Origin of the sequence: Halorussus halophilus, assembly GCF_008831545.1 — an archaeon.
GTDB lineage: Archaea > Halobacteriota > Halobacteria > Halobacteriales > Haladaptataceae > Halorussus > Halorussus halophilus.
The window spans coordinates 2,016,490-2,070,961 of sequence record NZ_CP044523.1 but is presented as its reverse complement, the minus strand read 5'-3'; the positions used below and the strand labels follow the sequence as shown (position 1 = coordinate 2,070,961).

General features: G+C 62.0%; 62 protein-coding genes and 2 tRNA genes (2 of these 64 running past the window's edge). 39 read left to right on the top strand and 25 right to left on the bottom strand.

Annotated elements, in window-relative coordinates:
• The 3 genes from F7R90_RS10220 to F7R90_RS10215 form a co-directional block, all read left to right on the top strand.
• Nucleotides 1–1,185, top strand: the 3' portion of a protein-coding gene (locus F7R90_RS10220; RefSeq protein WP_158057348.1) for a geranylgeranylglyceryl/heptaprenylglyceryl phosphate synthase. 135 nt of this gene lie to the left of the window's left edge; 1,185 of the gene's 1,320 nt are visible here — the last part of the coding sequence; its start codon lies off the left edge, out of view; its stop codon occupies nucleotides 1,183–1,185.
• A 165-nt stretch (nucleotides 1,186–1,350) separates the two neighbouring features.
• Nucleotides 1,351–1,518, top strand: a complete 168-nt coding sequence (locus F7R90_RS22170; protein ID WP_192498277.1) for a hypothetical protein — start codon at nucleotides 1,351–1,353, stop codon at nucleotides 1,516–1,518.
• Between the two features lie 73 nt (nucleotides 1,519–1,591).
• Nucleotides 1,592–1,666 (top strand) — tRNA-Arg (locus F7R90_RS10215).
• Nucleotides 1,667–1,760: 94 nt separating this feature from the next.
• On the opposite strand, the gene F7R90_RS10210 is transcribed toward F7R90_RS10215, so the two are convergent.
• On the bottom strand, nucleotides 1,761–2,039 hold the full coding sequence (locus tag F7R90_RS10210; RefSeq protein ID WP_158057347.1) for a ribonuclease P protein component 4: 279 nt from the start codon (nucleotides 2,037–2,039) through the stop codon (nucleotides 1,761–1,763).
• A 217-nt stretch (nucleotides 2,040–2,256) separates the two neighbouring features.
• On the opposite strand from F7R90_RS10210, the gene F7R90_RS10205 reads away from it, so the two are divergent.
• Entirely contained in the window at nucleotides 2,257–3,282 is a 1,026-nt protein-coding gene (locus tag F7R90_RS10205; RefSeq protein ID WP_158057346.1) for a glycosyltransferase family 4 protein, read from the top strand.
• 35 nt (nucleotides 3,283–3,317) lie between these two features.
• On the opposite strand, the gene F7R90_RS10200 is transcribed toward F7R90_RS10205, so the two are convergent.
• Nucleotides 3,318–5,153, bottom strand: a complete 1,836-nt coding sequence (locus F7R90_RS10200; protein WP_158057345.1) for a hypothetical protein — start codon at nucleotides 5,151–5,153, stop codon at nucleotides 3,318–3,320.
• 136 nt (nucleotides 5,154–5,289) lie between these two features.
• Between F7R90_RS10200 and F7R90_RS10195 the strand changes: the two genes are divergently transcribed.
• Complete coding sequence (locus F7R90_RS10195) at nucleotides 5,290–6,408, top strand: glycosyltransferase (protein ID WP_158057344.1); 1,119 nt, start codon at nucleotides 5,290–5,292, stop codon at nucleotides 6,406–6,408.
• 67 nt (nucleotides 6,409–6,475) lie between these two features.
• Complete coding sequence (locus F7R90_RS10190; RefSeq protein WP_192498276.1) at nucleotides 6,476–7,462, top strand: PAS domain-containing sensor histidine kinase; 987 nt, start codon at nucleotides 6,476–6,478, stop codon at nucleotides 7,460–7,462.
• Here the strand turns inward: F7R90_RS10190 and F7R90_RS10185 are convergent.
• Nucleotides 7,459–8,274, bottom strand: coding sequence for an HD domain-containing protein (locus F7R90_RS10185; RefSeq protein ID WP_158057342.1), 816 nt, complete (start codon nucleotides 8,272–8,274; stop codon nucleotides 7,459–7,461). The genes F7R90_RS10190 and F7R90_RS10185 overlap by 4 nt on opposite strands.
• A 107-nt stretch (nucleotides 8,275–8,381) precedes the next feature.
• Complete coding sequence (locus F7R90_RS10180) at nucleotides 8,382–8,861, bottom strand: redoxin domain-containing protein (RefSeq protein ID WP_158057341.1); 480 nt, start codon at nucleotides 8,859–8,861, stop codon at nucleotides 8,382–8,384.
• Nucleotides 8,862–8,960: 99 nt separating this feature from the next.
• Between F7R90_RS10180 and F7R90_RS10175 the strand changes: the two genes are divergently transcribed.
• Together F7R90_RS10175 and F7R90_RS10170 are read left to right on the top strand one after the other, a co-directional pair.
• The gene (locus F7R90_RS10175) at nucleotides 8,961–9,260 is read left to right on the top strand and encodes a Sec-independent protein translocase subunit TatA/TatB (RefSeq protein ID WP_158057340.1); all 300 of its coding nucleotides are present in this window, start codon (nucleotides 8,961–8,963) and stop codon (nucleotides 9,258–9,260) included.
• A 17-nt stretch (nucleotides 9,261–9,277) separates the two neighbouring features.
• Nucleotides 9,278–9,350: transfer RNA gene (locus F7R90_RS10170), tRNA-Arg, on the top strand.
• 355 nt (nucleotides 9,351–9,705) lie between these two features.
• Here F7R90_RS10170 and hpt read toward each other — a convergent pair.
• Complete coding sequence (hpt, locus tag F7R90_RS10165; RefSeq protein ID WP_158057339.1) at nucleotides 9,706–10,272, bottom strand: hypoxanthine/guanine phosphoribosyltransferase; 567 nt, start codon at nucleotides 10,270–10,272, stop codon at nucleotides 9,706–9,708.
• 158 nt (nucleotides 10,273–10,430) lie between these two features.
• On the opposite strand from hpt, the gene F7R90_RS10160 reads away from it, so the two are divergent.
• A complete protein-coding gene (locus F7R90_RS10160; RefSeq protein ID WP_158057338.1) occupies nucleotides 10,431–10,982 on the top strand; it encodes a homing endonuclease associated repeat-containing protein in 552 nt (183 codons plus the stop codon).
• Between the two features lie 113 nt (nucleotides 10,983–11,095).
• Here the strand turns inward: F7R90_RS10160 and F7R90_RS10155 are convergent, their stop codons facing one another.
• The gene (locus F7R90_RS10155) at nucleotides 11,096–11,485 is read right to left on the bottom strand and encodes a type IV pilin (RefSeq protein WP_158057337.1); all 390 of its coding nucleotides are present in this window, start codon (nucleotides 11,483–11,485) and stop codon (nucleotides 11,096–11,098) included.
• Nucleotides 11,486–11,798: 313 nt separating this feature from the next.
• Here F7R90_RS10155 and F7R90_RS10150 point away from each other — a divergent pair, with 313 nt between their 5' ends.
• From F7R90_RS10150 to F7R90_RS10110, 9 genes are all read left to right on the top strand, one after another.
• Nucleotides 11,799–12,554, top strand: a complete 756-nt coding sequence (locus F7R90_RS10150) for a homing endonuclease associated repeat-containing protein (RefSeq protein WP_158057336.1) — start codon at nucleotides 11,799–11,801, stop codon at nucleotides 12,552–12,554.
• 134 nt (nucleotides 12,555–12,688) lie between these two features.
• Complete coding sequence (gene mbhE / locus F7R90_RS10145) at nucleotides 12,689–15,109, top strand: hydrogen gas-evolving membrane-bound hydrogenase subunit E (RefSeq protein ID WP_158057335.1); 2,421 nt, start codon at nucleotides 12,689–12,691, stop codon at nucleotides 15,107–15,109.
• Entirely contained in the window at nucleotides 15,106–15,570 is a 465-nt protein-coding gene (locus F7R90_RS10140) for an MnhB domain-containing protein (RefSeq protein WP_158057334.1), read from the top strand. The genes mbhE and F7R90_RS10140 overlap by 4 nt, the downstream gene beginning before the upstream one ends.
• Nucleotides 15,567–15,926: a sodium:proton antiporter gene (locus F7R90_RS10135; RefSeq protein WP_158057333.1), complete on the top strand. Its 360-nt coding sequence runs from the start codon at nucleotides 15,567–15,569 to the stop codon at nucleotides 15,924–15,926. Before F7R90_RS10140 ends, F7R90_RS10135 begins: the two co-directional genes overlap by 4 nt.
• Nucleotides 15,923–17,494 (top strand): complex I subunit 5 family protein, encoded by a 1,572-nt coding sequence (locus tag F7R90_RS10130; protein ID WP_158057332.1) that lies wholly within the window; start codon nucleotides 15,923–15,925, stop codon nucleotides 17,492–17,494. Before F7R90_RS10135 ends, F7R90_RS10130 begins: the two co-directional genes overlap by 4 nt.
• Nucleotides 17,491–18,132 (top strand): Na+/H+ antiporter subunit E, encoded by a 642-nt coding sequence (locus F7R90_RS10125; protein WP_158057331.1) that lies wholly within the window; start codon nucleotides 17,491–17,493, stop codon nucleotides 18,130–18,132. The genes F7R90_RS10130 and F7R90_RS10125 overlap by 4 nt, the downstream gene beginning before the upstream one ends.
• The gene (locus F7R90_RS10120) at nucleotides 18,122–18,412 is read left to right on the top strand and encodes a monovalent cation/H+ antiporter complex subunit F (protein ID WP_158057330.1); all 291 of its coding nucleotides are present in this window, start codon (nucleotides 18,122–18,124) and stop codon (nucleotides 18,410–18,412) included. The genes F7R90_RS10125 and F7R90_RS10120 overlap by 11 nt, the downstream gene beginning before the upstream one ends.
• Nucleotides 18,409–18,753: a monovalent cation/H(+) antiporter subunit G gene (gene mnhG, locus F7R90_RS10115; protein ID WP_158057329.1), complete on the top strand. Its 345-nt coding sequence runs from the start codon at nucleotides 18,409–18,411 to the stop codon at nucleotides 18,751–18,753. Before F7R90_RS10120 ends, mnhG begins: the two co-directional genes overlap by 4 nt.
• Before the next feature lie 69 nt (nucleotides 18,754–18,822).
• On the top strand, nucleotides 18,823–19,284 hold the full coding sequence (locus tag F7R90_RS10110; protein WP_158057328.1) for a cupin domain-containing protein: 462 nt from the start codon (nucleotides 18,823–18,825) through the stop codon (nucleotides 19,282–19,284).
• 28 nt (nucleotides 19,285–19,312) lie between these two features.
• Here the strand turns inward: F7R90_RS10110 and coaBC are convergent, their stop codons facing one another.
• Nucleotides 19,313–20,470 (bottom strand): bifunctional phosphopantothenoylcysteine decarboxylase/phosphopantothenate--cysteine ligase CoaBC, encoded by a 1,158-nt coding sequence (coaBC, locus tag F7R90_RS10105; RefSeq protein ID WP_158057327.1) that lies wholly within the window; start codon nucleotides 20,468–20,470, stop codon nucleotides 19,313–19,315.
• Nucleotides 20,471–20,854: 384 nt separating this feature from the next.
• On the opposite strand from coaBC, the gene F7R90_RS10100 reads away from it, so the two are divergent.
• On the top strand, nucleotides 20,855–21,373 hold the full coding sequence (locus F7R90_RS10100; protein WP_158057326.1) for a ubiquinol-cytochrome c reductase iron-sulfur subunit N-terminal domain-containing protein: 519 nt from the start codon (nucleotides 20,855–20,857) through the stop codon (nucleotides 21,371–21,373).
• Nucleotides 21,374–21,398: 25 nt separating this feature from the next.
• Here F7R90_RS10100 and F7R90_RS10095 read toward each other — a convergent pair whose 3' ends face one another.
• Together F7R90_RS10095 and F7R90_RS10090 are read right to left on the bottom strand one after the other, a co-directional pair.
• Nucleotides 21,399–23,327 carry an ABC transporter ATP-binding protein gene (locus tag F7R90_RS10095; RefSeq protein WP_158057325.1) on the bottom strand — a complete coding sequence of 643 codons (1,929 nt, stop codon included), beginning with the start codon at nucleotides 23,325–23,327 and terminating at the stop codon, nucleotides 21,399–21,401.
• 75 nt (nucleotides 23,328–23,402) lie between these two features.
• Nucleotides 23,403–24,164, bottom strand: a complete 762-nt coding sequence (locus F7R90_RS10090; protein WP_158057324.1) for an FAD-binding protein — start codon at nucleotides 24,162–24,164, stop codon at nucleotides 23,403–23,405.
• A gap of 128 nt (nucleotides 24,165–24,292) precedes the next feature.
• Between F7R90_RS10090 and F7R90_RS10085 the strand changes: the two genes are divergently transcribed.
• A complete protein-coding gene (locus tag F7R90_RS10085) occupies nucleotides 24,293–24,823 on the top strand; it encodes a type II toxin-antitoxin system RatA family toxin (protein WP_158057323.1) in 531 nt (176 codons plus the stop codon).
• A gap of 1 nt (nucleotide 24,824) precedes the next feature.
• On the opposite strand, the gene F7R90_RS10080 is transcribed toward F7R90_RS10085, so the two are convergent.
• From F7R90_RS10080 to F7R90_RS10070, 3 genes are all read right to left on the bottom strand, one after another.
• Entirely contained in the window at nucleotides 24,825–25,274 is a 450-nt protein-coding gene (locus F7R90_RS10080) for a hypothetical protein (RefSeq protein WP_158057322.1), read from the bottom strand.
• A gap of 137 nt (nucleotides 25,275–25,411) precedes the next feature.
• Nucleotides 25,412–25,993: a plastocyanin/azurin family copper-binding protein gene (locus F7R90_RS10075; protein WP_158057321.1), complete on the bottom strand. Its 582-nt coding sequence runs from the start codon at nucleotides 25,991–25,993 to the stop codon at nucleotides 25,412–25,414.
• Between the two features lie 365 nt (nucleotides 25,994–26,358).
• Nucleotides 26,359–27,402, bottom strand: a complete 1,044-nt coding sequence (locus F7R90_RS10070; RefSeq protein ID WP_158057320.1) for a M42 family metallopeptidase — start codon at nucleotides 27,400–27,402, stop codon at nucleotides 26,359–26,361.
• A gap of 186 nt (nucleotides 27,403–27,588) precedes the next feature.
• On the opposite strand from F7R90_RS10070, the gene F7R90_RS10065 reads away from it, so the two are divergent.
• Nucleotides 27,589–27,852, top strand: coding sequence for an MTH865 family protein (locus F7R90_RS10065; protein WP_158057319.1), 264 nt, complete (start codon nucleotides 27,589–27,591; stop codon nucleotides 27,850–27,852).
• On the opposite strand, the gene F7R90_RS10060 is transcribed toward F7R90_RS10065, so the two are convergent.
• Nucleotides 27,853–28,071, bottom strand: a complete 219-nt coding sequence (locus tag F7R90_RS10060; protein ID WP_158057318.1) for a hypothetical protein — start codon at nucleotides 28,069–28,071, stop codon at nucleotides 27,853–27,855.
• Nucleotides 28,072–28,440: 369 nt separating this feature from the next.
• Here F7R90_RS10060 and F7R90_RS10055 point away from each other — a divergent pair, with 369 nt between their 5' ends.
• The 6 genes from F7R90_RS10055 (at nucleotide 28,441) to acs (ending at nucleotide 35,070) form a co-directional block, all read left to right on the top strand.
• Nucleotides 28,441–28,881, top strand: a complete 441-nt coding sequence (locus F7R90_RS10055; protein WP_158057317.1) for an ester cyclase — start codon at nucleotides 28,441–28,443, stop codon at nucleotides 28,879–28,881.
• Nucleotides 28,882–29,309: 428 nt separating this feature from the next.
• Entirely contained in the window at nucleotides 29,310–31,010 is a 1,701-nt protein-coding gene (locus F7R90_RS10050; RefSeq protein WP_158057316.1) for an acyl-CoA mutase large subunit family protein, read from the top strand.
• Between the two features lie 165 nt (nucleotides 31,011–31,175).
• On the top strand, nucleotides 31,176–31,889 hold the full coding sequence (locus tag F7R90_RS10045; protein WP_158057315.1) for a methyltransferase domain-containing protein: 714 nt from the start codon (nucleotides 31,176–31,178) through the stop codon (nucleotides 31,887–31,889).
• Between the two features lie 130 nt (nucleotides 31,890–32,019).
• Nucleotides 32,020–32,622: an N-acetylmuramoyl-L-alanine amidase gene (locus tag F7R90_RS10040; RefSeq protein ID WP_158057314.1), complete on the top strand. Its 603-nt coding sequence runs from the start codon at nucleotides 32,020–32,022 to the stop codon at nucleotides 32,620–32,622.
• A 92-nt stretch (nucleotides 32,623–32,714) separates the two neighbouring features.
• Complete coding sequence (locus F7R90_RS10035) at nucleotides 32,715–32,933, top strand: hypothetical protein (protein ID WP_158057313.1); 219 nt, start codon at nucleotides 32,715–32,717, stop codon at nucleotides 32,931–32,933.
• A gap of 136 nt (nucleotides 32,934–33,069) precedes the next feature.
• Nucleotides 33,070–35,070, top strand: a complete 2,001-nt coding sequence (gene acs / locus F7R90_RS10030) for an acetate--CoA ligase (protein WP_158057312.1) — start codon at nucleotides 33,070–33,072, stop codon at nucleotides 35,068–35,070.
• Nucleotides 35,071–35,115: 45 nt separating this feature from the next.
• Here acs and F7R90_RS10025 read toward each other — a convergent pair whose 3' ends face one another.
• The gene (locus F7R90_RS10025) at nucleotides 35,116–35,664 is read right to left on the bottom strand and encodes a hypothetical protein (RefSeq protein WP_158057311.1); all 549 of its coding nucleotides are present in this window, start codon (nucleotides 35,662–35,664) and stop codon (nucleotides 35,116–35,118) included.
• A gap of 93 nt (nucleotides 35,665–35,757) precedes the next feature.
• The gene (locus tag F7R90_RS10020) at nucleotides 35,758–36,057 is read right to left on the bottom strand and encodes a hypothetical protein (protein ID WP_158057310.1); all 300 of its coding nucleotides are present in this window, start codon (nucleotides 36,055–36,057) and stop codon (nucleotides 35,758–35,760) included.
• A gap of 104 nt (nucleotides 36,058–36,161) precedes the next feature.
• Here F7R90_RS10020 and F7R90_RS10015 point away from each other — a divergent pair, with 104 nt between their 5' ends.
• From F7R90_RS10015 to F7R90_RS09970, 10 genes are all read left to right on the top strand, one after another.
• Nucleotides 36,162–37,775, top strand: a complete 1,614-nt coding sequence (locus tag F7R90_RS10015) for a long-chain-fatty-acid--CoA ligase (RefSeq protein WP_158057309.1) — start codon at nucleotides 36,162–36,164, stop codon at nucleotides 37,773–37,775.
• 320 nt (nucleotides 37,776–38,095) lie between these two features.
• A complete protein-coding gene (locus F7R90_RS10010) occupies nucleotides 38,096–38,773 on the top strand; it encodes a haloacid dehalogenase type II (protein ID WP_158057308.1) in 678 nt (225 codons plus the stop codon).
• A gap of 205 nt (nucleotides 38,774–38,978) precedes the next feature.
• Nucleotides 38,979–40,307: a substrate-binding protein gene (locus F7R90_RS10005; protein ID WP_158057307.1), complete on the top strand. Its 1,329-nt coding sequence runs from the start codon at nucleotides 38,979–38,981 to the stop codon at nucleotides 40,305–40,307.
• A gap of 173 nt (nucleotides 40,308–40,480) precedes the next feature.
• Nucleotides 40,481–41,881, top strand: a complete 1,401-nt coding sequence (locus tag F7R90_RS10000) for a substrate-binding protein (protein WP_158057306.1) — start codon at nucleotides 40,481–40,483, stop codon at nucleotides 41,879–41,881.
• Between the two features lie 150 nt (nucleotides 41,882–42,031).
• Entirely contained in the window at nucleotides 42,032–42,967 is a 936-nt protein-coding gene (locus tag F7R90_RS09995; protein WP_158057305.1) for a branched-chain amino acid ABC transporter permease, read from the top strand.
• Nucleotides 42,967–44,139, top strand: a complete 1,173-nt coding sequence (locus F7R90_RS09990; RefSeq protein ID WP_158057304.1) for a branched-chain amino acid ABC transporter permease — start codon at nucleotides 42,967–42,969, stop codon at nucleotides 44,137–44,139. Before F7R90_RS09995 ends, F7R90_RS09990 begins: the two co-directional genes overlap by 1 nt.
• Nucleotides 44,139–44,897: an ABC transporter ATP-binding protein gene (locus tag F7R90_RS09985; RefSeq protein ID WP_158057303.1), complete on the top strand. Its 759-nt coding sequence runs from the start codon at nucleotides 44,139–44,141 to the stop codon at nucleotides 44,895–44,897. The genes F7R90_RS09990 and F7R90_RS09985 overlap by 1 nt, the downstream gene beginning before the upstream one ends.
• Entirely contained in the window at nucleotides 44,894–45,649 is a 756-nt protein-coding gene (locus F7R90_RS09980) for an ABC transporter ATP-binding protein (RefSeq protein ID WP_158057302.1), read from the top strand. The genes F7R90_RS09985 and F7R90_RS09980 overlap by 4 nt, the downstream gene beginning before the upstream one ends.
• Nucleotides 45,615–46,337, top strand: coding sequence for a thioredoxin domain-containing protein (locus F7R90_RS09975; RefSeq protein ID WP_158057301.1), 723 nt, complete (start codon nucleotides 45,615–45,617; stop codon nucleotides 46,335–46,337). The genes F7R90_RS09980 and F7R90_RS09975 overlap by 35 nt, the downstream gene beginning before the upstream one ends.
• 86 nt (nucleotides 46,338–46,423) lie before the next feature.
• The gene (locus F7R90_RS09970) at nucleotides 46,424–47,404 is read left to right on the top strand and encodes a phosphotransferase family protein (protein ID WP_158057300.1); all 981 of its coding nucleotides are present in this window, start codon (nucleotides 46,424–46,426) and stop codon (nucleotides 47,402–47,404) included.
• Nucleotides 47,405–47,411: 7 nt separating this feature from the next.
• Here F7R90_RS09970 and F7R90_RS09965 read toward each other — a convergent pair whose 3' ends face one another.
• Nucleotides 47,412–47,819, bottom strand: a complete 408-nt coding sequence (locus tag F7R90_RS09965) for a universal stress protein (protein WP_158057299.1) — start codon at nucleotides 47,817–47,819, stop codon at nucleotides 47,412–47,414.
• Between the two features lie 25 nt (nucleotides 47,820–47,844).
• Complete coding sequence (locus tag F7R90_RS09960) at nucleotides 47,845–48,162, bottom strand: DUF7520 family protein (RefSeq protein WP_192498275.1); 318 nt, start codon at nucleotides 48,160–48,162, stop codon at nucleotides 47,845–47,847.
• Between the two features lie 510 nt (nucleotides 48,163–48,672).
• Here F7R90_RS09960 and F7R90_RS09955 point away from each other — a divergent pair.
• Both F7R90_RS09955 and meaB read left to right on the top strand, forming a co-directional pair.
• A complete protein-coding gene (locus F7R90_RS09955) occupies nucleotides 48,673–49,089 on the top strand; it encodes a cobalamin B12-binding domain-containing protein (protein ID WP_158058887.1) in 417 nt (138 codons plus the stop codon).
• On the top strand, nucleotides 49,086–50,165 hold the full coding sequence (gene meaB / locus F7R90_RS09950) for a methylmalonyl Co-A mutase-associated GTPase MeaB (RefSeq protein WP_158057298.1): 1,080 nt from the start codon (nucleotides 49,086–49,088) through the stop codon (nucleotides 50,163–50,165). The genes F7R90_RS09955 and meaB overlap by 4 nt, the downstream gene beginning before the upstream one ends.
• Nucleotides 50,166–50,172: 7 nt before the next feature.
• Here the strand turns inward: meaB and F7R90_RS09945 are convergent, their stop codons facing one another.
• The 8 genes from F7R90_RS09945 to F7R90_RS09910 form a co-directional block, all read right to left on the bottom strand.
• Nucleotides 50,173–50,901 (bottom strand): bacterio-opsin activator domain-containing protein, encoded by a 729-nt coding sequence (locus F7R90_RS09945; RefSeq protein ID WP_158057297.1) that lies wholly within the window; start codon nucleotides 50,899–50,901, stop codon nucleotides 50,173–50,175.
• A gap of 185 nt (nucleotides 50,902–51,086) precedes the next feature.
• Nucleotides 51,087–51,869, bottom strand: a complete 783-nt coding sequence (gene rpsB / locus F7R90_RS09940) for a 30S ribosomal protein S2 (protein ID WP_158057296.1) — start codon at nucleotides 51,867–51,869, stop codon at nucleotides 51,087–51,089.
• The gene (gene eno / locus F7R90_RS09935; RefSeq protein ID WP_158057295.1) at nucleotides 51,866–53,071 is read right to left on the bottom strand and encodes a phosphopyruvate hydratase; all 1,206 of its coding nucleotides are present in this window, start codon (nucleotides 53,069–53,071) and stop codon (nucleotides 51,866–51,868) included. Before eno ends, rpsB begins: the two co-directional genes overlap by 4 nt.
• On the bottom strand, nucleotides 53,068–53,247 hold the full coding sequence (locus tag F7R90_RS09930) for a DNA-directed RNA polymerase subunit K (protein ID WP_158057294.1): 180 nt from the start codon (nucleotides 53,245–53,247) through the stop codon (nucleotides 53,068–53,070). Before F7R90_RS09930 ends, eno begins: the two co-directional genes overlap by 4 nt.
• Complete coding sequence (locus F7R90_RS09925; protein ID WP_158057293.1) at nucleotides 53,247–53,447, bottom strand: DNA-directed RNA polymerase subunit N; 201 nt, start codon at nucleotides 53,445–53,447, stop codon at nucleotides 53,247–53,249. Before F7R90_RS09925 ends, F7R90_RS09930 begins: the two co-directional genes overlap by 1 nt.
• Nucleotides 53,448–53,488: 41 nt before the next feature.
• Nucleotides 53,489–53,887, bottom strand: coding sequence for a 30S ribosomal protein S9 (locus F7R90_RS09920; protein ID WP_158057292.1), 399 nt, complete (start codon nucleotides 53,885–53,887; stop codon nucleotides 53,489–53,491).
• The gene (locus F7R90_RS09915) at nucleotides 53,881–54,318 is read right to left on the bottom strand and encodes a 50S ribosomal protein L13 (protein WP_158057291.1); all 438 of its coding nucleotides are present in this window, start codon (nucleotides 54,316–54,318) and stop codon (nucleotides 53,881–53,883) included. The genes F7R90_RS09920 and F7R90_RS09915 overlap by 7 nt, the downstream gene beginning before the upstream one ends.
• On the bottom strand, nucleotides 54,315–54,472 hold the final stretch of the coding sequence (locus F7R90_RS09910) for a 50S ribosomal protein L18e (protein WP_158057290.1). Its footprint extends 196 nt past the window's final position; 158 of the gene's 354 nt are visible here — the last part of the coding sequence; its start codon lies beyond the right edge, outside the window; its stop codon occupies nucleotides 54,315–54,317. Before F7R90_RS09910 ends, F7R90_RS09915 begins: the two co-directional genes overlap by 4 nt.

Genomic DNA, 54,472 nt, shown 5'->3' with positions numbered 1-54,472 from the left:
GACACGAATCCGGTTCCGGCCGACTGGACCCACGTCACGAAGGTGGACCCGGAAGACGCGAAGAAACTGCCACTACTCTATCCGCTCTACCTTCGCCACTCCAGTGCCGTCTCTGTTGGCGGTTCTGCGGACGTGACTGTCAAGAACACTAAACAGACGTTCTCGCTCCTCGAACCGGCGTCGGTACCGGTGTTTCACGAACCGAGCGGGCCGAGACACGTCACGCGCGCCTCGCGCGAGCAGGCGGAGTTCCTCGCTATCCCCGAGGTGCTGAACGGCGACTCAGAGTCGCTCGTCGGGCAACTCGGCGCGGGCGTCGAACACATCCGCGAGGAGCTAGCCCCCGAACTGCTCCGCGAGAAGGTGCCGATACTCCCCGAGAGCGTCGAAGACAAACTCGCCGAGTTCCTGACCTCGTGGCTCCTCTCGGAAGCCATCTTCGAGGCGTACATCATCCAGAACCCGGACAGCGCGGCCGCCAGAGAGGCGAACGTCGAGGAGTCGGACCTGCTGTCGCCCGCCGAAGCGAAGCGTCACGCGATGGCCGCGGAGTGTCACCTCGGAAGCGAACTCGTCTACCTCGAATACTCCGGCACCTACGGCGGCGAGGAAGCCACCGAAATCCTCGACGCCATCTCCGCGGGCACCTCGTGGTCGCGGCTCTGGTACGGCGGCGGCATCGACTCACGAGAGTCGGCAACGGCGATGCTGGACGCGGGCGCGGACGCCGTCGTCGTGGGCGACGTGTTCCACCGCGTCGCCGACGAAGAGGTAGAACTCTGTTCACGGGCGTTGGACGACTTGGGGAACAACACCGACGGCGAATCCGTCCGCGAGTGGGTCGCCGAAACGGTCGAAATCGGCGACTCGGCCGCGGCCTCGTACCTTTCGACGATTCCCTCCGTTACCGACCCCGAATCCGTCGCCCAGCAGTATCTCGTGGCGACAGTGCAGACGTGGCTCGACTTGCACGCCGTAGCCGACGAGAACGAAGCGACGAGCGAAACTGAGCTTCGACGGACACTTCGAGCAGGCGAAACGTCGGTGCTCCCAGACGCCACGAGTGACCTCGACGCTGGCGACACCGAACTGGTCCGGCGTGGCCTGCTCGCCCTACTCGCAGAACACACCGACGTGGCGGGATTCGAGGCCACCAGAACCCACCTCGGGTTGTCGCTGTCGTAGCGTCGTTATTCTCACCGTAATTACTGTTTTAGCGGGTGTGAAACAGTGGGGCAGCGAGCGTCTGCGATAGGACAGTGAAGTGGCTCTCGGTGAAACGAATCAAAACGATGTTTAGCCGAGCTATAGTAAACTGGATAGGTCACGTTGGAACGAATAGTGATTCAGGTGAGTCTCGCAGACAAACTTTCGAGCGTGGTCCGTGACACCCAATCGGAGGAGACGTACGAGTGCGTAAACTGTGAGTCGCGGTTCGTCCTCGACCGCCAGACCTGTCCCGACTGCGGCGGTTGTACCATCGACCGCATCGAGTGGGACTCTGTTCTCGCCGAGTGAGTTTTGTCACGACGGGGCACGCCCGGAGTGAAACCACTGTGTTTAAATTGCGCGCCGGATTACGCAAGAGTGCGGGCGCTTAGCTCAGTCTGGACAGAGTACTTGGCTTCGGACCAAGCTGTCACGGGTTCAAATCCTGTAGCGCCCACTCGTTCTTCGAACAGTACGATTCCAATGGACGTGAGTACGTCTCGAATGCCGAATCACGGCGACGAACAGTAACTGTCGCTCACTGTCCAAAGCTACGACTCGTATGGATACCGCGCCTGCGAGCCACAGTCACACGTAATCACGACGTGTCCGTCTTGTAGCCGAACACGCGCATTCTTGCCGGGGCGCAGATACCGGTCACAGCTATCACACGTAAATCGTTTGAACTCTCGCGGGAGGGAGACGCGATTGCGCTCGGCGAGTCGGCGTGCGAGGCGGACGTACTCTCGGGCGCGGTCGTCGTTACAATCAGCGGCGGCGTCACGCGCGAGCGATGCGAGGCGCTCGATGCGTTCTTCGGCTATCGTCATGTGGGAATGGGGGGTGGGGGTTTCCGGGGCGAGACAGGATAAGGATAGAAGGAATCCTGTGTAGCCCCATTGGGGGCAATACCACGAATAGGTAAAATAACTTTTGGTTTCGGTCATCTACGGGGGTGAGTAGTGGTGAACGCGTCGGAAACGACGCTCTCGGAACAGTTCCCGCGTTTCGGTACAGTTTTCCTCCGCGCGCGTCTCCGAGCGAACAGTGCGCGCGCTCAACTATCTCGAACTGGAGTCGCAACTCGACCGGAGCGGCATCGGCACCGCCGCCGACCACCAGCGGAAGGCACTCGAATCGACCGACGTGGAAGTCGTCACGACGCCGTGGACGAGCGCCGCCACCGCGCTCTCTGGGTCACCGTTCCGAGAGTACGACGTGGCCCACTGCAACCTCATCGGTCCCGGTTCGATCGCCGTCGCGCGCCACGCCAAGCGCAACGACATTCCGCTCGTCCTCCACTCGCACGTAACCCGCGAGGACTTCGCCGAGAGCTTTCGGGGGTCGAACCTGCTCGCGAAACCGCTCGGTCGCTATCTGAAGTGGTTCTACTCGCAGGCGGACCTCGTGCTCTGTCCGAGCGAGTACACGAAGTCGATTCTCCAGTCGTATCCCGTAGACGCGCCGATTCGGCCGATGACGAACGGCGTAGACGCCGACTCCTTGTCGGGGTTCGAAACGCTCCGCGAAGAGTACCGCGAGAAGTACGACTTGGAAGGGATGGTCGTCTTCGCCATGGGTAACGTCTTCGAGCGCAAGGGACTGACGACGTTCTGTGAGTTGGCGAAGGCAACGAGCTACGACTTCGCGTGGTTCGGTCCCTACGACGAGGGACCGCAGGCGAGTTCGACCGTGCGCAAGTGGACCCAGAACCCACCCGAGAACGTCACGTTCACGGGGTGGATAGACGACAAGCGCGGCGCGTTCGCGGCGGGCGACGTGTTCTGCTTCCCGACGAAGAACGAGAATCAGGGCATCGCGGTGCTGGAAGCGATGGCCACCGGAAAGGCTGTCGTCCTGCGCGACATCCCTGTCTTCGAGGAGTTCTTCACGCACGGCGAGGACTGTCTCAAGTGCGATAGTTTCGCGGAGTTCGGGCGGGCGCTGGAGTTGCTCGAACGCGACCCCGGGTTGCGGGAGCGATTGGGGAAAAACGCCGAGGAGACCGCCGCCGAACACAGTCTGGACGCGGTCGGCGAACGACTCGCGGCGACGTATCGGGAACTCGTCTGAATCTACTGTCTGAACTCCTCCTGCGAGCATCTCCCTCAGACGCCGAAGTTCCCGCTGGTCGTGATGTCCGAGTTACTAAGTCCCCACAGTTCCGCGTTGACGAACCGACAGCCAGTCATGTACAGGCCGTTCTCCGCGCTGTCGTAGTTGTTCGTGCTGAACCGTGCAGTCTTGTCAGACGTGCCTTCGAAGCGCGTGTTGACGAACGTGTTGTCCGACTGTCGGAGTTCGACGATGTGGGTGCCACACGAGACGCGGATTCGACTGCTCTCCATCGTCACGTGCGAGGCGTCGATGGCGACGCCTTCGCGGTAGCCAGAGCCGTCGTACGAGCAAATGAGGTCCAAGTCTCGAATCGTCGTCTCGTCGCGGTTGATTTCGACGGAGAATCGGGGTGCTTCATCGCCAGCGTCGTCACGAATCGTGACGTCTTCGAGGACCACCGGTCTGTCTGGCGTACTCGACCCCTCGGTCACCTCGATGGCGTGGCCGTCCTCCGTGAAGGAGTTCGGTCCGACGTAGATGTCGATGCTCTTCGCGGCGGCACCGTTGGCGTCGGAGTTAATTCGTAGCAGGTCGTTTTGGGCTTCCTGTCCGTCGATGCGGACGTTCTCCGCGAACGGCTGGAACCCCTCGTAGTCGTCGGACGACCCGGCAAGCCAGAGCCCGGTACTGCCGTAGCCGACGGAGTTGGCGTTGTCGATGACGATTTCGGAATCGTGACAGACGTCGTTGACGCCCAATCTGACGTTCGCGCCGCCGTTGTTCTTCGCGGTGCAACCGTGCAGGACGTTGCGACCCGGCGAGTTCATCACGTAGAAGCCGTTGTCGATGAAGCCCTCCACGTAACACTGGTCGTAGATTTTCGTGCCGTGGTGTTTCGGGTCGGAACTGAAGGGAATCGCGTGGCCGACTTCGTCTTTCGAACTCCATTTGGTGCCGCCATCCGGCTGTTTGACGTTCCGCATGAAACAGACGCCCGTCTCGTTGGCCATCTGGACCTTGAACGAGAACCGCTGGTTCGTGTCGTGGTCCACGCTCCCGTCGCCGTTCCGGTCTTGGTACTTCGAACGCGACCCCGAGACAGTGACGTTCTCGACGAGTGTGTACTCGCCGATGACCGACTCGATGGTCCCGGCGTCGATGGTGGTGTCGCCGTCGTCAGTGATGTCCACGGTGAAGTTCTTGACGACCAACCGTTCGGGCGGCGTGTACTCGCCGCCGAGTTGGAAGAGCAGATTCATGTCGGGGTCGGTCACGTTCAGCGTGGCGTGCGGTTTCCCGACGAATCCGAGCGCTTCGAAGTCGGTCTTGTTCAGCGTCGTATTCCACGTGTAGGTGCCGTTCGGGAACGTGAACAGGTAGTTCGCCGAGGAGTCGTTGCCGACGAACGAGTCGATTTCGGCGGCCACGTCGGTGCCGGAACCGGGCGAAACTCCGAGGTCCGCGCTCACGTCCACGACGTTCCACCCGTCCACGGAAAGACCACCTTCGATGGAGGTGTCCGTGCCAACTTGGACGGGACCACCCTCGTGGCCGCGAACGAGGTAGTCTTGGTTCTTCTCGTCCCAGAACTGGACCTTGCCGTCGCCACTTCCGTTGGTGATGAACGAGGCGTACTTGTTCTCGGCGTGGATGTCGTCGCCGAGGTAGATGTCGTCGGTATTGACGATGTCGTAGCCGCCCGCGTCGAGACTCGCGGCCATCGCGTTCGAGCCGTCGATGTGGAGTGATCCGTCAGACGCACTCGCGGTTCCAGTACTCGGTCCTGCCAACCCGAAACCGAGTCCAGCCAGACCCGTCAGTGCCATCACGTCTCGGCGAGAGACCGTTTCGTCCGTGTCTCCTGAATTGTCCTCTTCTTTCGTCATCTCAACTAATATATTTAATTATGGATAAAAATTACTTTTGGCTGTAATACTATAGAATTATTCTTTGGTCGCCCGTTCTACTGGCGACAAGACGAAGACACAAACCCTTAACATCCACTGTGCAAAGGTCGGGACGATGAGTTATCGGGTCGCCGCGTTCACGGACACCTACCTGCCGACGGTCAACGGTGTCACCTACACCATCAAATCGTGGCGAGAGTGGTGGGAGCGGTCGGGGAGTAAGATGGACGTCGTCTACCCGAGTTCCGACGGCCACCGCCCAGAGTCGGGCGAACACCCCATCCGAAGTCTTCCGTTTCCGTTCTACGACGGCTACCGCCTCGGAACGCCCCGAATCCCAAAGGCGGTCCGAAACGCGGAACTCGTCCACGCACACACCCCGTTCTCCATCGGTCTCGGTGGCCTTCGACTCGCGCGCGACCGCGACATCCCGTTCGTGGCCTCCTACCACACGCCGACCAGCGAGTACGCCGACTACGTGTCGCCGACCGATTCGGTCGCGTCGGTCGTCAGCAAGGTCAGCGAAGCGTACGAGCGCTGGTTCTTCGGGCGCGCCGACGCCGTCCTCGCGCCGAGCGAGGCGACTCGCGACCACATCCGCGAGGAGGTCGGCGTAGACACGCCGGTCGAAGTCGTCCCCAACGGCATCGACACCGAACGGTTCCGCCCAGTCGAGACCGACGACTTCCTCGACCGCCACGACCTCCGTGGCGACCGACCCCTCGTCGGCTACACCGGCCGCCACGGCTACGAGAAGCGACTCTTCGAACTGATCGATGCGGCCGCAGAGATGGACGTTACCGTCGTCTTCGGCGGCGACGGACCGGCCCGCAGAGAGTTAGAGCGGCGGGCCACCGACCGCGGTGCAGACGCGCGATTCCTCGGCTTTCTGGACCGCGAGGAGATGCCAGCGTTCTACTCCGCGCTCGACGTGTTCGCGTTCCCGAGTCCCGTCGAGACGCAGGGGCTGGTCGCGCTGGAAGCGAACGCCTGTGGCACGCCGGTCGTCGGCGCGAACGCGGGCGCGCTCGAAAACACCATCGCGGACGGCGAGACGGGCTATCACTACGAGAGCGGCGACGTAGACGACTTCCGAACGGCGATTCGCCGGACGCTCGGCGAGTGCGAGACGCTGCGGGAAACCTGTCTCGACCGGCGTGAGGAGTTCAGCGTCGAACACGCCGTCGAGCGGTTGGGCGACGTGTACGAACGGGTGTCCGCAGAGACGACGTAACCGGTCGCGACGACTCCGGTCGTGGCTGACCCGTTAGTATAAGTCCTCTCGGTGAATCCAACGGATAGTGTCTATTTCAGACGCGGCGATAGGTGCCGGATTCGACGCGTTCCCGAGCCAAGTTGCGATACTCGACGCGACCGGTCGAATCGTCTACACGAACCGCTCGTGGCGGGAGTTCGGAGCGAACAACGGCGGGTCGGGAGAATCGGTCGGGGAGAACTATCTCTCGGTCTGTGAGGCGACGGAGGACGACAACGCGACGGTCGTCGCCGACCGCATTCGGTCGCTCCTCGACGACGACGAGCAGGTTGTGGCAGTCGAGTATCCGTGTCACGCGCCCGACCGAGAACGGTGGTTCACCATGCGAGCGACGAAGTTCGACCACGCCAACGAGACGTATCTGCTGGTCACGCACGTCGATATCACCGAGCGAAAGCTCTCAGAGCAAGCCGTCCGCGAACAGAACGACCGACTGGAGACCGTCGCCAGCGTTCTCAGCCACGACCTTCGAAATCCACTGAACGTCGCGCTCGGCCGGGCACGGATGATGGAATCCGAACACGGTGAAGCGGTCGTTCGGTCGCTCGAACGCATGGAGGACATCGTCGCGGACGCACTCGTCCTCGCCCGCGACGAAGACGCGACGAACTGTGGCCCGGTCGAGTTGCGCGACCAAGCCGAACGAGCGTGGGAACACGTCGAGACTGACGACGCCAGTCTCGTCGTCGCCGACTCGTTCACCTTCGAAGCGGACTCGGACCTGCTCGGACACGTGTTCGAGAATCTCTTTCGTAACGCGATAGACCACGCCGGGTCGGGCGTGACCGTCACTGTCGGCTTACTCGATAACGAGTCAGGGTTCTTCGTGGCCGACGACGGGCCCGGCATCCCGGAAGACGAACGCGAAACGGTGTTCGACCATGGATACACTACCTCCTCGGAGGGAACTGGGCTCGGACTCGCTATCGTCCAGCAAGTCGTGGAGGCTCACGACTGGACGGTATCGGTAGACAGCGGCGCAGAAGGAGCCAAGTTTGACGTTCGAACTTAGAGTTCGACTCGCTCGACCAGTTGGTCGGCGTCGTCCCTGATATTGACCGCGACGATTCGGATGTCTTGTTCGAGCCCCGAATCCTGTAGTTTGGCCTTCAGCAAGTTGTCCACCTGATAGACGCCCGCGGCGTTCAGCATCTCGATTTCGACCAGCACGGGCACGGTGTCGCCTTGCATCAGCGAGACGCGCTGAATCGCCTGACTGGAGACGGTGTTGATGCCGCGGCCACCCTTCTCGTAGGGGATGCGCGAGCGACCCTTCTCCATGTCGAGGGCGTCCGCGACGCGGACGACGCCCGCTTCCGTGGTGAGCGGGTCTTCCTCGGTGTGGTGACAGAGGATGGCGTGCAGCACCTCGCCCTTCACGCGCACCACGTCGCCAGTGTCGTAGAAGTTCGGCAGTATGCGGTCGAGCAGGTCTGCCGCGAGCGGAATCGACCAGTAGGCGTGGTCGTCACGGTGGACGACGTGACCGATGTCGTGGATGGTCGCCGCCAACGCGACGATGACGCCCTCGTCTTCCTCGTCCAGTCCTTGCTGGGCCGCACCGTTGAACTCCACGCCGCCAGCTTTCAGGAGGTCGTACAGCGCCAAGGCACGGTTGCGGACGATTTCGATGTGTTTGCGGCCGTGGTCGTTGTACCCCTTTCGCGTCACGGGGTTGATGTTCTGAGCGTCGAGATACGCCTGAATCTCGTCGTCGTTCGCCATGAACTCCAGCATCTCGTTCAATCGCTCGTCGGGGAACGAGTGTTCGTCCTCGGGGTTGTACTCCCGATGACGGTCGCCAGTCTCTTTCTGTTCGCTCATACCACCTACGAGGAGTCCCAAAAGAAAAAGCCCTCGGCCACGGGAAGAGTTCGTCGGAGACGAGTCCGCGGGCAGTCGGGCCGACTACTCGGCGGGCAGTCCAGCGGTTACTCGGCGGCTTCTGCGGCAGCACCTTCGACTTCTTGATAGTCCGGTTCGACGCCGGGGTCGTCGCTGACCCACGAGTACGTGACCTCGCCGTCGCTATCGACGACGAAGACGGCGCGCTTGGCGACGCCGTAGTAGCCCATGTCCGCGAAGTCCATCTCCACGTCGTAGGCCTCGACGAGTTCCTTGTTCGTGTCGCTGACCAAACCGAAGCTCAGGTCGTTCTGGTCGCGGAACTCGTCGAGTGCGAACGGCGTGTCCACGCTGACGCCGTAGATGGTCGCGCCCACATCCTCGAACGCGGCCATCTCGGACTCGAACGTACACAACTCCTCGGTACAGACGCTCGTAAACGCGCCGGGGAAGAACGCCAGTACGAGGGGCGCGTCGTCGAGGTTCTCCGAGAGCGTGAACGGTGCTATCTCGCCATCAGCGAGCGGTGCAGTGAAGTCTGGGGCGTCGTCACCTACGTCTATCATTGCCTTCGGGCATATTCACGTCTGTTCAAAGACCCTTCCGACTCGGCCGCGAAACGAGCAAAAAGCCTATAAATACGAGACAGCAACTCAGTAGTAGAGATGGTACAGACGATTCCACTGTTCGGACCCGTTCCCGGCGGGATGGAGATGATGGTCATCCTCCTCATCGCCGTCCTGCTGTTCGGCGCGAACAAGATCCCGAAACTCGCACGCTCGACCGGTGAGGCAATGGGCGAATTTAAGAAAGGTCGCCAAGAAGTCGAAGACGAACTGCAGGAGATGCAGAGTGGTGGCTCCAGCAGCACCGACCTCAACGACGACGACGACTACGGTACGGAGACCCAGACCGAAACTGAGACGAGTACCAGTAGTTCCAGCGGCGACGCCAGCAGCGAATAACTCGTACTTTTCCTTTGGGGCGTGTGGCCTAGTGGATAGGGCAGAAGGTTCCTAACCCTCTGATCGCGGGTTCGAACCCCGCCACGCTCGTGAGGCTTCGCCCAACGAGCGTGGCGAGCCTCGCAAACAAACCGCGTTTGCTCAGTCCCGTCACGCCCGTTCATTCCGTTCGCGGGCGTGACGACGTTCGCAAACAAACCGCGTTTGCTCACCACCGTCAGAGCAAGCTCTGACGAGGCTCGCAGACCTTCGGTCTGCTCACCTCCGCCACGCCCGTCATCGTGTCCGAGCGAACGCGAGGACCGATGACGAAAGCGTGCGGGTTCGAACCCCGCAAGTCACAGTTCCGTCTCTCGACACACTCCTAACCCCCAATTCGACCGCAAGCGACGAGTCGGTGGCTCGTCGCTCGTCACGTCGAAACCCCAGAAAACGAAACTCCCGTCTATCCGTCGCCGTGTTCGTCGTCGATGACGACTTGTCCGTCCTGTACGTCCACGTTGATGAGCGTCTTCACGTCGTAGTTGGTGTCGTCCAACTCGTTCGGGCCGACTTTCTTGATGACTGCGACCACGTCAGCCACGTCAGCGCCGATGTGGTCGAGCGCCTCGGTGATGGCCTTCATCGTACCGCCGGTGCTGAGAACGTCGTCCAACAGGAGGACGCGGTCGCCCTCGTGGACGTTGTTGACGTACATCTCGTTCTCGGAGTAGCCCGTCTGCTGGGAGAGCGCGACTTCACCCTCCAGTCCGTACTCGCGCTTACGGATGACCACCAACGGGATGTCGGTCATTAGCGACACCGCAGTCGAGATGTGGATGCCCATCGCCGCGGGGGTGACGATTTTGTCCACGTCCTCCAGTTCGGCTTTCCGAATGATTCGGATGACGATTTCGCGCAGGAGACTGGGTTCGAGGACGGGAATCCCGTCGCTGATGGGATGTACGAAGTAGTGGTAACCGTCCTTCTCGATGATGGGAGCGTCGAGCAGCGACTGCTTCAGCTTATCCATGTTGGGTGTACTCGATGCGCTAATAAAAGGTGACGGTATCTGGTCGCCTCACAGAGTCGTTGCCATGGGTGTCGTCCCCACTCGTACAGCGCGAGTTCGTTCCACGCCTCACGGCCGAAAATACATATACGGTGACGAAATAGTCATTTGTGACTACGATGGCGAGCGAGATTCCGCGAGAGAAGTTGGTCGAGGCGTTGCAGAACTTCGCCGTAGCGTTGGGAGAGACGCCGACCCGCGCCCAGATGAACGAGAACGGTCCGTACTCGTCGACCCCCTACTACTCCGAATGGGGCAGTTGGAACGACGCACTGGCCGCCGCTGGACTGACGACGAACCACCGCACCGACATCAGCGACGAGGAGTTGTGCGAGGAATTGCGGCGAGTGCGCAACGAGTTGGACCGACTCCCCCGCTTCGAGGACATGGACGACCACGGCGAGTTCTCGCCGCACACCTACACCCGACGCTTCGGGTCGTGGGCAGCGGCGAAGGAGCAAGCGGGGCTGGCCGGAGAGACCAGAACGAGCAGACGGATTCCCGAGTGCGCGCTGGTCGCCGCTCTCTGGGCCCTCCGCGACGAAATCGGGCGGACGCCTACCCAGCAGGACATGAACGAGTTGGGCGACTTCTCCCAACGACCCTACTACCGCGCGTTCGACTCGTGGGGCGCGGCGTTGGAAGCGGCGGGGTTGGAATCGGATCGATAGAGCAACGTTAGGTCTTCGTTGTTGGTAGAATCTGCCCAGACGCTTCGTAGTCGATACCGTTCTCTATCGAAGTTGTGACGTCGTACTTCTCACCGAAAAAAATGTTAATCGGTTTAGTTGTCGAACGTGAATACCGACGCGTTTGAAGCGTCTCCATTCGTGCTGTAGGCGACAATGGAATCGGCACCCGTTCCAGTACAGTCAAGAGTCTGACCGACTTGTTCAACAGATTGTGTGGCCAGGTTCGGATAGCTTGCGCCTGCACACTTGACACCGTCCGTATTCGGACCTAGTGAATTCAATGTCACTGCTTTGTCGTTCGCAGCGGATTCCACGACACCCGCAGACGCGTTCGACTGTACATTCTCACCGAGTCCAAGGACAAATGTCCCTATAATTGCAGCAAGAATAACTGTGATGGCGACCATCAAGATTACTCCGATGACCGGGCTCACAGCTCGTGTTTCCGACAGCTTCTCTTTGAGTTCTTGTTTGAGGCTCATGTGTTTTGATTTCTCCGTTTTCACGCACGTTCTCACGTCCGAGAATTGGCCGTGTCCTTTATAAGTCCAACAATCCTCGTTTGAATCGTCGGAAGGGTTGTCAAGCCGCCCCAGACCGGCATTTTCTCGGCGTTAATTCGTGCTTACAAATCCTCTTGAGAGGCCACCTATATAAATACTTGCTTACCTGAAAATAGAATTATACAACATGATACTTTCCGGAATGTGAGAACATCGCACGCACGTCACAGAGGCTAACATTCACTACAAACAACGCGCAGTTTTAAGGTATCTCTCGCAAAAGTGACCACCAATGAGTCGAGCGAGTCGCGCGGACGAGACGACACTGCGGTCGGCGCTTCAGTCGCTGGCCGCGCGACTCGGGAAGACACCGACGGTAGTCGAGATGCACGAGCAGGGCGACTGTGACCCACAGCGGTACTTCGAGGTGTTCGACGGGTGGGACGAAGCCCTCGAAGCGGCCGGACTCGACCCCGGCGACATGGGGAAATCGATTCCCGACCGCGAGTTGCTGGCGGAGTTACAGCGACTCCACACCGAGTTGGGGAAGACGCCCACCCAGCGGGACATGGCCGACCACGGCGAGTACTCCACGCGCACGTACCAGACGCGGTTCGGGAGTTGGAACGCAGCCATCGAACAGGCGATGCTCTCGACCAACGAGATTTCCGAGAAGGACCTCCGTCAAGAACTGACGCGACTGGCCGACGAACTGGACCAACCACCGACTGCCGAGGAGATGGAGGAGTACGGCGAATACGCGCCCGTGACGTACCACCGTCGATTCGGGTCGTGGCGGGCCGCGCTCGCGGAGGTTGACTTCGCCACGAATCGAACAAAGAGCGACGTGTCCGAGACAGAACTGCTCGCGGACGTGCGCCGACTCGCCGACGAACTCGGCCGCTCGCCGAGTGCCGACGACGTTCAGGCACGTGGTGCTTACTCCGTGCGTGAGTACGCCGAGCGATTCGGGTCGTTTCTGGCGGCCCGCGCGCAGGCGTTGGACGACGAAGCGACCGACGAACAGACCTTCGCCGACGACTCCTGACCGGCCGAGGAGTGACCAAAACCACTCGTGTGTAGCGTGAGAGCGCGACGAACTGGACGACCGTCAAACCCTCACTCCCGGCGACCCCACACGGTTTGAGAACTGTTAAGTCGAGTCCGGGGTGACTCACGCACGTGCAACCGACAACGGACCCAGTAGCCGCGGCGGTCCTCGCCGTCGTGTTTCTGCCGTTCGTAGCCGCGGCGGTGACGCCGCTGGTCTATCGCGCGTTGGGCGAGCGGACAGCCTACTTCGCGGCGGCCGTCGCGCTGGCGTGTTTCGGACTCGTCGCCAGCCAGTACGGCACGCACGGCACTGTCTCGGTCCCGTGGATACCCTCGTACGGAGGCGGAGTAGCGCTCAGTTTCTACGTCGATGGTCTTTCCCTGCTCATCGGGTTCCTGGCCAGCGGCGTGGGCGTGCTCATCCTCACCTACTCCGGCGGGTACATGCACGGCGAACCGGGACAGGCGAAGTACTACGCCGCGCTACTCGCGTTTATGGGGTCGATGTTGGGCGTCGCCTTCGCGGCGGACCTCATCGCCCTCTTCGTGTTTTGGGAGTTGACTAGCCTCTCGTCGTTCGTACTCATCGGTCACTACCAACGGACTGGGAGTTCGCAGTACGCCGCCCGCAAGTCGATGCTCATCACCGTCGCGGGTGGCCTGTTCATGCTCGTCGGGTTCTTGCTCGTCCACGACGCGACTGGCACGTTCGCCATGTTCGGCGCGGACGGCATCATCTCGAACCCCGAGCAGACGGTCGAAACGCTACGAGGCGCAGGCGTCTTCCTGCCTGCACTCGCCCTGCTCGTGGTCGGCGCGGCGGCGAAGTCCGCGCAGGTGCCGCTTCACATCTGGCTTCCGAACGCGATGGAAGCCCCCACGCCCGTTTCGGCGTTCCTGCACTCCGCGACGATGGTGAAGGCGGGCGTCTACCTCATCGGCCGGTTCCGTCCCGTCTTCGTCGGCGAGGAGTGGACGCTGATTCTGGCCACGCTCGGCTTGTTGACGATGACGATAACCGCGATTCTCGCGGTCGGTGCGACCGACATCAAGGAACTGCTGGCGTACTCGACCGCCAGCCACCTCGGTCTCATCGTCGCCGGGTTCGGTTTCGCGTCCATCTACGGCGCGGAGACCGGCGCGTTCCACATCATCAACCATGCGACGTTCAAGGCCGCACTCTTCCTCGTGGCGGGCATCGTCGCCCACGAAGCCGGAACGAGAAAAATCGACAAGCTGAGCGGTCTCAGAGAGGACCTCCCGATAACGGCGGCAATCGCGACGATTGCCGCACTCGGGATGGCAGGCGTCCCGCCGTTCAATGGCTTCTACTCTAAGGAACTACTCTTCGAAGCGTCCTACCACGCTGCGACGCACCACGAACTCGCCGCGCTCGGTAGTCTGGCGTGGCTCTACCCCGCCGTCGCGGTGTTCGGGAGCGTCTTCACGTTCCTCTACTCCATCAAGTTCATGATGCTGTTCTACGGCGAGAAGCCACGCGGACTCCACACGGTTCACTCGCCGCCGAAGACGATGCTCGCGCCGCCGCTCCTGCTCGCAGTCGTCGCGGGCATCATCGGCATCGGCGGCATCCTCGGAACCTTTGGAATTCACCTCTCGGCGTTCGACCACTTCGTCGCCGAAGTGACCCAGTCGGCGTTGCCGCCGGGCGCGGAGTTCCACGGGTTCAGTTACTACATCCCCGACCACATCACGCCTGCGCTCACGATGAGCGCGATTACCATCGCGGTCGGCGCGGCGGCCTATCCGTTCTACGACCGACTGCACGACGGCGTCAACTCGATTACGTCGGTGCCGCCCTTGACTGCTAACTGGTACTACGACGGCGCAACCGAGGGTCTGAACGACTTCAGCGACACCGTGGCTGGCACCGTCCAGAACGGCCTGCTCCGAACGTACGCGACGTGGGCGCTGGCGTCCATCTCCGCGCTGGCACTCGGTGGCTACCTCGCGGCGGGCGTCGCGATTCCGGCAGTTCCGGGAAGCCTCGGCGGGTTCGAAGTCACGCTCCCGATGCTACTCGTCCTGCTGGTCGCCGTCGTCGGCGCGATTGCGGTGAGCATCGCGCCCTCGCACATCTCGGGCGTGTTGACCCTCTCGATTCTCGGGTTCATGGTCGCGGTGTTCTACGTCCTCGCGGACGCGCCGGACCTCGCGCTGACCCAACTCGTGGTCGAGACGCTCGCGCTCGTCATCTTCCTGCTCGTCCTCGACAGATTGCCCGCGTTCTACGGCAACGTCGGCGGCGCGAAGATGATACGCGACGGCGTCCTCTCGGTGGTCGTCGGCGCGACGGTGTTCGTCACCGTCCTCGTCTCGACGGCCGCGGACCCCAGCCAAGAGAGCATTGCCAACTACTTCAGGGACTACGCAGTCACCGTGGAGGAAGCAGGCGGCCACAACATCGTGAACGTCATCCTCGTGGACTTCCGGGCGTTCGACACCATGGGCGAGATTTCGGTCGTCGCCATGGCTGCCCTCTCCGTACTGACCCTCATCGCCATGCGCGAACGAGGTGAGACTCAATGACGACAGTTATCGCACGCACGGTTACACGCGCAGTCGTACCGATAATCCTCGTGACGGCTGTCGCCTTGTTGTTGCAGGGTCACAACCTGCCGGGCGGCGGCTTCATCGCGGGCGTCCTGACGACGACGGCCTTCGCGCTCATCTACATCATCTTCGGACTCGACTACCTCGAAGAGGAATTGCTCCACCAGAACCGCCAACCCCTCCTCGAATCGATGCGACACGGCATCGTGGAGAACTACCAGTTGGCGTTCGGCATCGGACTCGCCGTCGCGGCAGTGTCGGGACTGGTTCCCGTCGTGTTCGATGAGAACTTCCTCTATCAGGACTTCTGGGTTCTCCACCACCTGCCCATCTACGGCGAACTCCACGTCGCCAGCGCGCTGGCGTTCGATCTCGGCGTCTACTTCGTCGTGGTCGGGAGCCTGCTGACGATTCTCGCGGTGGTGGGAAGCGAATGACCGCGACGCAACCGCAGTTCGTCCTCGCGGCGGTCATCGCCTCGCTGTTCGCACTGGGGACGTTCCTCGTCCTGCGCCGCGACATCGTGCGGGTCGTCTGGGGCGTCTCCATCATCAGCCAAGCGGCGAACATGTACCTCGTCACGATGGGCGGGTTCGCCGGGAGCGTTCCCATTCTCGGACACGGTGGTGGCCACGGCGGCGAAGCGGCCGTCACGGACCCGCTCGTGCAGGCGCTCGTCCTCACGGCCATCGTCATCGGCTTCGGGACGACGGCGTTCGCGCTCGTGCTGACCTACCGCGTCTACGAAGAACACGGCACTATCGACCTGTTCGAACTGGGTGATAGAGCATGAATCAGATGGTCATCGCACCCCTGCTCGTCGCGCTCGTCACGGCGATCGCGACACTGCTCACTCGCCGGTTCAACAGAGTGCAGGTCGCTCTGAGCCTCGCTGGCGGCCTCGGCTACGTCGCGGCAGTGTACGCGCTCGTGGCCGACGTAGACCCGCTCGGCGCGGCGAACACGTTCAGCTACCAACTCTCCGGCTGGGTCGCGCCGTACGGCATCACGCTGGTCGCCGACTCCCTGTCGGCGTTCATGCTGTCGTTCTCGGCTCTCATCTCGCTCGGCGCGCTCGCCTACTCGACGGTCTACGTCGATGCGTTCGGCCAGCGCGTCTCCTACCACCCGCTGTACCACTTCATGATGGTCGGCGTCACGGGGTCGTTCCTCACGGGCGACATCTTCAACCTCTTCGTCTGGTTCGAAGTGATGCTCATGTCGAGCTACGTCCTCGTGGTCTTCTACAGCGGGCCACAACACACCCGCGCCGCGCTCCAGTACGTGGTCCTCAACCTAGTCGGGAGTGCGGTCATGCTGTTGGCAATCGGCGGTCTCTACTCGACGACGGGGACGCTGAACATGGCCGACCTCGCCCAACTGCTACAGTCGGGTGGCACGGCACCTGCGCCAGTACTCGGTCTCTCGGCACTCCTGTTTGCGGTGTTCGCGCTGAAGGCCGGACTCGTGCCGTTCCAGTTCTGGGTGCCCGCCGCGTACCGCGCCGCTCCGGCACCAGTGTCGGCGATGCTTGCGGGCGTCGTGAAGAAGGTCGGTGTCTACGCCATCGTTCGGCTCTACTTCACGATATTCAGTGCGGCGACCATCGGCGAACTCGCACTGCCGGGCTTCTCGGGAGACTCCTTACTTGCGTTCTACGGCCCGATTCTGTTCGCCATGGCGACAGCGAGCATCCTCGTCGGCGGCTTCGGCGCGGTCGGTCGCGACGACATCGACGGACTGCTCGCGTACTCCTCCATCGGACAGGTCGGGTTCATCGTCCTGCCGTTGGCTATCGCGGCGACGAGCGGCGATTCGACCATCCAGACGCTCGGCGTCGCCGCGGCGCTCGTCTACGCGCTCAACCACGGGTTCGCTAAGGGACTGCTCTTCTTGGCGAGCGGCGCGGTGTACGACACCGTCGGCACCACGGAGTTTCCGGACCTCGGTGGACTGAGCGAGAAGGCTCCGGTCCTCTCGGGGAGTTTCTTCGTCGGCGCGCTCGCACTCATCGGCATCCCACCGCTGTCGGGCTTCTTCGGCAAGTTGCTCGTCTTCGACGCGGCGGGTCGCGCCGGGTCGAACCTCGCGCTCGCCGTCGCGCTGGTCGGGGCCATCCTAACTATCGCGTACTTCTCGCGGGCGTGGAACCGCGGCTTCTGGGGCGAACCCAGCCTCCTCGTCCAGCACGGCGACTCGCGCGTCTCGCTCGTCGCGGTCGTCCTGTTGCTCGCAGTCGCCATCGTGGTCCTCGGCATCGGCTTCGACGTGGTGTACCGCGCCGCGGAAGCGGGTGCGAACGCCGCACTGGACCGACAGGCGTACATCGATTCGGTCCTACAGGGAGGTGAACACGCATGAAGGTCCGAGAGTGGCCCGTGGTCGGCGTCATGCTGGCGTTCCTCTGGCTGTTCGTTCGCGGCGCGACGCCCGAGACTGTCGTCGGTGAGTTCCTCATCGGTCTCGCGTTCGGTCTCGGCGTCGCGTTCGCCTTCCGTCGGTTCTACGGCGACGAACTGAATCTCACGCGTGACGTTCGCGCGCTCCCCTACGCCGCGCTGTACGTCGCGGTGTTCCTCCGGGAACTGCTGACCGCGAACGTTGACGTGGCCTATCGCGTGCTCTCGCCGAGCATGCCCATCGAACCTGATGTGGTCGTCGTCCCGCTCCGCGTCCAATCGGACCTCGCGATTACGACCATCGCAAACAGCATCACGCTGACACCCGGCACCCTGACTATGGATTACGACGACGAGACGAACACGCTGTACGTCCACGGCATCACGGGAAAGAACCGCGAAGCGGTTCTGGACCCCATCCGAACGTGGGAGGACTACGCGCTGGTCATCTTCGACGAGGAGATGAAACCCGGCGACCCGGTGCCGGAGGTTCCGGTCACCGCCGGGGAGAAGCGCGCCGACGGGAGCGGAGACGCGCCCGACGGAGACCCGACGAATGGAGACGCAAACACCGAGGGAGGTGACACCGATGGCGAGTGAACTCACGGGCGTCTTCGCTCTCATCGTCAACGCAGGCCTCGTAATCGCCAGCGCGCTCACGCTGCTGGCGAGCTATCGAGTCATCGAGGGACCGACGGTCCCGGACCGCGTGGTCGCGCTCGACACCATCGGGACGAACGTCGTCGCCATCGCGGTGTTGTTCGCACTCGTGACCGGCGAGGGCCTGTTCGTCACGGTGAGCCTCGTCCTCGCCATCATCGGGTTCATCAGCACCATCGCGGTCAGTCAGTACGTAATCGAGGGTGACATCATCGAATGAACGTGATTCAGCAAGCCGTCGTCGTAGCGCTCGTCGTCGTCGGGAGTTTCTTCCTGCTGGTCGGCACCATCGGCCTGCTCAGGTTGCCCGACGTGTACAACCGAATGCACGCCACCAGCAAGGCGACCACCATCGGCGCGGCGTCGATGTTCGTCGCCGGGTTCGTCTACTACGGCCCGCAGGGCGCAGGCCTGACCTCCATCGTCGGGGTCGCCTTCCTGTTCATCACCGCGCCGACCGGCGCACACCTCATCTCCCGGTCGGCCCAGAAGATGGGCGTGCCGTTCTTCGGCGACGACACGTCGTGGCCCGAGGAGAAAGACGAACCGGGTAGCAACTGACGACCGTTCTGCGGACTTTCTCTTGACCTCGGTCTGATTTATCGACGTGCGACGCGTCTGACCGACTCGATGAGAAAAACCACCGTTTCGGATTCGACTGCCGAAACGCAAGCTCGCTACTTCAACGCACTCTCCGCGGAACTCGGAACGGAAGGCGTCGCAATCAACTACTTCGAACGCAGCGCTGGTGAGAGTATCGGCGACTGCTATCACCGCCACCACGAGCAAGAAGAGGTCTTCGTCGTTCTCGACGGGACCGCGACGTTCGATACAGAGGACGGTGATATCCGTGTCGAGACGGGAGAAGCGATTCGATTTGCACCCGGCGAGTGGCAACGAGGCCGGAACAGAGAGTCCGAAAGATTACGAGTGCTTGCACTGGGAGCGCCCAAAGAAACGGGGGCGACCGACCTCCGTCGGGAGTGCCCGACCTGTGAGAGTCGAACGCCAGTCGTCGTCTCGGAGAGCGACAACGAAGTGAGATACCACTGTGAGGAGTGCGGAACCGAAACCGGACGGTACACGTGGTAGAAACTCGACCGAGAGCAAACACACCGAATTATTCGAACTCGCGCGCCAACTCGTCGGCGACTTTCTCACCTAACTCGGCTTTCGTGCCTTCGTACTTACGCACGCTATTTTCGCGCACGAACAACGTCCGAGTCGAATCGTCGCCCATGACGCTCGCGTCGTTGGCGACGACGAACGACAGTTTTGCGCGCGAAAGCGTCTCGCGCGCCTGCTCGACCATCGCTCTGTCGTCGCCGCTCGTCTCGGCTTTGAACCCGACGATGGGGATGTCCGAGTCGGCCCGAATCGTGTCGATGAGTTTCGGCGTCGGTTCGAGTTCGAGAGTGAGTGCTTCCCCAGAACGAATCTTCGAGTCGCTCGGTTCCACAGTGTAATCAGAAATCGCGGCCGCGGAGACGAGCGCGTCCGCCGCGCCAGCGGCCACGCGCGCCGAAACCTCTTCCAACATCTCCTCGGCAGTTTCGACCTGCGCGACTTCGGCGTAGGGCACGTCCTCGCCATCATGGACGAGCGTCACGTCCGCGCCGAGTGCGTAGCAGGTACGCGCGACAGCACGGCCAGTTTTCCCCGATGCACGGTTGGTCAGCAGACGTACGGGGTCGATTGGCTCGCTGGTCGCGCCGCTGGTAACGACGACGTTTCGGCCCTCGAATTTGTCCGGCAAGACCGCGCGCGCCACGTCGAGCGCGATGGCGTCCTCGGTGGCGATTTTGGCTTTTCCCTCCTCGACTCTGGGGTCTGCGAACTCGACGCCCCACGATTCGACTCGGTCGATGGCGTCCAGCACGCCGGGGTGGTCGTACATCGGTTCGTGCATCGCGGGCGCGACGACGACGGGGACTCCCGCGCCGAGTGCAGTCGTCGCAGTCGTCGTGACAGGCGTGTCGTCGATGGCCGCGGCCATCTTGCCGACGGTGTTCGCGGTGGCGGGTGCGACGAGGAACACGTCGGCCCAGCCGTCGCGGCCACAGAGTTCGACGTGTTCGACCTCGCCCGTAATCTCGGTGACGACGGGGTTGTCCGTGGCGAACTCGACGGCCCACGGGTGGACGATGCCGCTGGCGCTGTCGCTCATCACGGCCCGGACCGACGCGCCCCGGCGGCGCAGTTCGTGGGCCAACTCGACTACTTTCACGGCCGCGATACTGCCAGTTACGCCCAGCGCGACGTTGACGCCCGAGAGCATTGTCGAATTTTGGAGGCGTACTGGTTTAAAAGGGTACGGGTCGAAGTCGGAGAGTCGTATTTGTGAGAGTTGACAGACAGACTCCAGTGGATGGCCGAATCATCTCGAAGGTGCTTGCCCGCTCGTCACTAGTCGGAGTACCCCGCGAGTCCGCCTCGAAAACTCCCAGAACGAACGTCCGACTCCTGAAACAGATTAATTGGTAAAATTAAATATTGTATTGACCGAAACAATTATCGTCTTCTGATTACACCCTTGAATCACCGGAGCCAAGTCTGAACATTTAACCGAGAATGTGTGTGAGAATAATCCTGGCCACAATTCTCGGTAGGATGTTCGAACGGTGCCATCGCCGCCCGTTGCTCCGGTCTGGAGACAAAGAGCATGTTCGGAATGAACCTATTCTCGGAGAAAGATGAATCGAAGACGACAGACAGCGAGGTTGAGGACGAAGTCGAGGAACTCGAATGGGTCGAAGAGGAAGGCCCGAGCGGGTCTCGGCGTGAAGTGCTGAAGACAGCGGCGGGTGCCGCAGCCACAGTCGGCGCTGGCGGAGCGGCGATGGCGATGGGGTCGGAGCCGACGTCTGCCCACACCGATGACTCATCCACTTACCAGTGCTACAAGTTCGTCGGGGCGAACGCCAAAGACCTCGGCGAGAGAGTCACATTCCCGGACGGTGGTTTTTGCCCCAACTTCGTCAATAATGGCGACGAGTACAGTGTCGCGTTCTGGTACGCCGCCGACCAAAGCAACTCTAGCGTCGAGTACGAGGTCGACCGGAAGACAGACGTCTACTGGAACGACTGCTGCCTCTCGATGCCGGACGGTGCCGTCCCGCTCGGAGGGTTCACGCAGGGCGACAACTCATACTGCACCACGTACTTCCTCAACCCCGTCTAGACGGAGAACCGCTCAAATTCAGGTCTCATTCGTTCGCCACCCTCTGGCGCGCGTCCGCGACGAACTCCTCCGGCAACTCTTCGATTTCGCCCGCCTGCACGCGCCAGAGGTTCGCGTAGAGTCCGTTGTCGTCCAGCAGGGATTCGTGCGTGCCGCTCTCGACGATACGGCCGTCTTCGACCACGAGGATGGTGTCTGCGTCCCGAATCGTCGAGAGACGGTGTGCGATGACGAACGTCGTCCGGTCCTCGGTGAGTCGGTCGAGACTGCGCTGGATGAGCAGTTCGGTCTCGGTATCGACCGCGCTGGTCGCTTCGTCGAACACCAGCACTGCGGGGTCGCCCAGAATCGTCCGGGCGATGGAGACGCGCTGTTTCTGACCGCCCGAGAGTTTGACGCCGCGCTCGCCGACTTCCGTGTCGTAGCCCTCCGCTAGATTCGTCACGAACTCGTGGGCCTCGGCGGCTTTGGCCGCTTGCTCGATTTCTTCCTGCGAGGCGTCGAACGTGCCGTACGCGATGTTCTCCGCGACGGTGCCGTCGAAGAGGAAGGTGTCTTGGCTGACGTAGCCCACCGAGTCGCGCAGACTGGAGAGGGTCACGTCGCGCACGTCGTGGCCGTCGAGTCGAATCTCGCCGTCGGTCGCGTCGTAGAGTCGCACGAGCAGTTTCAGGAGCGTGGTCTTGCCTGCGCCGGTCGGTCCGACGAGTCCCACGGTCTCGCCCGGTTCCGCGGTGAAGTCGATGTCTTCGAGGACGAGGTCAGCGTACTCCCAGTGTTCGGGGTCGTCTCCGCCGCCGTACGCAAAGTCCACGTGGTCGTATTCGACGCGGCCTTCTACGTCGTCCAGTTCGATGGCGTCCGGGGCGTCGGTGACCGTCGCCGGAACCGCCATCAACGCCAGAATCCGGGTCGCAGAGGCCTTGGCGTCTTCGTAGCGGTCCACGATTTGGCTCATCTGGGTCAGCGGTTCGACCATGCGCTGGACGAGCAAGAGGAACGTCACGAGCGCGCCGACGGAAAATTCTCCCGAGAACGCCAGTGGCGGTTCACCCAGAATCCACAGGCCACCGGCGACGAACGTGGCGACGAACGCGATAGAGGTGAGCAACTGCATGCCCGGTCGATAGACGAAGTTCAGACGGAGCGACTTCCAGTCGCGCTTGAAGTACTCGTAGGAGGCGTCGGTGATACGTTCGTCCTCGTAGTCTTCCGTGTTCGCGGTCTTGATGACCTGCATGCCAGCGAGGTTGTTCTCCAGTCGGGAGTTCAGGTCGCCGACGGACGACCGCACGTCCGAGTAGGCTTCTTCGACGGTTCGCATGAACCAGTAGGTGAACACGCCCGCGACCGGAATCGCGGCGAGCGTGATGAGCGCGAGTTGCCAGTTGAGCCACAGCAACACGCCGCCGATGCCGAGCAGGAGGACGCCCAACTGGATGGCGCTCGACATCATGTCGTCCAAGAACAGTTCGAGACGATTCGCGTCGTTGTTCAGAATCGACATCAACTCGCCCGTACGCTTGTCGTCGAAGAAGGCCATGTCGAGGCGCTGTAGCTTGCGATACGAGGCGGTTCGAACTTCGTGCTTTACTCTGTGTGAGAACAGATTCAGGCTGGTCTGGCGCACGAAGTTACAGACCGCCCCGAGAACGAGTGCGACCGCCATGAGAATCGCCGCGATTCGGAACTGCCCCATCTCCGAACTCGGAATCCACGAGGCGGGGACGAGCGGCAGTTCGAACGGCGCGTCGTCGCGAAACACGGAGTCGATGGCGACGCCCAAGACGACTGGCGGCACGAGTGCGAGCGTCCGCGCGAGCGTGCTCGTGAACACACCGAGGGCGAACCAGCGCCGCTGGCCGTCGCCGTAGTCGGCGAACAGCCGATACATCGGGTGGTCGATGTCGTCTCGCAAAGCTTCGAGCGTCTCGTCGTCGGGCGCGCCACTCATCGGATTGCGGAGTTGTCCCGCGGCACTGAAAAGGAGTCGTGTTCCGGCAGGCCGTTCAGAAGTCGTCCCGAAAGCTCAGAAGTCCTCGCGGAAACTCGGATGCGGCACTGGCGTCTGATCGTCCCACGTGTCGAGGTACTCCGCGAGTCGCGCGTGGGACTCCTCGGCGCGGCGCTTGCGCTCGGTCTCGGAAATCTCCTCACAGCCCTTCGGCACGTCGCGGTCCCGTCCGGTGAAGTAGCCCTCCGGAACGACCCAGTCGTGATAGAACTCGGGGTCGGCGTCGTGGACGAGCGTCAGGCCGACCTGCGCGCCGTGACCTGCCGCGACGATTGCTTGGTGGTACTGCTCTGCGAGTCGGCCAGCGGCGTACAGGCCTTCGACGCCAGTTCGACCGGCGTCGTCTACCGAGACGTACTGCTTGCTTCCGTCTTCGATTCGCTCTACGTCGAGGTCCCCGAGGTAGTCGCTGTCCTTCCACGAGGCCGCGACGACGCGGCGTGCTGTGAGCACGCCGTCGTCGTTCGGACTATCGGTCTCCACGTCGAATCCTGCGTTTGCACCTTCCTCGGCGTCACGGGGAGTCACGTGCGTAACTTTCTGCTCGCGGATTTCGCATCCCGCTTCCTCGGCTTGCTCTTCGGCCACCAGGCCGAACAACCGCGAGTCGATGCCGAGCGGGAACCCGAGGTAGTTCTCCAGGTGCGCGTTTCGCTGGAGAATCGAGACCCCGTGGTTCAGCACGAGCGTGTCCAGTTCCGCGCGGGCGGTGAAGACGCCCGCGGAGAGTCCGGCAACTCCGCCGCCGACGACGATGACGTCGTAGTCGGTCGTCATGGTCGAAGGTTTCGACCCCGTCGATACAAACCACCCGGTTTGGGCCGCGTCAGGTCCGTCTCCACGACTTCGTTCCGCACCTTTCACTCGCCGGAAGTTTTAGGCAGTACTCACCCGAAACCACCGGCGTGGACAACGTCGAAGTCAGCACCGTCGTCTACGTGCCGCCCGAGGAGGCCTACGAGTTCCTCATCGACTTTCAGGGCTACGCGAACTACTCGAAGCATCTGACCGGCGTAGACCGCCACGGCGAGGGCGGCGTCGGCACGGAGTACGACATCCACCTCAAGTGGTGGAAGCTCAACTACACCGTCCGTTCGGAGGTGACGGAACTCGACCGGCCGACCCGCATCGACTGGAAGATAATTAAGGACGTCCGCGCCCACGGCAGTTGGCTGGTCGAAGCCGCCCCCGAGGAAGCGCCGGACGACGAGGAGACCGCATCGCGGGTCCGACTCGTCATCAAGTTCGACGCCGACTCGGCGAGTTCTGACATGCTCAACCTCCCGCGACTCGTCTCGCTGGGTTGGGTGGTAGACAAAGTCGAACCGCTCGTCTTAGAGGAAGCAGAGCGCGTGGTCGAGCGCATCGTCGAAGACCTCGAAGGCGAACGCCGTCCGGTCGAGTTGACGATACACGACGCGCCGGACTCGGTCTGACTCAGAGGAACTCGATGCTTTGGACCGAGCGCAGTCGCTCGGCGAACTCCGGCAGTGAAACCTCGGCATCCCTGTCGAGCGCCACGAACAATCCGCCGTACTCTGTGAGCGGTACTCGGACGAAGGTGCCGTCGTCGAACCCCTGGACGACGAAGTTCAGTTCCCCGGCGCAGTACAGTCGCTCTTTGTGTTCGTCGCCGAGCGCGCCGTCCAACCCGAACTCCTCGGCCATCGCTTCGAAGTCGCCGTGCGAGTAGCGGTCCCGAACGTCGTCGCGGATGTACTCGAACTCCAACTTGTTGCGCTGGTACACCGCCATCGCGCAGAGCGAGTCGCCGACCTCGTCTAGGAGCCACTCGATGAGGTCCCCGTTCACCCACGCGACGCGCGATTCGTCTCGCTCGCGGAAGCTAACGCGTTGCTCGCGTTGGGAGTTGGGCCACTCGTCCATTGAGGGTCCGAGCCTTGCGACTTCCCCAAGTTATGCCGGTCGCATGAATTGAAAAGTCATTTTTAAGGGACACCGACAGTTGTAAGCAAGCGTCCACTCCCAACGAAGAGCGAACAGAAACAGGTTGCTCGACCGCGTTACTGGTCCATCTCGCCGTAGTCGCCGCCGTACTTCAGGAAGAAGTACGCGAGGCCGAGCGTGAACACGAGAGCAGCGGTCGTGGCGATGCCGAGCGTCTTCGCACTGCTGGGAATCGCGGGGCCGCTGGAACCGCCACCGCCAGCGTCCTGCGAGACCGTAATCGAACCGGTCATGCCCGCCGTCTTGTGGGGCTGGCAGAAGTACTCGAAGGTGCCCTCAGTGTTGAAGGTGTAGGAGTACTCGTGGCCCGTGTTGTACGTCTTGCTCGACCCGCCTTTCGTCCCTTCCCAGCCCGCGCCGTCGGGTTGGCTCTCGGGGACGACGTTGTGGTTGTCGCCTTCCCAGACCCACTTGACCGTGGTACCGGGTTTGACTTCGAGTTCTGCGGGGTCGAACTTGAGGCTCCCGCCAGGACCGACCGCGACGGTTTCAGTTCCGCCACCGCCGCCACCACTGCTACTGGAGTTATTCTCCTGGCCCGCCGCGGTCCCTGCCGCGGCCGCAGTCGCCGCTGTGCCCGTGGCCGCCCGCATGAAGCCGCGCCGCGAAACAGACTCGCTGGCTTCCGTCTTTGTCATACCAGAGGCTTACGGCGGGTGGTACAAGAATCCACCCTTTCGCTACCACCTTTTTCTCGTCGGGTGGCAACGGCGCGCTCCGCGCGCCTACCACCCTCCTCCAAAAAATCTGGACCAAAAAACCGACGTGGAGAATTCTGGCCGCTCAGCAGCCAGAATTCTCGCGTCTTCGGTGCAGTGGTACGACTGCCGCACTGCACAGCACCGCACCGCGAGAGCCACACACCTCCCCAACCGACTGCGGGCTTCAGACGCTCCCTTCGGTCACGTCTTCCAGTCCTCATCCCTCGCGCGGGATGGTTGCGGCCCGAGCAACCGGTCGCAACCGCGCGCGCCGGTCGGTCGTGAAAATTCGCGTCGGTTTCTCAGAGTGAGTAGTCGTACTCGCCGGTCTCGGTCTCCAAGAACGCCGTCAGGAGGTCGATGGTCGCGCTCACGTCCTCGGCGTTCGCACACTCCGTCACGGTGTGGAGATATCTGGTCGGGATGGAGATAGCTCCCACGGGTTTCGCGCCGTGGGTGTTCTGGAAGCCTGCCGTGTCCGTCGCGCCCGAGGGAAGCACTTCGAGTTGGTGGTCGATGTCGCGCTCCTCGGCGACCGAACGCATCCGACGGTGAACCTTCGGGGTCGTCACGACGCTCGAATCTTTAAGCTTGATGGCGGTCCCCCTACCGAGTTCGGTGCCGTAGTCTTCTTCCTTTTCGACGGCCGGAATGTCGTTGGCGACCGTGACGTCGAGCGCCACCGCGAGGTCCGGGTCCACGTCTACGCTGACTGCGGGTGCGCCCCGGACGCCGAGTTCTTCCTGCACGGTCGCACAGAAGTGAATCGTCACCCTCGGGTCCTCCACGCGCCGTGCGGCTTCGAGCATGGCGAACAGACAGATTCGGTCGTCCAGCGCCTTCCCGGTGACGTTGTTGCCGACCCGCTCTGTACGCTGTTCCATGCTCACCAAGTCCCCCACGGAGACCAACTGCTCGACTTCCTCGACGGGACGGCCCAAATCGACGTGGACGTCGTGGACCGAGAACTCCTCGTCGTCTTCGTCCTGCACGTGCGTCGGGATGGACCCGATGACACCTGTGAGGTCCCCGTCCGCTGCGTGGACGGTCACGCGCTGGGCGCGAAGGACGTCGGGGTCCCACCCGCCGAGGGCGTCGAGCGCGAGGAAGCCGTCCTCGTGAATGTGGCGAACCATGAAGCCGATTTCGTCCATGTGTGCCGCGACGGCGACCGATAAGTCGCTCTCGCCCTCGATGGTTCCGACGACGTTCCCCATCGAATCTGTGCGTACCGAATCGACCACCCCGTCGAACTCCCTGCGCACGAGTTCTCGAACTCGGTCCTCGTAGCCGGGCACCCCACTCGTCTCGGTCAACTCTTGCAACAACTCGAAGTCGAAGTCCATGTGATTCCGTGACAATCGCGTCCGTATAAACTTCGCCATCTCGTCTTCGACTTCGAGCTCTTCGGGAATCCGGATTCGAGCGACGCTCTCACAGCAGAATCCTCGCTACGACGGCTACCAATAAACTGACAACTGGTTTTCCGTGGTTCCGGAACGTTTTTGCTGACAACGATTCACACCCCGACTATGGCAGACGAAGAAACCAAGGCAGAACTCCGCCAGCAGTTCCACGACGCGTTCGAAGGTGCCGACTACCCTATCAGCAACCCGATGGACCTCGTCCCCGCGCTCCCGAACGGACCGGGAACGCGCTTCGAGGCCGGCGACGTGAGCTTCACCGCCATGGAACTGGCGACGAAGCTCTCGGACGCACAGGACTTCCCGTACGACGACGTCGATACCTTCGTCGACGACGTGATGACGGGCCTCGAACAGAAAGATATGCTCTGACTACTCGTCTTCTTCTTCCTCGTCCTCGTCCGGCAGTGCGACCAGCAGGACTTCCCACACGTCGTACTGCTCGTTGAAGTGGCTGTTCAGCACCCGGTCGTTCTCGCCGATGGGTATCGGCTGTTGTGGATGCGATACTTCCAGCCACGTCACCGTCGGTTCGGTGATGTCCATCTCTGCGATGTCCGCCGGTTGCGTGGCCTGCGCCTGCTCTCCCATGCCTCCTTCTCCGGGTCCTGTCGGTCTGTCTTGTCTCTCCATCGTACTCCCCATCACCGATACCACCGCTACCTACAAAAACCGTGTGGCAGACATTGAAACATGTGTCGAATAGGGTGAACGTTCCGGCGATACCAAATCGTGCCGGATAGCGCACGAAGCGTGCGGACCTTCGGGCGTCGGGACGGGAGAGGCTAATTGGGACGGGAGAGGCTAATTGGGACGGGAGAGGCCAGCGGTTTGCGGTGCTGTGTGGAGCGGGAGTTTCCAAACACGTGCTAACGCACGTTCGTGCTTCGGCCACGTGCTATCATACGTCCATATGTCTATATCGCCTCGCGAGTTGTACACTATAGTTGGTGAAATACAATGGCCACTGAGTTACAACAGTACGAATCGAACAAGAAGCTCGTCCGTTCGAACTTCGAGCAGCTCTGGAACGAGGGCGAGTACGGACTCATCGAGGAGATATGTACCGACGCCTACGCGGCCCACGAACCGATGGCTGGCGACATGGACCGCGACGAGTTCGAGGCGTTCGTCCGTGGCGTCCACGCGGGGTTCCCGGACGTTCACTTCGAGATCGAAGACATCCTCGCGGAGGGTGACGAGGTCTTCGTGCGCTACATCGGGACGGGGACCCACGACGGCGAGTTCATGGGCATCGACGGAACCGGCCGGAAAGTGACGGTTCCGGGGATGGCTCTCTTCCGCCTCGACGACGGAAAAATCGCCGAGTCGTGGTCGAACTGGGACGCGTTTGCGATGCTCTCGCAACTCGGACTCCTGCCCGACGAACTTTCGGCCTAATCGTATTTCTTGGACGGGTAAATTTCCAGCGAGCCGACGGCTCACGCGGCGGTTTGCGGCGACGGTCGGTTGCGGTGCGGTCGCGGCCGGTGCGGTACTTGCGGTCGCGGCCGGTGCGGTACTGTCGGTTCCGGAGGCGGTTCGAAGGATGCGGACCCGTCACTCACTGCGAACGCTGAGAGGTTCGATTTGCGAACCGAAATGGCGCTCGCAGTTCTTTTTAGTCGTGGTTTTTGCGCCGAGCGGTGCATACGCAAGTGAAGCGGGTGTGCAAGTGAAGCGGGTGTAGGGGATGGGGTGTGGGGGATGTAGGCTTGGAAGACACGGTTTGTCTTCCGGTGCCGAAGCGCGCCAACGGCACGCCACGGCACCCGAGGCGGAAAAAGTCGAGGGGAAGCTTAATGGATTCTCTGGCAAAAATTACTCGCATGTACGACGACGACGACCTCGCGGAGATACGCGACGCCAAGGAGGAGTGGGAAGACGACACCTTGGGTCCCGTCCTCGACGCCTACGGCGAGCGGAAAGACCGCTTCGCCACCGTCTCGAATCTCGAAGTAGACCGGCTCTACACCCCCGACGACGTAGGCGACGACGACTACGAGGAGGACCTCGGCATGCCCGGCGAGGACCCCTACACGCGCGGCGTCTATCCGACGATGTATCGCGGCCGGACGTGGACGATGCGCCAGTTCGCTGGCTTCGGCACCGCCGAGGAGACCAACGAGCGGTTCCACTACCTCATCGAGAACGGCCAGACCGGTCTCTCGACGGCGTTCGACATGCCGAGCCTGATGGGCAAGGACAGCGACGACCCGCTCTCTGACGGCGAAGTCGGCAAGGAGGGCGTCGCCGTAGACACATTGCGCGACATGGAGATTCTGTTCGACGGCATCGACTTGGACGAGGTCTCTACTTCCTTCACCATCAACCCGAGCGCGCCCGTTATCTACGCGATGTACGTCGCGCTGGCCGACCAGCAGGGCGTCGAGAGAGACGAGATTCGGGGCACCTTCCAGAACGACATGCTCAAAGAGTTCATCGCCCAGAAGGAGTGGGTCGTGCCTCCGCAACCGAGTCTCGACGTCGTCACCGACACCGTGGAGTTCGCCGTCGAGGAGACGCCGAACATCAAACCGATTTCCATCTCTGGCTACCACATCCGCGAGGCCGGTTCGACCGCAGTGCAGGAACTCGCCTTCACGCTCGCCGATGGGTTCGCCTACGTCGAGGACGCTATGGAACGTGGACTGGACGTAGACGAGTTCGCGCCACAGCTATCCTTCTTCTTCAACTCGCACAACTCCATCTTCGAGGAAGTCGCCAAGTTCCGCGCCGCCCGTCGCATCTACGCGAACGTCATGGACGAGTGGTACGGCGCTGAGGACGAGAAGTCCAAGCAACTCAAGTTCCACACCCAGACGGCGGGTCAGAGTCTCACCGCCCAGCAACCCCTGAACAACATCGTCCGCGTGACGATTCAGGCACTTGCAGGTGTTCTCGGTGGCACTCAGAGCCTCCACACCAACAGCTACGACGAGGCGCTCGCACTGCCGAGCGAGGAGTCCGTGAGAGTCGCGCTCCGCACCCAGCAGATTATCGCTGAGGAATCTGGCGCGGCGGACATCATCGACCCGCTCGGCGGCAGTTTCGCCGTCGAGAGTCTCACCGACGAGGTCGAAGAGGAGACAATGGCCTACATCGAGGAAATCAAGGAGATGGGCGACGGTTCGGTGCGGGACGGCGTCCTCGAAGGCATCGAGCAGGGCTACTTCCACCGCGAGATTCAGGACGCCTCCTACGAGTACCAAGAGCGCGTCGAAGACGGCGAGGAAGTCGTCGTCGGCGTCAACAAGTACGAGACCGACGAGGACACGAAGCCAGAAATCCTCCACGTAGACGAGGAGACCCAAGAGAAGCAACTGAACCGCCTCGCCGAGGTCAAAGCAGAGCGCGACGACGAGGCAGTCGAGGCCGCGCTGGACGACCTCGACGACGCCATCCAGAACGACGAGAACGTCATGCCGTACATCGTAGACGCCGTGAAAGCCTACGCGACGATGGGCGAAATCATGGACGTGTTCGAGGCCGAACACGGCAGCTATCAGGAGACCATCGGACTGGCATAAGTCGTCGTAAGTAGCAGAAGTTGTCTCTTATGTGGTCGTTTCATTCGATTTCGGAAGTTCAGTGGGGAGTGACAACACGAGCCGTCTCAGCGACCACGAAATCACTCGCTAGATGGTACCGACTCTCATCGGGGATTTATCAATCGTGCCAGTGTGTCACAGATTGTGACGGGTTCGAACCCCTACGGTCGCGCCATCCGCGACTTTCACGTCGGAGAACAGACCGAACCACTGTTGGACATTTGTGGCGAAGAGACCCGCGAGCATCCCATCGAGCGGTTCTACTTCGGCGAGTATTCCGGCGACGACTGGCTCGAATCGTGGTTGGAGGGGCCACTGCTCGACGTGGGTGCAGGCGTCGGTCAGCACGCGCTGTACTTCCAAGAGCGGTTCGAGACGGTCGCCATCGAAGTTAGCGACCACCTCGTGCAGACGATGCGCGAGCGCGGTGTCGAGGACGCCCGGAAGGCCGACATGTTCGCGCTCCGTGAATCGTTCGAGCGCGACCGCTTCCGGTCGGCGTTCGCCCACGGCACGCAGTTGGGACTCGCGGGGTCGATGGACGGACTTCGTCAGTTCCTCACGGACTTGGCGTACGTGACCGACGACGAGGCGACGGCGGTCCTCGACGGCAACGACCCCGACCACGAGAACGCGCCCGAAATCTTGGGCTACAAGCCAGACCCGACGCCGGGTCTCGCCTACCGCGTCTACCACTTCGAGTACGAGGACGACGTGAGTGAACCACTCCTGTTTCGGTTGTTCAGCCCTGACCGAGTTCGCGAGGCGACCGTCGGCACCGACTGGGAAGTCCCGGAAATCAAACGCGGCCCGGACGGTCACGGCCAGCACTACCGCGCTGTGTTCTCGAAACGCTAGCCGTCTGAACTGTCACGGCTCTCAAGTTCGCCCCGCCCGGACGACCAGCGGTGGAAGTGCCACTCTACAGCAACTTATAGACAATACTAGAAAAGTTATATTAAGATATAGAATAGTAGAATAAATGCGTATGAATTCCAGAAGAGACGTACTCAAGAAACTCGGTGCAGCAAGTACAGCAGGAATCGCCGGAACAGCGGCGCTCTCAGGTTCCGCGGCGGCGGACATGCCAGCGGTCGACTGGGAACCCGCCGACTCCAGCAACTACACGAGTGCGAACCGCGGTGCAGCCACGATCGACTGGATAATCATCCACACGGTCCAAGGGTCGGCCAGCAGTGCGGTCAACTGGTTCCAAGACCCCGACGCCGACGTGAGCGCGCACTTCACCACCGCCGAGGACGGCTACCTCTACCAGAGCCTCTCCGAACTCAACATCGGCTGGCACGCTGGGAACTGGAGCTACAACGAGGCCTCCATCGGCATCGAACACGGTGGTTACGTCAGCGGCACCTACGAGGACGCCCAGTACCGCAAGACGGCCGACCTCGTCGCCTACCTCTGTGAGCAGTACGGCATCCCGAAGGAGCGTGCCACCTACGTGCCCAGTGATGCAGGGGACAACGAGACGGGTGGCATCATCGGCCACGAGCAGGTCCCCGGTAGCAGCCACACCGACCCCGGCGACAACTGGAACTGGAACTACTTCATCGACCTCGTCAACTCGTATTGAGCGACGAACGATTGCACGGTCTATGAACGTTCGAGCGGGACCGACCCGCTCGCGCCGTAACTTCTTCCTGTTTTGCGCTCGAAACGAGAGCTATGGGCTACACGTGGCAGTACTACGACCTCGTGTTGGGTGCCATCCTGCTCACGATGGTGAGCGGTGTGGGAATCGGCTACGCCACCACGGTGGCGATACCGACGGCAGTGACAGGTGCCGGGTTCGTCGCGGCGGCGCTCATCGGCCACGGACTGTTCGTCAACGGCCCGGTAGACGAACCGAGCGACCTCACCAACGAAGTGGACACGTTGAACTGAGACGTAGTTTCCTGCTGGTAGATTATCACGCGATTTCGGACAGTAAATCGTTAGACCACCAAGTAATCCAGCGGTTCCTACGTGTTACCACGCGGCAAGCTTTATTGCTCTCCTTAGTGAGCATTAGCACGAACCTATGCCGGACGATACGGACAACGTAGAACTCGAAGCACGGCTCGAAGAACAGGAAGCGTTCGAGCCACCGGAGCAATTCGTCCAGCAAGCGAACGTCTCCGACGAGTCCATCTACGACGAGTTCGAACAGAACTGGCCAGAGTGCTGGGAACAAGCGGCCGAGTTGCTCGACTGGGACGACGACTACGACGAGGTCCTGGACGCCTCGAACCCGCCGTTCTACGAGTGGTTCACCGACGGCAAACTGAACGCCTCAGCGAACTGCTTGGACCGCCACCTCGACGAGCGCGGTGACGAGGCCGCTATCGAGTGGGTCGGTGAACCAGTCGAGGAAGAGAATCGTACCTACACTTACGAAGACCTGCATCGGGAGGTCAACGAGTTCGCCGCCGCACTCCGCGACAGGGGCGTCGGCGAAGACGACGTCGTGACGATGTACATGCCGATGATTCCCGAACTCCCCATCGCCATGCTCGCCTGCGCCCGCATCGGCGCGCCCCACAGCGTCGTCTTCGCTGGCTTCTCGGCGGACGCACTCGCCACGCGGATGAACGCCGCCGACTCAGAGTATCTGGTCACCTGCGACGGTTACTACCGCCGCGGCGACCCCCTCGACCATCTCGACAAGGCCAACGAGGGTCTCGCGGGCGTCGAACACGACGTGTCCGACGCAGTCGTAGTCGAGCGACTCCGCGACGGCGACGGCTTCGGCCACGACCTTGCCGACAACCAGAGTTCCTACGCCGACCTCGTCGCCGAACAGGAGGGCGAGACTGTTGAGCCAGTCCAGCGCGACGCCGAGGACATGCTCTTTTTGATGTACACTTCGGGGACCACTGGACAACCCAAGGGCGTCAAACATACGACTGGTGGCTACCTCTCCTGGGCCGCATGGACCAGCCAAGCTGTTCTGGACGTGAAACCCGAAGATACGTACTTCTGTGCGGCGGACATCGGTTGGATTACGGGCCACTCCTACATCGTCTACGGGCCGCTCGCGCTCGGTACCACTTCGATGATGTACGAGGGGACGCCTGACTACCCCGAACGTGACCGCCTCTGGGAAATCGTCGAAGAGTACGAGGCGAACCAGTTGTACACCGCTCCCACGGCAATCCGAGCGTTCATGAAGTGGGGCAGTGAGTACCCCGAGAAACACGACCTCTCCTCGCTCCGCCTGCTGGGGACCGTCGGTGAACCCATCAATCCACGCGCGTGGAAGTGGTACTACAAACACATCGGCGACGAGTCCTGCCCCATCGTGGACACCTGGTGGCAGACCGAAACCGGTGGCATGATGGTTACGACACTCCCCGGCGTCAAAACCATGAAACCCGGCAGTGCGGGACCGCCCTTGCCGGGTGTCGATGCACAGGTCGTAGACACGAACGGCGAGCAAGTCGAAGCAGGGCGCGCGGGCTACCTCACGGTGCAGAAGCCGTGGCCGGGGATGCTCCGGACCCTGTACAAGAACGACGAGCGCTACATCGACGAGTACTGGCGCGAGTACTCCGACACCGATTCGGACGACATGGACGACTGGGTGTACTTCCCAGAAGACGGCGCGAAGATAGACGACGACGGCTACATCACCGTCCTCGGCCGCGTAGACGACGTTCTCAACGTCTCGGGCCACCGTCTCGGCACCATGGAAATCGAGAGTGCCATCGTCGGTGTCGAAGGCGTCGCAGAGGCCGCCGTCGTCGGCGGCGACCACGAGGTGAAAGGCGAGGCCGTCTACGCCTACGTCATCACCGAAGACGGCTACGACGGCGACGACGAGATGGAGGGCCGAATCATCGAGGGCGTCGAGGGCGCCATCGGGCCAATCGCACGCCCCGAGTCCGTCGTCTTCACGCCCGAACTCCCCAAAACTCGCTCGGGCAAGATTATGCGCAGATTGCTCGAAGACATCGCCAACGAGGAGGAACTGGGCGACACCTCGACCCTGCGGAACCCGGACATCGTCGAAGACATCCAGTCGAAGGTCGGCGGCGACTGAGTCGGTACGGGTCGGAAAATCGACTGCAACTGTTTTTCTGCCGGGTCAGCAAATCGAGTAGATGATTTCGACCGACCCGTCGTCTTGGGCCGTCACGTGGGCGTTACCGTAGCAGGCACTCGTCTTCATCGTCACGCAGTCTTCCGACTGGGCGTCGCCGCCTTTCGGCTTCCCGCAAATCGTGAACGACTCGATACCGTCCGGGTCGGCCTGTTCGAGATTGTACAGTTCGGCTTCGGTTCCCGGCGGGAGTTCCTTCGTCGCCTCGAAGACGCGCTCTCCCGTCGCGTCCCGAACGATCCAGGCGTGGACCGTTCGAGTCTCGTTGCTCTGGTTCGTCGCCGTAATCTCGTGGTCCGGTTCCGGCGACTCCGACGCGTACGCAGTGGAGTACGTCTCGGTTTCCGTCGGTGACGCTGTAGTCGTCTCGGTGATTTCAGTGGATTCGGTAGTCGTCGAAGTATCGGTGGTCGTCGGCGACTCGCTCGTCGTCTCCTCGGAGGGTTTTTCGTTTCCGGTTCCAGAGAGACACCCCGAAGTCGAGACCGTCGCTCCGAGCGCGAGGAGGACCGACCGGCGGGATAGTGGCGGCATAGCTCGACGTTTCGTGCCTGCAGGGATAAGCTTTCTATAGACTGAAACGAGCGTTTCAGCGACGACTCCGTGTCGCCCGCTCGGGGTCGGTCGTCACGTCCCCAACCACGACCCCGACGAGACTTCGTGGCCGTTCTCTCGGCAGATGTCCGCGCCGCGCTTGCGCGTGGCCTTCCCCGAGGGGAGTCGGCCGTCTTCTCGAATTCGGGACGCTATCCACGTTCCGAGTTGCTGGCCTGCGGTCTCCCCGGCGATGCGCTGGACTTCGCGTATCGATTTCTCGTAGACTGTCCGTCGTGACTTACCCGTCTGGCGCTCTTCGTACCGTTCGCGTGCATCTAGCGATTCTTCCACCGCGTCGTCGATTCGTCTGAGTGCCCCCTGCACGCCCATGGTACGACCGACGGCGTGGGACTGGATAACTGTTTGCTGGTCGTGGTACGTGCAAGAATCCGGCCCACCGCAACGTATATCATGAAAGTTGCTAACTTACAGCTATGCAGAAACCACTGCTCGTGACCGACTTCCTCGACCGAGCGCGCGACTACTACGGCGACCAGGAAGCCGTCGTGGCGACGACTGGCGAGCGCTACAGTTACGACGAACTGGGCGACAGAGCAGACCGCGTGTCGGCCGCACTCGCGGAGCGTGGCATCGAGAAAGGCGACCGAGTGGCCGTTCTGGACCCGAACACCCACTACCACCTCGAAGCGGCCTACGGAATCATGCAGTTGGGCGCGGTCCACACGCCGTTGAACTACCGGCTGACGCCCGACGACTTCGCGTACATTCTGGACGACGCCGAGGTGAAAGCCGTCGTTGCGGACTACGAGTACGCCGAGAAGATAGAGGCAGTACGCGACGAGATACCGACGGAAGTGTTCATCTCGAACGACGGGGGTTCGACGGATGGTGACTGGGAGGACTTTGACGACGTGATTGCCGACGCTGACCCCGACGACTACCAGCGGCCAGAGATGGCAGAGGACGAGGTAATCACTATCAACTACACCTCCGGGACGACTGGCGACCCGAAGGGCGTGATGCGCACTCATCGAACCGAGACGTTGCACGCCTACCTCATCACGATCCATCAGGAACTCCGGGACGACGACGTGTACCTCTGGACGCTGCCGATGTTCCACGTCAACGGCTGGGGGCACATCTACGCCGTGACGGGGATGGGAGCGAAGCACGTCTGCACGCGCGGCGTCGATGCGGGCGAAATATTCGACGCGATAGTCGCGGAGGACGTGTCGTACTTCTGTGCCGCGCCGACGGTGCTGAACCTGCTCGTCGAGCAGTACGAGTCCACTTCACCGCAGACGACAGGGACGAACGACGTGCGCGTTGCGACGGCGGGGTCGGCCCCGCCGGAGGCCACCATCCGCACCGTCGAGGACGAGTTCGGTTGGTACCTCAAGCACGTCTACGGCGCGACCGAAACCGGCCCGCTCATCACGACTTCCGACGCGCGCCGACTCTTGGGCGACGGCGAGGAACGCTTCTCACTGAAGAAGCGCCAAGGCATCCCCTACCTCGGCACGGAGGTCGCGGTCGTGGACGAAGACGGCGAGGACGTGCCCCGAGACGACCAGAGCATCGGCGAAATCGTCGTTCGCGGCAACCAGGTGATGGAGGGCTACTGGAACAAACCGGAGGCGACCGAGGAGACCTTCAACGAGCGCCGCGAGGGCTGGTACCACACGGGCGACCTCGCGGTCGTGGACGAGAACGGCATGGTGTCGATTCAGGACCGCAAGAAAGACATCATCATCTCCGGCGGGGAGAACATCTCCAGCATCGAAATCGAGGACACGCTGTTCGACCACGACGCGGTGGCCGACGTGGCGGTCATCCCCGCCCCGAGCGACGAGTGGGGCGAGACGCCGAAGGCCTTCGTCGTCCCCGCGAGCGGCAATCCGGACGAACCAGGAGTGACGGAGGACGAGATTCGGGAGTTCACGAAGGAGCACATGGCCTCCTACAAGGCAGTCGGCCGGGTCGAGTTCGTCGAGGAACTGCCCGCGACTGCGACCGGCAAAATCCAGAAGTACGAACTCCGCGAGCAGGAGTGGGGCGACGAGGATAGGATGGTGGGGCAGGGGTAATCGAGAGAGGCAAGACATTGTGGCGTATCGGACGAATGGAGCGTTCGTCTGAAAACGGCCGGTGGAGCATCCACCCAGAAGCAGTCGATGAACCAAACCACAGGGTGGGACTTTCTACGAGGAAGTTGTGGTGTAAGTCACTGCTGTATAACAACGACGAACGCAGAAGCTAGCTACTCCCGAAACCGAGGAGAGACCGCACCGTCACGAGGTCACACCAGCGCGAGCCCTCTGTTCTCAGAAGTCCTGGAATAGTCCCATCTCCGCGTGAGTCGCCGAGAGACCAACACTCAATAACCATTCCATGCAACACAGTACCAATGCCCGAGCGAAAAGCACTCTGTTTCGACATGTACGGAACGCTCTGTGACACGAGTAGCGTCGGAGCGACTCTCGGCGAGGAACTCGACCTCACAGAGTCGTTCGCAGGAGACGTCACCGACCTCTGGCGACAGAAGCAACTCCAGTACTCCTATCAGACCGCGTTGATGGACGCCTACATTCCGTTCAGTGAAGTTACCGAGCGGGCGTTCGAGTACGCGCTGTCGTTCTACGACCTCGACCCGAGCGAGGCCTCACGCAATCGCGTCGTCGCGGCGTACGCCCACCTCGACCCGTTCGACGATACTGTCGAGGCTCTCGAACGACTCGGCGAGGACCACACCGTCGTCGTCCTCTCGAACGGCAACCCCGAGATGCTCGAAACGCTCGCGGAAAACGCTGGCCTCGCGTCGCACCTCGACGGCATCGTCAGCGCCGACGAGGTGCAGACGTTCAAACCGAATCCGGCGGTGTACGAGAACGCCGCCGAGCAGGTTGACCGAGACCTCTCGTCGTGCAAACTGGTCTCCTCGAACGCGTGGGACGTGGCGGGCGCGAGTCGGGCAGGCATGGCCACCGCGTGGGTGAACCGCGCACGCGAACCGATGGAGACGGTCGGCGGCGCGCCCGACCAGACTGTCTCGACGCTCGCGGAACTCGCCGACGAGTTGTCGTAGTGGGTCGTCTCTCTACGGATTCCTCGGGCAAACAACAGCTATCGGCGCGAAAAGTGGGCGTTTTCTAACATTCGTTCTGCGCGGGCGAACGCCGTGGCGATTTCGCGCCGTCGCTTCGGTATGGCTCCTCTCGCACGATATTTTACACATCCGGGGGCGTAATCTTCCCGTATAATTATTAAGTTCGTTGTCGTCCCGTGGTAGCATGGCACGGGGAGAAAAAACGGACGTGTCGCGCAGAGATGTCGTGAAGATGGCCGGAGCGACCGGTCTCGCGGGGGTTGCCGGGGTAACGGGGAGTGTGAGCGCACAGGAGTATCCGCCGCTGGGGAACTTTCCGATTCAGGGGGACGAGGCCATCTTCGGCTTCAACGTCCCGCAGTCGGGACCGTACTCATCGGAGGGCCAAGACGAACTCCGAGCGTACCGGATGGCGGTCGAACACCTGAACAACGGCGGTGGCTGGGTAAACAACTGGGAGGACCTCTCGGGCGACGGGGTCCTCGACAAGCAAATTGGCTTCGTCACAGGTGACACGGCGACCGACGCCGACCAAGCGCGCCAGTCCGCGCGGCGGATGATTCAGCGCGACCAAGCCATCATGATTACTGGCGGGTCGTCGAGTGCAGTCGCTATCGCGGTACAGGAACTCTGTCAGCGCGAGAAAGTGGCGTTCATGTGCTGTCTGACCCACTCGAACGACACGACAGGCAAGAACTGCGTGCGGTACTCCTTCCGGGAGATGTTCAACGCTTGGATGTCCGCACAGGCGCTCGCACCGGTCGTCACAGAAGAGTACGGTCAGAACCAGAACTTCTACCAGCTGTACGCCGACTACAGTTGGGGCCAGACCCAACAGGCGTCGATGCAGCAGTTCTTCACGGAAGCAGGGTGGTCACAGATGCAGAGCGTGGCGACGCCGCTGGGCACCAAAGATTACTCGTCGTACCTCTCGCAGGTACCGCGAGACCAGACGGACGTGCTGTTCCTGAACCACTACGGACTGGACGGCGCGAACTCGCTGACTCAAGCGAAGGACATGGGGCTCGACCAAGACATGGAAATCGTCGTCCCGCTGTACAACCGGCCGATGGCCCAAGCCGCGGGCGGAGCCATCGAGGGCGTGTACGGCACCGCCGCGTGGGACGCCCAAATCGACAACCCGCCGTCGAACCAGTTCACGCAGGCGTTCCAAGACAGGTACGAGCGCGTGCCGTCTGGCCCGGCGCAGTTGGCGTACGCTCAGACGCTCCAGTACGCGGCGGCAGTCGAACGCGCGGGGACGTTCTACCCGCCGGAGGTCATCAGGCAACTGGAAGGCTACAGTTACAACAACCTCGGAATGGGCGAAGAGACGATGCGCCAGTGCGACCACCAAGCGCAGCGCGCGGTACCGGTGGTGCAAGGACTGCCCGAGGGCGAACAGCAACAGGGGTCGTTCTTCGAGATAGTCAACCTCACGCCGCGCGACCAGTTGGGGTACCCCTGCGGAGAGGGACCGGCGGCGGAGTGCGAACTCGGACCGTACGAGTAGCACCGTCGCAGTCGAACTACGGAGCCGTTCGGCCACGCCGGATATTTTGTCGAATTTCGTATAAGTGACTAGTAGGTGTTAAAGGACATCCAATGGCCTTATAGTGATTTTGTGGAAGTTCTGTCAGTAATACATCAATAACTATTATTATCCATTGGTTGCAGCTAGTCACCATGTCACATGGCGATGGTGGCCCGACGAGACGTGACGTTGTCAAGGTCGCAGGCGCGACGGGACTCGCAGGTCTCGCCGGTTGTCTCGGCGGCGACAGTAGTGGTGACGATAACGAACAGACAGACACCGAAATGTCGGATGGAACCAACGACGGTTCCAACGACCAGCAGTCCGAAGACTATCCCCCACTTGGTAACTTCCCGGTACAAGGAAGCAAGGTCATCTTGGGATTCAACGTCCCCCAATCTGGCCCGTACGCTTCGGAAGGGAAAGACGAACTCCGCGGCTACGAGATGGCTGTCAAGCATCTCAACAACGGCGGCGGCTGGGTAGACGACTGGGACGACCTCTCCGGCGACGGCGTCCTCGGCAAGCAGGTCGATTACGTAACCGGCGACACGGCGACGGACGCCGACCAAGCACAGAAGTCTGCTCGGCGGATGATTCAACGGGACAACGCATTGATGGTCTCCGGCGGGTCGTCCTCGGCGGTGGCGATTGCGGTGCAGGAACTCTGTCAGCGCGAGAAAGTGACGTTCATGTGCTGTCTCACGCACTCGAACGACACGACGGGCAAGAACTGCGTGCGGTACTCCTTCCGGGAGATGTTCAACGCCTACATGACCGGCCAAGCGCTCGCACCGGTCGTCACAGAAGAGTACGGCGACGACCTCGACTTCTACCAGCTGTACGCCGACTACAGCTGGGGCAAGACCCAACAGGCGTCGATGAAGAAGTTCTTCGAAGAGGCTGGCTGGTCGCAGGTGGACAGCGTCGCCACGCCGCTCGGCACGAAGGACTACCAGTCGTATCTGTCGGAAGCGGCGAACTCCGGCGCAGACGCGCTGTTCCTGAACCACTACGGTCTCGACGGCGCGAACTCCCTGAAGGGTGCCATCGACGCTGGGATGGACCAAGACATGGAAATCGTGATGCCGCTGTACAACCGGCCGATGGCCCAAGCGGCAGGCGGAGCCATCGAGGGCATCTACGGCACCGTCGCGTGGGACGCCCAAATCGACAACGGCCCCTCGAACAAGTTCAGTTCCACGTTCGGCAGCGAGTACAACGGTCGGACGCCGTCCGGTCCGGCACAGTTGGCGTACGCCCAGACGCTCCAGTACGCGGCCGCGGCGGAGCGTGCAGGGACGTTCTACCCGCCGGAAGTCATCAAGCAACTCGAAGACTACAGTTACAGCAGTCTCGGGATGGGCGAGGAGACGATGCGCAAGTGCGACCACCAAGCACAGCGCGCGGTCCCCGTCGTGAAGGGACTCCCCGAGTCCGAACAGGACTCCGGAACGTTCTACGAAATCGTGAACCTCACCTCGCGAGACGACCTCGGCTACGGGTGCAGCGAAGGACCAGCCGCCGAGTGTAAACTCGGTTCCTACGAGTGATAGACGCGCCGTAGTTTATCACCAATATTTATGTCTGATAGAGGGTTGCTAACACATGGTAGATTCGATAGAGGGTCTCTCACATATGGTTGAAGATAACAGACGAATACGCATCGACGAAGAGCAAATTGGGCAGCGAGGGGAACGCCGATGAGCCTCGTTGCAGAAGTAACGCGAGTCCTCGTGAACGGACTTCAGCAGGGCGCGATTTACGTGCTGGTGGCAATTGGACTGTCCATCATCCTCGGGACGCTGAAGTTCGTCAACTTCGCGCACGGCGCGCTGTACCTCATCGGGACGTACGCTGGGATGCTCATCACGCTGAACGTCCAACTGACCGGCGGCAAACTGATGGACTGGGGGTACACCGAACTCGGTCTCGGGTGGGGATTCCTCCCCGCGCTGATTCTGGTCCCGATACTCGTGTTCGGGGTCGGCATCGTGATGGAGCGGTTCGTCGCACGACCGTTCTACGATAGGCCGGACACCGACCAGATTCTGCTGACCTTCGGGTTAGCAATCGTGATTCAAGAGGCGTTCAAGATACTGTTCGGCGGCCAGAGCTACAACTTCGCGCGCCCCGCGTGGGCGAGCGGACCGGTCGCCGTCCCGATTATCGGGAGTTTCCCGCAGTGGCGACTGTACGTCCTCGGCATCACGACGGCGCTCGTCATCGGCGTCTACTTGCTCATCGAGTACACCGACTTCGGACTCGTCGTCCGCGCGGGGACTCGTGACGCCGAGATGGTCCAGTTGCTCGGCATCAAGATAACGCGGCCGTACCTCATGGTGTTCGGCGTCGGTGCCGCGCTGGCGGGCGTCGCGGGCGTCGTCGGCGGGCCGCTGTACGCGGTCAACCCCAACATCGGCACCGAGATACTCGTCCCGGCGTTCCTCGTCGTCGTCATCGGCGGCGTCGGGTCGATTACCGGCGCGGTACTCGGCGGCATCCTCATCGGTGAGGTGCTGGCGATTCTGGTCGCCGTCGCGCCCCAGTGGTCGCAAGTCGGCATCTACGTGCTGGCGGCAATCGTCTTGCTCACGCGACCGCAGGGCCTGCTCGGCGACGAGGAGGTGGTGCCGTAATGGACGAAGGAACGGAACACGCAGAGGAGAGTGGCGCGGTCGTCGAACGAACCGAACGCGAGTTCCCCTCGTGGGAGCGAATCAAGGAGAGCGAGTTGTTCGTCATCGGCGTGACGACGCTGGTCGTCGCCATCTTCCCGTGGGTGTTCGCGGACGCTCCGGTCATCAGTGGCGTCCTGAACGGTTATCGGGACCTCGCGACGCTGATGCTCATCTGGGGCATCTTCGCCATGGGGTTCAACCTCCTGCTGGGCTACACCGGCCTACTATCGTTCGGTCATGCCGCCTTCTGGGGCGGTGCGGCCTACGCCGCGGGCGTGTTCAGTTCGCAGGTGTCGTCGAGTCCGCTGCTCATCATCCTCGCGGGGACGGTGTTCGCCGCACTGTTGGCGTGGATTCTCGGCTTCATCTCGCTGCGCCGGGGTGGCATCTACTTCGCCATCCTCACGCTGGCGTTCGGCCAGATGGCGTACTACCTCGCGTTGTCGCCGCTCTCCGAGATTACGAACGGGGAGAACGGATTCACTGCCGTCGAAATCGGTCCACTGCTCGGCACGTTCGACCTGCGGTACCCCGTGCCGGTCCTCGACGGCCTGCTTGGGACGTGGAAGTACGTGCTGGTCGGCGTGATGACCATCCTCTGTGTCGCCGCAGCCTACCGAATCCTGCTCTCGCCGTACGGCATGGTGTTCCGGGCGATTCGGGAGAACGAACAGCGCGCGGAGTTCGTCGGTCTGAACGTCTGGCGCTACAAGCTGATGGCGTTCATCATCTCTGGCGCGTTCGCGGGCATCGCCGGGAGTCTGTTCACGATTCACGGCGCGTACGTGCCCCTGCAGTCGCTCTACTGGACCGCCAGTGGGGAAGTCGTCATCATGGCGGTGCTGGGCGGCGTCGGGTCGCTGTTCGGCCCGCTCCTCGGTGCTGGACTCTACCTGTACGTCGAGAACATCATCAGCGGGGTCCAGAAGCTCACGCTCCCGTTCACGGGGCCGAACGAGTGGATTCAGCTGACCTCGGAACCCGTCGTCCTCATCGAAGGGTTCGGTGCGTACTGGCACCTCATCCTCGGACTCGTCTTCGTCGCCGTCATCGTGCTGTTCCCACGCGGCATCTGGGGGCTACTCGAAGACATCGTTGCGCGGGTGCGAAGCACGGGAGGTGACCGCTGATGGCACTGCTCGAAACCCGAGATCTTACGAAGTCCTTCGGCGGTCTCACCGCCGTCGATGGCGTCACCGTGGACGTCGAAGAGGGCGAGAGCATCAGCGTCATCGGTCCGAACGGCGCTGGCAAATCGACGCTCATCAACCTCATCACGCGGATGCTCGACCCGACGGACGGGGACATCTCGTTCAAGGGCGAGTCGATAGTCCACCACGAACCGCACGAAGTCGTCCAGAAGGGCGTCAGTCGGTCGTTCCAGACCGCCTCTATCTTCCCGGAGCTCACCGTGGAGGAGAACGCCCAAATCGCGGCGCTCGGTGCCGAGCACGGGGCGTTCCGCTTCAACTTCCTACGTCACCGGAACAACTACGGCGAGGTGGACGAACTCGCGAGTCGAATGCTCGACGCGGTGGGTCTGCTCGGCCAACGGGACGTGACCGCCGAAGACCTGCCGTACGGAGACAAGCGACGACTGGAAATCGGCATCGCGCTCGCCAGCGAACCCGACCTGCTGTTGATGGACGAACCGACCGCAGGCATGTCACCCGAAGAGACGGCCTCGACGGTCGAACTCATCAAGGAGGTCCAAGAAGAACTCGGACTGACCATCCTCTTGGTCGAACACGACATGGAAATCGTCTTCGACGTGTCCGACCGCATCGTCGTACTGAATCGTGGCCGCGTCATCGCCAAGGGGACCCCCGAGGAAGTGCAGGGCGACCCCGACGTCCAAGAGGCGTACCTCGGAGGGTCGGAAGCGTGAGTTCCTTGCTCGAACTGGACGCCGTGGACGGCTACTACGGCGAGAGTCACATCCTGCGTGACGTGTCGATGAGCGTCGAGGAGGGCGAAGTCTGTTCGCTCCTCGGCCGCAACGGCGCGGGGAAGACGACGACGCTGCGCTCGATTTCGGGCGCGCGACCGCCGAACGTCCACGACGGCACGATTTCGTTCAAAGGCGAGGACATCACCGAGATGGCTCCCGAAGACATCTCGGCGCGGGGCATCTCGCTCGTTCCGGAGGAACGGCGGGTCTTCCCGAACCTCACCGTCGAGGAGAACCTCCATCTGGCCGAGGTGTCGGGCAACCGCTCGAACACCATCGGTCGGCAACTGGAGCAGGTTCGCGCCGAACACACCGGGATGACCACCGAGCAGGTGTACGAGGAGTTCCAACGACTCCGCGAGCGCCGGACCCAGAAGGCAGGCACGCTGTCCGGTGGCGAACAGCAGATGCTCGCCATCGCCCGCGCGCTCAAGCAGAACACCGACCTGCTGTTGCTGGACGAACCCTACGAGGGACTGGCACCCCAAATCATCGCCGACGTGGAGGACGCGATTCGCCGAATCAGCGAGACGGGCACGACAATTCTGCTGGTCGAGCAGAACGCCGTCGCCGCGATGGATTTGGCCGACCGCTGTTACGTCGTAGACCAAGGGAGCATCGTCTTCGAAGGAAGCGCAGAAACACTCCGAAACGATGGCGAAACCAGAGAACGATACCTCGGCGTCTGAACCGAACGAGACTGCGGCGTCCGACCCGACCGAGGACGTGGCGTCCGAACTGTTCGACGAACTCCTCGCCGCCGACGTGCTGGTCGAGGGCGAGGCGGGCGTCAGAACCACCGACGAGTTCGACGACACCCACGCGGTGTACCACGACTCGTACGTCGGCGTTCCCGACGAGGAGTTCCACGAGTCGGTCGCGGCGACGTTCGGACTGCCGGACTCAGAGACCGCCGCGGACGCGATAGTCGAACGGGGACTCACTCGGACCGACCTCGCCGTCGCGCTGTCGGTCCGCTCGCACTGCGACGACTTGACCGCGAACGAACTCGCCGTCGCGGCCGGGATGGTCGGCGAAATCGTGCCGAAGACGCCGGTTCCGGCAGACTTACCGGACGTCAGCGACGACCCCGACTGGTTCGTCACGGTGAACGACCGCGCAGTCGTCACAGTGTGGAAACGCTTCTGTGACCCCTGCGAGCGAATCAAAGACGACTTGGACGCGTTGCTCGATGGCGCTCCAGAGTCGGTGGCGGTCGCAGGCATCGACGGCGAAGTCGCCGTCGAGTTCTGCGAGGAGTTCACGGTGGACGCCGCGCCCGGCTTCGTACTGTTCGAAGACGGCGAGGCGATTCGGACCGTGACGGGGAGCGACCGTGAGGAGATTCGGTCGGCACTGCGTGCGGTGTATTCGTAAGTCCGGACCCCATTTACCACTACTTTTCTTGCGAACGATTCTCACAGCACCGCAAACCCCTTGCCGGACAGCGGTCACGTCTACGTATGGACGACCGAATCGCGTCGGTCCTCGAAGCCGCGTTCCCCGAACGCGAAGTAGAAGAGGTCGGGGAGACCGGTCCCTCGTGGAACGAGAAAAATCGGACGGTAAGAGTCGATTTCGAGGACGAGACGAGCATCTATCTGAAGATAGCGACCGACGGCGACGGCTCCCGAGTCGCCCGCGAGACGGCCACGATTTCGTACGTCGGCGAAAACTCCGACGTGCCGGTACCGACGATTCTGGCGAGCGAAGTCGAAGGGGCGATTCCCTACCTCGCCACCGCACCCGTCGATGGAAAGAACTTGCTGGAAGTCGGCTCTGGCTGGACCGCCACGCCCGCCGTCGCTCGGCAGGTCGGGCGCGCACTCGCGGAACTGCACTCGCTTCGCTTCGAACAGCACGGACACGTGTTCGGTGGCGACGAGAAGGGCCTCGAACTCGACACTGGCACGTGGACAGAGATTCTCCTCGACAAACTCGAAGACAAGCGAGAACTCGCGCCCGCGAACCACTTCGAACACCACTTCGACGAGGTCAGAGAAGCGGTCGAAGCTAACCGCGAACTGCTGGACGAAGCACCAGCCACGTTGCTCCACGGCGACCCGGCACGCCCGAACTGTTTTCAGGAGACCGTTAGCAAGGACGCCGGCCGCGCAGACCCGCGCGTCGGCTTCCTCGACTGGGAGATAGCGCACGTCGGCGACCCAGTTCGGGAACTCCGGCGCACGCGGAGCTACTTGGCCGAACCGCTGGATGCGGAGACGTACGAAGATGTTGCCGACGCCTTCCGCGACGGCTACCGTGAGCGCGCTGGTGGACTTCCGGACGGCTACGACGACCGGCTACCCGTCTACGACGCCGTCGTGTTCCTCAGCAAGTCCACGTATCTCGACAACTGGAAGGAGTACGCCGACGCCTCAACCGCGGAGCTGAAGGCGTGGCTTCGAACGGAGATGCGACGACGACTCGACAAAATATCGTAGTTCGGGTCTACTCGCCGACGCCCTCTAAGCCGCCGGTCACGAGTACCGGGCGGTCTGCCTGCAGGATGACCGACTGGGAGACGCTCCCGAAGATGGCCTTTCCGGCGGGCGAGCGGCGACGGCCACCCACGCAGATGCAGTCGGCGTCGGTCGATTCTGCGAGTTGGAGGATGGACGCGGCCGGTTCGCCGCTCTGCTCTTCGAGTTTCGTCTCGATTCCGGCCTCCTCCAGTCGCTCCTGTGCGCGTCTGACCGCGCCGATTTGGGTCGCAGAGGCTCCGTCGGGGTTGTCGGTGAACACGTGAACCAACGTCACCGCCACGTCCTCTGCGGCGTGTGGCAGGTTCTCGATGGCTTGTGCTTGTCTTCGAGCGCGCTCTGTATCCTCGTCTACGGCCACGACGACGTGGTACATGCCAGTACGATGGATAGAATCCGCCTTAGCTGTTCTCCCTGTTTCCCACTTCCTCGGAATCGAGGTTTCGAGAGACGTAGACGACGAGTCCGAGTAGGACGCCGAGTCCGAGACCGATGGTCACCATCCCGTAGACGGCCAAGTTGAGTGCGGTCGGCTGAAGCTCGACGACGCCGAGCAGTTTCACGGTCGTCATGTCCTCGGGACCGAACGCGCCGAACAGTGCGCCAGCCGTCCCCGCGAACGCGACGATGAGCGCGTAGAGGCCGACGACGAGCGACCGCCCGCGAAGCGTTTCCGTCACAGTCGGTGGTTGGGAGACGCCAAGGATTAGCCTTTTCATCCGGCTATTCCTAGGTCCACTATGACCGAGAAAGACCTCCTCGCGCTCATCTTGGGCGGACTTGCGCTTCTGATGTTCTCTATGGGTATCATTCTGGCAGTGACGTGATTGCGCGGTAGAGTCGCGGGGTGAGGGGTGAATCGCTGGCTGGACAACCGGAGCTATTGATGGCCGGACAACTATTACGAGCGGGACTGAAAGGGGTCGGTCACCCTCACTTCGTTCGCGTGACTACCACACGCCTCCCCACCCGACTGCGGTCCTCGATTTCGAAAGACGCGACACGTCGCGTCTTTCGAGCTTTGGTCTCTGCGGATGCAATCCGCAGATCAGCGAGACGCGAAGCGTCTCGCAAGTCTCGTCCCTCGCGCGCGCCGGTCCAAGATGATGAATGGTGAGCAACTGCGTTCCTGTCTAGACGAACGTATCCAAACTCATTTGCCCGAACCCAAATTAACTTTCAGCATGATTTCCGTTAGAGTGAAATCCGAACCCATCAAAGTGGGAGACATGAGCGCAGATTCACAGCAGCAGTCGATTCGCTGTCTCGTCGCCAAGGTCGGACTCGACGGCCACGACCGAGGTGCCCACGTCATCGCACGGGCGTTCCGCGACGCAGGGTTCGAAGTCGTCTACTCTGGGCTTCACAACGCGCCGGACGAAATCGTCCAAGCCGCCGTCCAAGAGGACGTGAACGTGCTCGGCATCTCTATCCTCTCCGGTGCCCACAATACGCTGGTTCCGAAGATCATCGACGGTCTCAAAGAGTACGACGCGTTCGAGGACACGCTCGTCCTCGTCGGCGGCGTCGTCCCCGACGACGACAAGGAGGAACTCAAGGAGATGGGCGTCGCCGAGGTGTTCGGGCCCGGCACGCCGATGGAAGAGACCATCGAGTTCGTCCGCGAGAACGCTCCCGAGCGATGAACGCCGACGGCGCACACGCTGACTTGGTCGAAGAGTTACTGGCGGGCAAGCACCGCGCACTGGCGCGGGTCATCACTAAAATCGAGAACCGCGCGCCGGGCTATCGAGAACTGGTCTCGCAACTCCACCAGCACACGGGCGACGCAGAGGTCATCGGCATCACTGGCAGTCCCGGTGCCGGAAAATCGACCTTGGTGGACAAGATGGCGAATCGCTACCGCGAGCGCGGCGAGACGGTGGGTGTCATCGCGGTAGACCCCTCCTCGCCGTTTACCGGTGGTGCAGTGCTGGGCGACCGCATCCGCATGGCGAGCAACGTTGGCGACATGGACGTGTTCTTCCGGTCGATGAGCGCGCGTGGCCACCTCGGCGGTCTCTCGACGGCGACGACCGACGCGGTGAAAGCCCTCGACGCCTTCGGCAAGGACAAAATCATCATCGAGACCGTGGGCGCTGGCCAGAACGAGATAGACATCGTGAAGACCGCCGACACGGTCGCAGTGCTGGTTCCGCCGGGGAGCGGTGACAACGTCCAGATGCTCAAGGCGGGCATCCTCGAAATCGGCGACGTGTTCGCGGTGAACAAAGCCGACCTGGACGGCGCAGACCAGACCGTCCAAGAACTCCGCGAGATGATTCACATGCGCGGGACCGCAGGAAGCGGGATGGCGAGTTCAGGTCATCACGGCAACGCAGGTGGCAGTGACCGGATGAAAGGTGGAGCCGGTGACGAGGGCGACGGCGAGGACGGCGAAGACGAATACGACTGGGAACCGCAGGTCGTGGAGACGATTGCGAAGGAGGGCGAAGGCGTCGAAGAATTCCTCGGAGTGCTCGCAGACCACTACGAATATCTGGAGGAGTCTGGACTGTTGGAGACTCGCGCCCAGACGCGCTATGCCGAGGAGATTCGGACGCTCCTGCGCAACGACGTGAGCGCACTGATGGAAGACGAAATCGAAGCGCAGGGCGGCATCGAGAAGATGGCCGACCGCGTATTGGAGCGGGAAACTGACCCCTACTCTGTCGCAGACGATGTGCTGAAACCGCTTCGGGACTGTCTGGAAGAACAGTAACCGCGGATTACACCAGTTCGAGCGTCTCTTCGTCGCTTCCGTCCAGTCGTTCTGGCGTCTCCGAGACTAACTTTTGCTCGGCGGACTCGATGTGCTCGCGCGTCTCCGTCGGTGACAACTCTACCTGTTCGGCGACTTCTGCTTCCGTCGCCTCTTGTGGCCACTCGTAGTAGCCTGAGGAGTCCGCCGCGTCGAGTACGTCCTGTTCGGCGTCGTTCAGTTCGTCACTGACGACTTCCTCGTGGTCTCGGTGACTGAACAGTTGCGTCCGATACTGCTGTTCGGTCTTCGAGACGAGTTCGGCTTCCGGGTGTTCGTCGAGGAACTGCTCGACGATCGCGTCGGCGTCCGTATGCGGAGGAATCTCGGCGACGATGCGGCCTTCGCCGTTCTCGCTCTCGATAGTTCGACAGAGCGCCCCCTGCTCTCCCAAAAACACGGCGGGACAGTTGTCGCCGACCACGAACTCGAAGGTCAGCCTCTCGTCGCCTTCGTGGAGGAGTTCGGCATCGACGCTTCCGTGTTCGTCCGCCGCTTCGAGGATGCTCTCGGGGTTGGCGTCCTCGACGTTGAAGAACTCTGCGTAACCGTCTTCGCCGCGCGGGATAATCTCTTCGAGCGACATCCGACACGCTTCGAGCGCAGACGCCCCCACGAACGGATACTCCGGGTTCGAAAGCGCGAACTCGACCTCGACGAACGCCTCGGTCGTGGAAACGCGTTTCCGTACAGCCACGGCAATTTCTTGAGACTCAAGGTCCTTGATGGTACTCCTTTACAATGTAAATTTCACGGGTAAATCGGGTGGGTCCAGTCGCGGCGTCGTGAGGCCCGGCACCTATCGGGAGCGTCACTTGTCGCTGCTGAGCCGAGATGCCGAAGAAAACACACCGCAAAACGATTCGAAACTCGAAAATCCGATTACAGCCCGCTCTCGAAGTCGTCGAGCGAGTAGGCCGGTTCCGCACCGCGGCGGTCGAGCGTCTCGTTGGCCAGCAGCCAGTAGACGACCGACAGCGCTTTTCGACCCTTGTTGTTCGTCGGGACGACGAGGTCCACGTTGCTCGTGGAGTTGTTGGAGTCACACATCGCGATGACCGGGATGCCCACCGTGATGGCTTCCTTCACTGCCTGTGCGTCACCGATGGGGTCGGTGACGACCAGCACGTCCGGCTCGATGTAGCCTTCGTACTTGGGGTTGGTCAGCGTGCCAGGGATGAAGCGGCCGGTGCGGGCGCGTGCGCCCACGGCGTCGGCGAACTTCTCGGCCGGGAACCGACCGTACTGGCGCGAAGACGTGACCAGAATCTGCTCGGGACTGTAGTTGGCGAGGAAGTCCGCGGCGGTGCGGATTCGCTCGTCGGTCTTCGAAACGTCGAGGACGTACAGACCGTCGGTGCGGACGCGGTGGATGAACCGCTCCATGTCCTGGGTCTTCTGCTGGGTACCGATGTGGACACCAGCGCCGAGGTAGTCCTCGACGGGAATGAGGAGGTCGGCCTCCTCCTGGTTCTCCATCACGTCTTCGTCGAGGTTCGGTCCCTCGTCTTCGGTTGCTGTGTCGTCAGCCTCGTCTGCCACGTCCTCGTCGGGATCGACCGACGGTTCCGCGCCAGCCTCGCCTGCGTCCGGCTCGGGGTCGATCTCCGATTCGGCGGCGTCGAGGCCTTCCTCTTCTACCTGTTCGCTTTCGTTGTCGCTCATAGTCGGGATACGTTCTGCTCGATTCGGATGAGCTCGTTTAGTTTGGCGGTTCGCTCACCGCCGACCGCGCCCGTCTTGATGTAGGGCGCGTCGGTGGCGACGGCGAGGTGTGCGATGGTCGTGTCCTCGGTCTCTCCACTGCGGTGGGAGATAACCGGCTCGTAGCCGTTCTCGACGGCCAGTTCGACGGCGTCGAAGGCGTCTGAGAGCGTGCCTATCTGGTTGGGTTTGACGAGGATGCTGTTTGCGGCACCGTCGTCGATGCCCGTCTGGAGTCGCTCGACGTTGGTGACGAACAGGTCGTCACCGCAAATCAAGGTCTTCTCGCCGACCTTCTCCGTGAGGTCGGCGAAGCCAGCGTAGTCGTCTTCGTCCAGCGGGTCCTCGACGTAGACGAGGTCGTACTCGTCCACGAGGTCCGCGACGTACTCGACTTGCTCGTCGGTGTCGCGGGTCGTGTCCTGATAGACGTACTCGCCGTCCTCGAACAACTCGGCACCGGCCATGTCGAGGCCGAACCGAATCTCGAAGCCGAACTCGTCGGAGACGGCGTCGGTGGCTTCCTCCATCAGTTCGAACGCTTCCGCGTCGTCGATGGATGGTGCCCACGCGCCCTCGTCGCCTTTGCCTGCGGCGACTCCGCGCTCGTCCAGCAGGTTGTGGACCTTCTGGTGGACCGCGGCGTTGGCAAAGACCGCTTCTTGGACGCTCGGCGCGCCGATAGGCGCGGCGAGGAACTCCTGAATCGCCGTGGCGTCGGCGGCGTGTTCGCCGCCACCGATGACGTTGCCCAGCGGCGTCGGGAACGAGTCCCCTCGGAACGCACCGCCGAGGTGCTGATAGAGGGGTGCGCCCAGAACGTCCGCAGCGGCCTTCGATGCGGCCATGCTGATGGCGACGGCGCTGTTTGCGCCGATTTCCGAGAAGTCGTCCGTACCGTCGGCCGCGCGAAGCGCGCGGTCCACGTCTCGCTGGTCGCCGACGAACACCTGCCCCTCAAGTCGGGGGACTGCGTGTTCGCGAGCGCTAGCGATTGCCTCGTCGGGGTCGAGTTCGATGGCTTCGTACTCGCCGGTCGAAGCACCGCTCGGTGCGGCCGCACGACCGAAGCCGCCGCTCTCGGTGAGTACGTCGGCCTCGACGGTCCGGTTACCGCGCGAGTCGAGTACCTGCCGGAGTCGAACGGCTTCGACCAGCGTCATTGCTCACCTCGACGCACCGTGAACGGGAGCACTTCTGCGTCGTACTCCTCGGCCGCGATGAGGATGGGTTCGGACTGGTCGGTCTCGACCAGCACGGGCGCTCCGTACGAAATCTGGAGCGCGCGTGCCCCCAGAATGCGTGCCTTCTCGTACCGTGAGTAGCGTTTCTGAGCCATTACTGGTATGGGGAGACGATGTCGACGAGGTCTTTGTGCGAGACGAGCATCCGGCGACAGCACTGCCGTTCGACGCCGAGTTCGTCGAGGACCTTCTCCGGGTCCTCGTCGCCCTCCTTCGTCTCGGCACGTGCCTTGAACTCTTCCCAGTACTCCCCGACGACGTTACCGCACGTGAAACAGCGGACGGGTACCATCATGGTTCAGCGCACCTCCGAAAGCGGGTTTCCTGCCATGTGAATCACCGGTAAGACTTCTGGTAGCGGGCGCGAGCACCGGGGCCGCCCCACTTCTTGGGTTCGGAACGCCGCGAGTCGTTGACCAGCAGCGAACGGTCGAACTCGATGAACGAGTCACGGAGTTCGGCGTCGTTCGTGTGCTGGACGAGTCCTCGTGCGATGGCGGTTCGGACGGCGTCTGCCTGTCCGCTGATGCCGCCACCTTCGACCGAAACGTCCACGTCCACCGCGTCGCGGCGGTCGTCGCCAGCGATGCGGAACGGTTCAAGCATCTTCAGACGTGAGACTTCCGGTTCGACGAGTTCGACTGGTTGGGAGTTGATTCGTACGCGACCCTCGCCCTCGGACACGGTCGCGCGGGCGATGGCCGTCTTCTTCTTACCGCTGGTGTTCGTTACCATGTGACGTTAGCACCCAGTTTTTCGCTCACTTCGCCCAGTTGGACGAAGCGGATGTTCGAAAGTCGGTCCAGCGACGTCCCGTCGAGGACTTCGCCGTCCTCGTCGTACGGGTTGCCGACGTAGACGCGGACGTTCTCGAACGCCTCGCGGCCGTCGGTCTCCTTGTAGGGGACCATGCCACGGATGGATCGCTTGAAGATGCCGTCCGGGCGTTTCGGATAGTACGGTCCGCTGTCGGAGCCGAGGTTGGCTCGCGTCTCGAACTTCTCGAACACGTCGTCCTCGTCGCCGGTGATGATGGCATCTTCGGCGTTGACGACTGCGATACGTTCGCCGTCCATCGCGCGCTGTGCGACGTTGCTGGCCACGCGACCGAGGATACAGTCACGGGCGTCCACGACTACGTCTACTTCGAATTCTGCGAGACTCATCGAATCACCCTCACGTTGGACCCCTCGGGATTCTCTTCGAGAATCTGTTCGAGGTCGAGGACTTCGCCGTCCGCTTGTTCGATCTTCGTCTCCGCGGTCGAAGAGAAATCGACTGCGGCGACGGTAACGTTCTTTTGCAGGATTCCGCTCCCGA

Coding starts and splice junctions, on each gene's coding strand:
- F7R90_RS10090 (WP_158057324.1), bottom strand. CDS start 24,164: ATGACGACCGACTACGACGTCATCGTCGTCGGCGGCGGAGTTGCCGGA.
- eno (WP_158057295.1), bottom strand. CDS start 53,071: ATGACGCTGGTCGAAGCCGTTCGACTCCGGCAGGTACTCGACTCGCGC.
- mnhG (WP_158057329.1), top strand. CDS start 18,409: ATGAACGTGATTCAGCAAGCCGTCGTCGTAGCGCTCGTCGTCGTCGGG.
- F7R90_RS10150 (WP_158057336.1), top strand. CDS start 11,799: ATGAGTCGAGCGAGTCGCGCGGACGAGACGACACTGCGGTCGGCGCTT.
- F7R90_RS10195 (WP_158057344.1), top strand. CDS start 5,290: ATGAGTTATCGGGTCGCCGCGTTCACGGACACCTACCTGCCGACGGTC.
- F7R90_RS10075 (WP_158057321.1), bottom strand. CDS start 25,993: ATGACAAAGACGGAAGCCAGCGAGTCTGTTTCGCGGCGCGGCTTCATG.
- F7R90_RS09915 (WP_158057291.1), bottom strand. CDS start 54,318: ATGAGTCTCGCAGAATTCGAAGTAGACGTAGTCGTGGACGCCCGTGAC.
- F7R90_RS10035 (WP_158057313.1), top strand. CDS start 32,715: ATGGGCTACACGTGGCAGTACTACGACCTCGTGTTGGGTGCCATCCTG.
- F7R90_RS09930 (WP_158057294.1), bottom strand. CDS start 53,247: ATGGCTCAGAAACGCTACTCACGGTACGAGAAGGCACGCATTCTGGGG.
- F7R90_RS10160 (WP_158057338.1), top strand. CDS start 10,431: ATGGCGAGCGAGATTCCGCGAGAGAAGTTGGTCGAGGCGTTGCAGAAC.
- F7R90_RS09970 (WP_158057300.1), top strand. CDS start 46,424: ATGGACGACCGAATCGCGTCGGTCCTCGAAGCCGCGTTCCCCGAACGC.
- hpt (WP_158057339.1), bottom strand. CDS start 10,272: ATGGATAAGCTGAAGCAGTCGCTGCTCGACGCTCCCATCATCGAGAAG.
- F7R90_RS10185 (WP_158057342.1), bottom strand. CDS start 8,274: ATGAGCGAACAGAAAGAGACTGGCGACCGTCATCGGGAGTACAACCCC.
- F7R90_RS10175 (WP_158057340.1), top strand. CDS start 8,961: ATGGTACAGACGATTCCACTGTTCGGACCCGTTCCCGGCGGGATGGAG.
- F7R90_RS09990 (WP_158057304.1), top strand. CDS start 42,967: ATGGACGAAGGAACGGAACACGCAGAGGAGAGTGGCGCGGTCGTCGAA.
- F7R90_RS10060 (WP_158057318.1), bottom strand. CDS start 28,071: ATGGGAGAGCAGGCGCAGGCCACGCAACCGGCGGACATCGCAGAGATG.
- acs (WP_158057312.1), top strand. CDS start 33,070: ATGCCGGACGATACGGACAACGTAGAACTCGAAGCACGGCTCGAAGAA.
- F7R90_RS09955 (WP_158058887.1), top strand. CDS start 48,673: ATGAGCGCAGATTCACAGCAGCAGTCGATTCGCTGTCTCGTCGCCAAG.
- F7R90_RS10065 (WP_158057319.1), top strand. CDS start 27,589: ATGGCAGACGAAGAAACCAAGGCAGAACTCCGCCAGCAGTTCCACGAC.
- F7R90_RS10135 (WP_158057333.1), top strand. CDS start 15,567: ATGACCGCGACGCAACCGCAGTTCGTCCTCGCGGCGGTCATCGCCTCG.
- coaBC (WP_158057327.1), bottom strand. CDS start 20,470: ATGCTCTCGGGCGTCAACGTCGCGCTGGGCGTAACTGGCAGTATCGCG.
- F7R90_RS10155 (WP_158057337.1), bottom strand. CDS start 11,485: ATGAGCCTCAAACAAGAACTCAAAGAGAAGCTGTCGGAAACACGAGCT.
- F7R90_RS09925 (WP_158057293.1), bottom strand. CDS start 53,447: ATGATGGTACCCGTCCGCTGTTTCACGTGCGGTAACGTCGTCGGGGAG.
- F7R90_RS09985 (WP_158057303.1), top strand. CDS start 44,139: ATGGCACTGCTCGAAACCCGAGATCTTACGAAGTCCTTCGGCGGTCTC.
- F7R90_RS10100 (WP_158057326.1), top strand. CDS start 20,855: ATGTTCGGAATGAACCTATTCTCGGAGAAAGATGAATCGAAGACGACA.
- F7R90_RS10200 (WP_158057345.1), bottom strand. CDS start 5,153: ATGACGAAAGAAGAGGACAATTCAGGAGACACGGACGAAACGGTCTCT.
- F7R90_RS10005 (WP_158057307.1), top strand. CDS start 38,979: ATGGCACGGGGAGAAAAAACGGACGTGTCGCGCAGAGATGTCGTGAAG.
- F7R90_RS10015 (WP_158057309.1), top strand. CDS start 36,162: ATGCAGAAACCACTGCTCGTGACCGACTTCCTCGACCGAGCGCGCGAC.
- F7R90_RS10130 (WP_158057332.1), top strand. CDS start 15,923: ATGAATCAGATGGTCATCGCACCCCTGCTCGTCGCGCTCGTCACGGCG.
- F7R90_RS10080 (WP_158057322.1), bottom strand. CDS start 25,274: ATGGACGAGTGGCCCAACTCCCAACGCGAGCAACGCGTTAGCTTCCGC.
- F7R90_RS10180 (WP_158057341.1), bottom strand. CDS start 8,861: ATGATAGACGTAGGTGACGACGCCCCAGACTTCACTGCACCGCTCGCT.
- F7R90_RS09975 (WP_158057301.1), top strand. CDS start 45,615: ATGGCGAAACCAGAGAACGATACCTCGGCGTCTGAACCGAACGAGACT.
- rpsB (WP_158057296.1), bottom strand. CDS start 51,869: ATGAGCGACAACGAAAGCGAACAGGTAGAAGAGGAAGGCCTCGACGCC.
- F7R90_RS10070 (WP_158057320.1), bottom strand. CDS start 27,402: ATGGACTTCGACTTCGAGTTGTTGCAAGAGTTGACCGAGACGAGTGGG.
- F7R90_RS10140 (WP_158057334.1), top strand. CDS start 15,106: ATGACGACAGTTATCGCACGCACGGTTACACGCGCAGTCGTACCGATA.
- F7R90_RS10040 (WP_158057314.1), top strand. CDS start 32,020: ATGAATTCCAGAAGAGACGTACTCAAGAAACTCGGTGCAGCAAGTACA.
- F7R90_RS10010 (WP_158057308.1), top strand. CDS start 38,096: ATGCCCGAGCGAAAAGCACTCTGTTTCGACATGTACGGAACGCTCTGT.
- F7R90_RS09920 (WP_158057292.1), bottom strand. CDS start 53,887: ATGGTAACGAACACCAGCGGTAAGAAGAAGACGGCCATCGCCCGCGCG.
- F7R90_RS10210 (WP_158057347.1), bottom strand. CDS start 2,039: ATGACGATAGCCGAAGAACGCATCGAGCGCCTCGCATCGCTCGCGCGT.
- F7R90_RS09995 (WP_158057305.1), top strand. CDS start 42,032: ATGAGCCTCGTTGCAGAAGTAACGCGAGTCCTCGTGAACGGACTTCAG.
- F7R90_RS10020 (WP_158057310.1), bottom strand. CDS start 36,057: ATGGGCGTGCAGGGGGCACTCAGACGAATCGACGACGCGGTGGAAGAA.
- F7R90_RS09960 (WP_192498275.1), bottom strand. CDS start 48,162: ATGAAAAGGCTAATCCTTGGCGTCTCCCAACCACCGACTGTGACGGAA.
- F7R90_RS10110 (WP_158057328.1), top strand. CDS start 18,823: ATGAGAAAAACCACCGTTTCGGATTCGACTGCCGAAACGCAAGCTCGC.
- F7R90_RS10095 (WP_158057325.1), bottom strand. CDS start 23,327: ATGAGTGGCGCGCCCGACGACGAGACGCTCGAAGCTTTGCGAGACGAC.
- F7R90_RS10025 (WP_158057311.1), bottom strand. CDS start 35,664: ATGCCGCCACTATCCCGCCGGTCGGTCCTCCTCGCGCTCGGAGCGACG.
- F7R90_RS10055 (WP_158057317.1), top strand. CDS start 28,441: ATGGCCACTGAGTTACAACAGTACGAATCGAACAAGAAGCTCGTCCGT.
- F7R90_RS09965 (WP_158057299.1), bottom strand. CDS start 47,819: ATGTACCACGTCGTCGTGGCCGTAGACGAGGATACAGAGCGCGCTCGA.
- meaB (WP_158057298.1), top strand. CDS start 49,086: ATGAACGCCGACGGCGCACACGCTGACTTGGTCGAAGAGTTACTGGCG.
- F7R90_RS10050 (WP_158057316.1), top strand. CDS start 29,310: ATGTACGACGACGACGACCTCGCGGAGATACGCGACGCCAAGGAGGAG.
- F7R90_RS10125 (WP_158057331.1), top strand. CDS start 17,491: ATGAAGGTCCGAGAGTGGCCCGTGGTCGGCGTCATGCTGGCGTTCCTC.
- F7R90_RS10120 (WP_158057330.1), top strand. CDS start 18,122: ATGGCGAGTGAACTCACGGGCGTCTTCGCTCTCATCGTCAACGCAGGC.
- F7R90_RS10000 (WP_158057306.1), top strand. CDS start 40,481: ATGTCACATGGCGATGGTGGCCCGACGAGACGTGACGTTGTCAAGGTC.